Origin of the sequence: Phenylobacterium sp. 58.2.17 (genome assembly GCF_026411515.1) — a bacterium.
In the GTDB taxonomy this organism is placed as follows: Bacteria; Pseudomonadota; Alphaproteobacteria; order Caulobacterales; family Caulobacteraceae; genus Phenylobacterium.
Map to the genome: position 1 here is coordinate 1 of NZ_JAPMTQ010000016.1, position 55,047 is coordinate 55,047.

Genomic DNA, 55,047 nt, shown 5'->3' on the forward strand with positions numbered 1-55,047 from the left:
AGATCTACACACCTTCCGGTTCGTCGGCAGCGTCAGATGTGTATAAGAGACAGGCTCAGATCGCGCTGCGCGAGCGTTGTCCGCGCCGCCTCGGCGGCGGCTTCGGCGACGATCAGCCGGTCAAGCTCGTTCATTCGTGAAATGTATAATATATACACTTTCTCGGCAACCGATACCTGACGGGTCGAGGCGCGGCGACCGCGCTCAGCCTTCGCTAAGGATGATCCGGCGCGCCTGATAAGGCGGGATGATCGCGGTGATGTGGGCGGCCCAGCGCAACCGGGCGTCGCGCCGGGTGGGGCCGGCGACGCTCTCGAGGTCGTAGAGTCCTGGCCCCGAGCCGCGCAAGAGGCGTTTGACCAGCACCTCGTCGGTGTCGGTCTCGACCACCACCACCTGGCCCAGCATGTCCGGGCTGGGCGAACTGCGCTGATCCTCGAAATAGATCAGCGCGCCGTCGTCGGCCAAACCGCGCATCGAATGTCCAGAAACCCTTAGCGCCACGGCTTTCTCCGTGCCGCCGGGCGGGATCGGAGCCAGCTCGCCGCTGCCCTGGCCGGTCGCCAGCAGGACATCGCCTTCCGGGTTGGCGCCGACGCGGCCGATGATCGGCGCGAGGCCTGCGACCCCGCTCGATCGCATCGGGCCGGCGGCGTCGTAGAGCCATTCCGGACGCACTCCGAAGGCGGCGGCGTATTCCTTGGCGCGGCGATAGGAGAAGGCGGCGTTGCCGTTCTCGTTGGATGAGTAGGTGTTCCGGTTCCAGCCGAAAGCCTCGGCGGCGGCTGCCGCCGTCTCGAAGCCGTTCTCGGTGCGGGCCAGCCGCAGGCGCTGGAAACGATCGTCCATGCGCGCCTTCTAGCCGAGCCTGTGTGTAAAATAAATACAGAATCCACTTGCTCGTTCACTGTATGTTCCATACATTTTCGCCATGGGACACGAAACGCAGCCGAGAGGCGCCCCTACGGGCCAAGAATATACAACCCTACGACAAACCGGGACGTCGCCGTCGCGCGCCATGGTAGAGCTCGGCGTTGCGCCAAGCGACGCGCGCAGGCTGGAGGCGCATTTTCGCGCGCGGCCGCAGTGGGGCGGGGACATGCAGGTTCCGCGCTTCGCCCGTCACGACCGGCACGTCGCCGACGTGATGGCGCAAGGGGGCTTCTGCGCCTTTTCCGAGCATCGGATCGGCAGGGACGGGGCGGCGGTGTGCCTGCCGCTGACGTGGCCGAAATGAGTGCGGCGATCAGCGACGTAGTGGCCAGCGCGCTGCGCACCCTGCCGCCCGAAACGCGGGGGCGGTTCCTGCGCGACCTGATGGCGACCGCCGCGGCGGGCCTGACGGCGCTCGAGGGCGAGCGCGCGTGCGGGGAAGCGGTCTATCGGCTGGCCGACGCGGTGGTCGGGGCCGGGCGACCTGAAGCAAAGCGGAGGCTGGGATGAGCCGAGCGGCGTATCTGGCGCGCCTTGAGCGCGAGCGTCTGATCCGGGTCGAACAGCAGGGCAGGGCGCGACTGGAAGCGCGCCGGGTCGCCGAGGGGGTGGCCGAGACGGTCGCCCTGTCGGAGGCGCGCGGCGCGCAGTTCGAGGCGCCGCCGGCGGCGCGCGGCGAGCGCCAGCGGCCCTATCGCCGCCTGGCCGGCCTGGACTGGCTGCTGCGCAAGGGGCGGCTGACCACGGCCCAGAAGGCGGCCGGCGAACGCTACGGCCGCTGCTATCGCGTGGCGCAGGGCGAGGTAGCGATCGCCTCGACGCTGGACATCAAGCCCGGCGGGGCGGCCGAGACGCCGCTGACCGCGGTGATCGCCCGCGCGGAGGCCAACGCCAGGGCCCGGGACGCGCTGAGCGCCTATCGCGACACGCTGCGCGGCCAGCCGTCGTTGGTCGCGGCGTGCGACATGATCTGCGGCGAGGAGCTGACCCCGCGTGAGGCGGCGTGCGGCGGCGACCGGGAGATCTATCGGCTGGAGGCGGTGCTGGAGGTGGCGCTGGACATGCTGGCAGCCAAGGGGATGGTGTAAGTTCCTATTTTGTTCTTGATTCCTGCGGGGATTTTGGTAAGCTTTAGATATCGGTCGTCATTGCGTCTGCAGCGCGCGACGGTTCGGCAAGGTCCCCGCCTCGGCTCCTCTCCTAGCGAGGCGCGAGGGGCCTGATTTCCAAGGTTTCAGAGACGGCCCGGCGCTTCGATGCGCGCCGACCCGCGCGCTCGCGTCGCAGACGGCGCGTCCCTCGGGTCCTCCCCTCCGACGAGGGATGTCGCCTGGCCGCTGACCTTTGGAGCCGACCACGCGCGTCCAGGCCCCCCGCGCCCGAGCACCGAGCCGCGCCTTGCGAGGCGGGCGGTCCGGGCGCGGGGGTGTTTGGAGCGCTGACCCGTGTAGCCCGACTGCCGAGTCTTCGCACGACCGGTTCCGGCCCCCGCATCGGGGCGGGCCGGCCGCCCGACATCGATCGCGGCCACGAGCGCCTTCGGGTGCCGGTGGCCAGCGACCGCACCCTCATCAGCAAACCAAGGTGGTGGAATGACCTATACCGTTTACGAGTACGACGCCGTGACCTGCGCGGGCGAACCGATCCAGCCGCCGACCGAGCGGCGCGTCGGCCAGGCGACGGGCGCAGCCGTGCAGCTGGGCGGCGAGACCATCTATGTCGCGATCGTCGCCGACGCCGACATGTACCTGCGCATCAGCGCGGCCGGCGATGCAGCCAGCGCCGCCGACCATAAGCTCCTGGCCGGCGAGACCTACGGCTTCCCCGTGAAGCGGCTGGCCCGTCCGTACATCTACGGGGTGGCCGCCTAAGATGCGTCTCGTCGAAAAACTTGTCGGCGGCGCCCCACGCGGGACGAGGGGCGTCCCCGAACTCGTGTCGGCCCCGCTGGTTTCCGGGCCGGCGACCGCAGGTGAGAGCCTCGCCGCCGATCCGGCCTCGTGGCTGAACACCCCCATCCTGTCGCGCGCGCGCCAGTGGTACGTCTCGGCGACCGGAACCGACGAAGGCGCCGCCATCGCCGGAGCGGTCGGGGCGACCCTGCTGCTCGACGGCCAGTTGGAAGGCCAGTTCATCCGGGTCGGCGAGATCGCGTCGAACGCGGTCGGCGCGAGCCTCGAGGCCCACAGCGCGTGGGTCGGCCCGATCGCCGCCGCGCTCTCGATCACGGGAACACCCGATCCCTACGCCTATGTCGGCCAGCCCTATTCGTTCACCCCCGCCCTGTCCGGCGGCCATGCGCCCTACAGCGTCGCGGCGATCGGATCGCTGCAGGACGACTTCGCCGTGGTCAACGCGACCACGGGCGAGTTCGCGGGCACGCCGACCGGGGCCTGGGTGATGAGCGGCCTGGTGCTGCGCGTCACCGACGCCGACGGTCTGATCAAGGACCTGGGACCGTTCGGGATCGAGGCCGTCAGCCTCGTCGAAAAGTGGCACAACTATTCGTTCCGGCACACGCTGGAAGGCCACGCAGATTGGGCGCCGGCCATCGTCGATCCAAGCGATGCGGACAACGTGACCACGCCGATCCTGTCGGCCGGCGTCGCCTATCCGACCACGGCCGCCGACGGCGTTCTGCAGTACGGTCGGTCCAAGGGCTCTGCGCCGAACGGTTCCAACATCGCCAAGGCCACGGCCGCCAACAATCCGCTGCTGGCGGGCTTCATGACGTGCTCGTCGGCCCAGGTGTACACGTTCGACGTGCCGTCGGCCGGTCCCTATCAGTTCCGGTTCGCGGCGGGTGCGGCCACGATCAACAGCTACGAACCGCACGTCATTCTCGACGGCAAGGCCGATCAGATCGACGACATCATCACGGGGTCGCTCCGTCTGTGGCAGGCGAGCACCGTGGTCAGCGCCGGCGCGTTCTGCGTGTCGCCGACGGACCGGGGCATCTGGGCCCTGTCGGCCGGCGGCGGCGGAACCAGCGGTACGGTCGCCCCCTCGGGAAGCGGTCCGACGTTTGCGGACGGCGGTCTCACCTGGACGCGCACGGCGATCACGGCCCTGGCGCTGATCAACAACAGCAACGGCTCAGGCTCCCAGGTCGTCGACCAGAACAACGCCGCCACGGCCGCGGCCTCCTGGCCCGCCCAGACCCCTCTGGAAGTGACGGTGACGGGTTCCAAGGGGAATGCGCTGTCGTTGTGGACCTTGGGGCTTGGGCGTCCGCGTCAGTTCGGATTCAGGCGCCTGACGGCCGCCCTGCAGGACATCGACCTCGTCGACGCCGGCGGCGTGAATCTCGGCCAGTCGCCGCAGGTCTACGCCGGCGAGCCCGGCGGCAATCCGATCCTGCGGCTGGCGGCGGCCACGGGTCGCTATCTGGTGAGCGCGTTTACGCTGGGCGGCGATCTGGCGCCCTACTTCAGCGTGCAGCAGTACGATGGGGCGCTCTGGCTGGTCTCCAACACCACCCGAATGCCCGACACCCTGGCCGGCGCGCGCAGCCTGACAATCACCCAGACCGATCCGGCCAGTTCGGGCAGCCCGCATACGACGACCTACGCCTGCAGCGTCATCTCCTCGCAAGGGCGTGACACGGGCGTCGGCGTCCTGGGCCGTGTTTCGACCCGCACCTGGCTGGAACGCAAGAAGGTCAAGGACAAGACCGACGGCATCTGGCTCGGCTATACGAGCGGAGCCTTCGCCAGCGACGTTCTGGTGACGGACGGGCCGGCGCTGGCGGCCGCGATGCAGGCCATCACGCCTGACGGCGTCAGCTGGTATCGCATTCGCCTGGGCGCCGGGACCTACACCGGCAACAGCGGCGGCGGCATCGACAAGGACTTCGGGACCGGGGGCCTGCTGATCGAGCCGAACGCGGGCGACGATCCGGAGTTCGACTTCGGCTTCCAGTCGCTGCGCATTCACGGGCTGCATGTGCGCGGCCTGAAGATGCCGTGCAACAAGCTCAAGACTGGCGTCTTCTTCCAGTGGCGCTTCGGCGACCCGGGCCCGACCGGGATCAATGGCGGCGGGCGTTTCAACAAGCTCGTGATCGAGGGCTGCCGCATCGGAATCAACTTCGGGACCGGCAACGCCGAGACCGAATGGGCCAGCAAGCACTCGTCGCTGTTCTACTGCTCGCACGGCCAGAGCGTGGCGATCATCAACAACGTGTTCGACGGGATGAGCACGGTCCACCTCGCCGAGGGCGTCCGCGCCATGAAGTTCTCCGGCAATTTCTACCGCCGCGTGAGCGGTGACATCTACGGCATCGGGCAATCGGCGAATTGGAACTCGACGATCGGTGTGTTCGCCGACAACGACGTCTGGGTCGAGGTTTCCGATGAGGCGGGCGACCGCGAGTTGGACTACCCGGGGATGACCAACGACGCCCACCAGGACCTGTGGCAGACCCGCACTTGGGCTCAGAACATGTCCAACTGGTGGCCGAACGCGCGTCCAGACGACCTGACCAGCGCCACTGCGCCGTACTGGGATGTCGGGAACCGCTGCCTCAACATGGAAGCGACCCCCCCGGCCGTCTACGAGGTCGTCGCGGTTGCGAGCAGCACGGCGATCACCGGCTCGTCGCCGGGGCCTAGCGGCTCCGGTTCAGCGATCATCGACGGCGACGTGACCTGGAAGCATGTGGCGGACTACGTCCACAATAACGACCTGCATCTGCTGATGGAGAACAACACCTTCAGCATCGACAACTCCATCTCCGGGATCGGCGGCCGGCAGTTCCTGATCGACAGCAACGGCTATCACGACAGCAAGACGAACGTGGTGGCGATCAACAACGTCTATGGCAGCCGCAGCTCGTACGGGATCGGCCTCGCCGAAGGGGCGATCTTCGCTGAGTTCAACACCTTCGCCGGTGCGAACAGGCTGAACGCTTCTACGGTGGTCAATTATCCGATCCTCCGTACGGAGAGTGGAGACGTCCACGCCTTGCACAACGTGGTTCAGCAGGCCTCGACTGCGGGGGCGGGCGCGCGGAAGGTCGTGCAGGACGAACTGGTGCTGAACTGGCGGTCCACCGCGGCGGCGCCGACCCGTCCGGGCGACAGGCTGACTGGGCCGTTCTCTCAGGACGGCGCCGGCCGATGGATCTATCCGACCCTGCTGTCGGACGGGTCGTACACCAAGCCGGCCTTCGTGGCGGCCATGCGTGGCTTGCTGGTCGCGACGAGCGGCGCCGCCGGGATCGTGACCTAGCGGCGGGCTGCGCGCGGGGGCCTCGACCGCCTCCGCGCGCAGGCTCTTCAAGGGCTTGAGGAAAGCGGCGTTCGCCGAAGCTTTCTTCGGCGTGTGGAGTTTCCGACATGACCATGTCCACCCAGCCCGCGCGGCGCGCGCGGGTCGTCGGGCGCTACAGCCCCGACCTGGCGCGCGGCATCTGCGCGCGCATCGCCAAGGGCGAGAGCCTGGCGGCCGTCTGCCGGGAGCGGGGCATGCCGCCGAGATCGACGGTGGACGCCTGGAAGACGTTCTATCCGGACTTCGGCGAGGCGTTCGCCGCGGCGCAGGCGGCGGCCGGCGGACCGGCGCGGGGCGGCCGCCCCAGCGGCTACAGCGTGAAGGCGGCGGCGGAACTGTGCCGCCGGCTGGGCGAGGGCGAAGCCCTGCACCTGATCTGCCGCGACCCGGAGATGCCCTCGCAGAGCGGCTTTTATCTCTGGCTGCATCGCTATCCGGAGTTCGCCGAAATGTATGCGGTGGCGCGCGAGATCCAGGCCTACCGGCTGTTCGACGAGGTCCGGGAGGTCGCCGAGGCGGCGACGCCGGAGACCCTGCAGGTCGCCAAGCTGCGGATCGCCGCCATCCAGTGGCAGGCGGCGCGGTTGGGGCCGAAGGCGGGCGAGAAGGTCCGCGAGGCCGCAGACGGGCCGCAGCCCTTCGCCATCGAGGTGGTGAACTTCCTGCCCGAGCCGGGCGCAGAAGATGCAGGAGAGCAAGATTGAAGCTGTTCAACAACGCAGCCGCGTGGCTCCAGACGCAGGGCGAGGCGGCGAGCAGCGCCATCGACGACGCCGCGCGGCAGGCCAGAGCCCGACGCGATGCGGCGGTTGCGCGACTGCGGGCTGAACTGGCGCTGCCGAACGTCCCGCGCAAGGCGGCCGCGCCGCCCCAGTTACGCGGGGTGATCCGCGAAGACCCGGCGGTCCGTCCACGGGCGGCGACGCCCGCGCCAAGGCCAGCGGCGAGCGCGCGGACGCCCTACAGCTATCTGGTTGATCCGACCAAGCCGGAGAACCAGGGGCTGCTGACCACCTACGCGAACGGGGACCGCTCGCGGTCGTACATCAATCCCTATCCGTCCTCGAACCTCGGCGTGCAGCCGTGGAGCGACGCCGAGTTGATCGATCGGATGAACGGCTTCGCTGCAGGAGAGAAGCCGGACGTGGGGCGGCGGATCACGTTCGTGAACGACGATCCAAACAGGCCTTCGCCCTACCAGCCACTGACGACGCCGACGGCCCGGATGGCGGCGAGCGCGATCTGGGACTCCGGTGTCGACAGCGTGAATATCAACAGCACCACGGGCGGCCATGGCGCTCCGGGACAGCGTGGCAGCCGGCACAATCAAGCGCGGGCTGTAGACATCAACAGGGTCAATGGCGCGCCGGTGTTGAATGCAGACCCCGGCCCGATCGGCGCCCTGCAGGACGCCTTCGGGCGCCAAGCCAACATCCGTGAGAACTTCGGCCCCGGCTATCAGCAGAAGACGCCCAGGCCCGGCGCGCCGGCGGTCTCATGGCCGGGCGTCGCCGCCGGGCACCGCAACCACCTTCACGCCTCCGGCCAAAAGTAGAGCTAGCCGCCGGTGAGCCGTTCGGCTTATGTTCCCATTCGACCAAGGTGCGGAGGGGGCATGCTGAAGGTTCTGGCCGCGGTGCTTGTGTTGGCGCCGGGCGCGGCGCTGGCGACGGACGGCGCGGCCGCGTGCGCCGGTCTAGTGACGTTCGACCGCGAGGCGCGGCTGTCGGCCGACGACATCGGGCGGGTGAGCGCGTCGGGGCATCGGGGCGTCGCCGACCGCTTTCTGGCGTTCGACAGTTTCAGGGCCGATGGCCGGCCGGCGCGGGCCGGCAGGACGGCCCTGGCCGTGGCCGGCACCGGCGGCGAGATGGGCGAGCAGACCTATATCGGCGTGCTTTGGACCACCCAACCGGAGCAGTTCTCGGCGGACGCGCTGGCCATCGTTCCGACGGCGTCCGGCGGCGCGCAGATCGAAGTGCGCGCCACGGGCGCCTGCGGCCGGGTCTGGCGCATGGAGCTGTCGCCAGGCGGCGCGGTGAGCGTCAATGGGCGCAAGGCCGCGGAGCTGGCGCGATGACGGTGCGGATGATCCTGGTCGTTGCGCTTGGCTTGCTGGCGGCGTGCGGTCCTCCGGGGCCCGAAAAGAAGCCGGCGGCGACGCTGCCGGAGCCCTGGAGCGATGCCCCGCCGCGCCAGATCGCGGACTGCGGGGACCTGTTTCGGTTCGATCCGGATGGGACTCTGTCGCCCGAGGAGTACTTCCGTCTGACGACCCCCGACCAGCAGACCGCCGGCGGCGGGGAGGGGCGGCTTTCGTATCGCGCCTTCGACTATGAGGACACCATCAGCCGCGACGGGTGGATGGCGCTGGGCGTGGTGAACGCGCGGGCCAAACCGGGCGACGCGAAGAGCATCGGCGGACTGCTCTGGGTGAAGGATAGCGCTGCCTTGCTCTCGGGCGGCGGCGATAGTCTGACCCGCGAGGGCGACAAGCTGAAGCTCAGCGTCGAGGTGGGCGAGGTGAGCTCGCCCGAGGGCGCGGGCAAGTGCGCCCAGCCCTATCTGGTGACCCTGGATGACCGGGGCGTACTGACCGCCGGCGGCCGGGAGGTCGGGCGGGTGCAGTAGCCCCGCCCTGGCCCGTCCAGCGGGCTGAGGCCTTCAAGATCGGTGAGACGTGGACAAACCGCAGATTCCCAATCGCTGGGGGCCGCGGGCCTATCAGCGTGGCCTCTGGACCTATCTGGCGAGCGGCGGCAAGCGCGCCGACGTGGCCGCGCACCGGCGCTGGGGCAAGGACGAGGTGGCCCTGCACTGGGCCGCGTTCTGCGCCGTGCAGAAGCCGGGGCTCTATTGGCACATGCTGCCCGAGGCCGGCCAGGCGCGGCGCGCGATCTGGACGGCGGTCAACCCGCACAGCGGCCGAAAGCGCATCGACGAGGCCTTTCCCCGGGCGATCCGGGAGCGCACGCTGGACAGCGAGATGCGGATCGAGCTGAAGAACGGCTCGGTCTGGCAGGTGCTGGGTTCGGACAACTATGACAGCTTGGTCGGCGCGCCGCCCGTGGGCGTGGTGCTGTCGGAATGGGCGCTGGCCAAGCCCGAGGCCTGGACCTATCTGCGCCCGATCCTGGCTGAGAACGACGGCTGGGCGCTGTTCCTGTGGACCCCGCGCGGCCGCAACCACGCCACCCGCAGCTTCGAGGCCAGAGCCGCCGACCCGGCCTGGTTCACCCTGAAATCGCCGGCGACCGCCACCGACGTCTTCACGCCCGAGCAGCTGGCCCGCGAAAAGGCCGAACTGGTCGCCGAGGCGGGATCGGCCGAGGAGGGCGAGGCCCGGTTCGCCACCGAGTACCTGGTCGATTTCGACGCCGCCGCGCCGGGCGCCTATTACGGGGCGCTGCTGCGCGAGGCGGGCGAGCAGGGGCGGATCGGGCGCGTGCCGTATGATCCGGCGTTGAAGGTCGACACGGCCTGGGACCTCGGGATCGACGACTATACGGCGATCTGGTTCTTCCAGCAGGCGGGCCGGGAGGTCCGCGCGATCGACTACTTCGAGACCTCGGGCGAGGGGCTGCAGGCGATCGTGCGCGAGGCGATCGCGGCCAAGCCCTACGTGTACGGGACCCACTATCTGCCGCACGACGTGATGGTGCGCGAGCTGGGGGCGGCGGGCCGCTCGCGGTTCGAGACCCTCGGCGGGCTCGGCGTGAGGCCGATCAGTGCGGGCGTGGCCGGCGATCCCGAGGACCGCATCAACGCCGCGCGGCAGATGATCGCGATGACCTGGTTCGACGCCGGCCGCTGCGCGGTGGGGCTCGACCGGCTGCGCGCCTATCGCAAGCGCTGGAACAAGGCGACGGCCAGCTATGGCGGCCCGCTGCACGACGCCGCCAGCCACGGCGCCGACGCCTTCGGCGAGTTCGCGGTCAACCGGCAGGGGGCGGCGACGCCCCGGCCGACGCCGCGAGGCCGTGGCGAGGGCCTGGGCTGGATGGCGTGAAGATCAATCGGAAGAGGTGAGAGATGACGTGGTTGGACAAGGCCGCCGGCTGGGCCAAGGGGCAGGTCGATGAATTCGGGCGGGCCTATGGCGAGATGAGCGACAGACGTTTGGCGGCCGAGAGCCAGACGCGCTCGGCCGTTTTCAATGCGCTGCCCGATCGACTCAAGATGCTGGTTCGGCTGCAGGAAGCGCCGAAACTGCGAGGGCCGGTGCAGCCGGAACCGGTTCCACCGCCGGCGGCCGTCCGGCTGGGCCCAGTTGGGAGCGGCTCCGACATTGAGATCAAGGACAGCAGCGTGAGATTGGACGGACTGTCTCCAGAGATGACCAGACTTTACGCTGGCGTAGTTGACGCTTGGCAGGGCGCAGGTGGGCCTCGGCCCGTCATCACCTCAGGTAATGACGGCAAGCACCGACAAGGCTCACGGCACTACTCCAACCATGCAATCGATTTACGCGGCAACAACATAGATGCCGCTAAGGCGGAGGAAATCCGCAGGCGACTGCAAGAGCGCGCCGGTACGGATTACGATGTCATCTACGAGACCTTCCCCAACGATCCGCGCCGGAACCACATCCACGTCGAGTACGACCCTAAACCCAAGCGGCGCTAAGGCGGGACTTACAACTCACGCTCTCAATGTTTGCCGTTTGTTCCTGATTGGTCCTATCTTAAGAGGTGGTTGGGCGGTTTGTTCAGCCTTGAAGTTGCGGCATGGGGCGAGGCAGGGAATGCGGATACTGGCATGCGTAGCCGTAGCCGTTCTGATGGCGGCCTGTTCCGCCCGAGACGGTGGCTGGCGTTCGCTTACAACGGATGAGACAGCGGCGCTGGACCGCCAGTCCTTGGCGCAGAACCCCTGGCTAAAGTCGCCGCCGCGCCGGGAGGCGGTCGCGGACTTCGACGGCGATGGCCGGCGCGATCGCGCCGTGTTCCGTGTGAATGGGGAGAGCTACGCGGTCCTTGTGCTCGGTGGCGACGGACAGGTGCGCCGGCTCGGCGAGGCGCGACCGCGCGTCGAGCTTGCGAACATGGAACTTGGCGTGCTGGCGCCGGGCATCCATCGCACCTTCTGCAGCCGGCGTGAGTCTGACGAGGCCGGGTGCAGGCCGACCGTGACCCTGAAGGCGCCTGGCGTCGTCGTGACCACCTTCGAGGCGGCGCAGATCGTCTACTTTTGGAACGGGACGGCGTTCGACGTTGCGGCCTTGAGCGACTAGGCGCCCGCGCGCCTTCCTTTGAATATCTGGAGATACGGACATGAGCCCGGACGCCTGCGCGCCCGGTGAGGATCCCACGCCGCCTGAGCGCGGCTGGCTGTTTCGCCGGCTCTATACCTACTTTGGAACCCTCCTAAATCTCTGCGGCGTCGGCGCGGCGTTGGCCAAGCTCGATGATCCGCAGGCCCTGAAATGGATCGCGCTGGCGCTGATCGGCTCCAACGTCGTCCTGGCGACCCTGTACCTGGCCGGGGCGACGGTGACCGACTGGGCCAAGCTGGCGGCCGCGGCGCGAGGCCTGCGGGCCGAGGGCGAGTTGCCGGCCGACCAGCAGGTGCGGCGATGAGCCAGGACCCCGCCCTCGCCGAACTGGCGAAGATCAGGGCCTCCGCCGATGCGCTGGAGGCCTTTTTCATGCGCGAGGCGCCGCCAGCCAAAGCCCCGGCGCCGGCGAGGGGGCTGACCCTCGACGAGCTGCGCGAGGTGGCCGACCCGCGGCTCTGGAAGATCCTGCATCGCGCGCAGCTGGGCGACGAGGCCGCCAAGCAGCGGGAGACCACGCGTCAGACCGAACAGCTGCAGGCGGTCCGCCCGGCGGTCCAGGTCAGCGGCGCCGGCGCCTCTCGCGGCGGCGTGCGCGACGAGCTGGGCACCCGCGAGTGGATGCAGCGGCGCAACGATCAGGCGCTGCGGGCGCGCTGATGGCCGGGGCTGGGATTCTGATCCTTAAGGACCAGGCCGCCTTGGCCCAAGCGCCGCGTAAGGGCGATTATCTGACGCCTGAGCAGCGGGCCTTTGACAACGAACGGCGGCGCGTGTCGCGCCAGAACGCCTGGATGGCCATTCCAGCGCTGGCGCCGGCGGCGGCGGTCGCTGTGCCGGGGGCGTGCCGCTCGCGACCGCCGCAGCGGTAAACGCGGCCCGGTTTATCGCCAGGGGCGAGGAGTGGGACTTCGGTCCCAACTTCCGGATTGCGCTGTTCGGCAACCGAACGGGTGATCCGATCGGGCGCTATCCCCACTATCATCGACGAGACCCGCTAGTGACTGGCGTCGGCAAGGAAGGCCAGGGGCTCGGCCGCCATCGACCTTGGGAGGAGAAGTCCAACGACAAGAGCTTCTGGGATCGGTTCTGAGTTCCCCATTTGTTCTTGGGTGGGGGCGATCTAAGGTGGTATTCACCGTTGGTTGAGCAGGGGCGAGAGCAGAATGCGTGCAGTGGAAGAAAGCGACGCGGTTCCCAACGGCCCGTGGAAGTTGCTGTCTATCGAGAGCGGAGGCGATCGGACCGGCGCGTGGCTGTACTTGTTCGATGCATCGACGAGGTCGGCTAATGACTTCTGGTTCGAAAACGTTCAATCGGCCAAGGAAGCCTGCAGTAGGGAATGGGGGACGCCCCTCGATTCCTGGCGGGCGACCGCTCCTCGGCCAGTTTCGGCGACGTTGATGAAAGCGCCGATTATCTGCAACGACTGTCCGGATCCGACGATCCCAGGCGACCTCGCCGTCTACCATTCTGTCGAGTGGGCGGAACGAGGACATGAGCCCTATGACGCCAAGGATCCGGCGTTCCAGCTCTACGACAGCGAAGGGCGGCTCCTGAAGATGGAGGCGTTGTGGGACACCTACTCCGTTCGCATTGAGCCGGCAGAGGCCGAGCCGACGCACCTGGCCCGGCTGACCTCGATCGTGAAGCAATATCTGTCGCACAGCGATGCGCCGGCGGGACTGGCGGATCGGCCGTTGGCCGAGATGCTGCAGTACATCTACGAACGCGATCCCAATCCTTACTCAGGCTATCGCCGGCCGGGCGCGCCGCGGCTCGGCTTCTGGGCCGGGCTGATCAATTGGTTCAGGCCCAGCAAGCGTCGGGACGTCTAGACCGCGGCGGCGCCTAAGGGCGCCGTGACCAACGCCGGGCGCCATCGCACGGCGCCTTTCTGAAAACCTGCCGATGTTCACGGGGCCGCCGCTGGGTCGTCCCGCCATTCGGCTTGCCTATCGAAAAAGGACAGTATGGCCACTAACAACACGCTGCTTTCCCCCACCTCGGTGACTCGTGAAGCGCTGCGGGTGCTGCACCAGAAGCTGAACTTCGTCGGCTCGATCACCCGCGAGTACGACGACAGCTTTTCGCGCCAGGGCGCCAAGATCGGCGACACCCTGAAGGTGCGCCTGCCGAACCAGTACACGGTCCGCAGCGGCGCGGACCTGGCTGCTCAGGACACCGCCGAGACCAGCGTCGACCTGAAGGTCGACAACCAGAAGGGTGTCGACCTGAACTTCACCTCGGTCGACCTGACCCTGTCGCTGGACGACTTCTCCGAGCGGATTCTGGAGCCGGCGATGTCGGTGCTGGCGGCGACCATCGAGGCCGACGCGATGAGCATGTACCGCAAGGTCTGGAACCAGGTGGACAACCAGGGCTCGCCGGCGACCTTCGCCAAGGTCCTGCAGGGTCGCAAGATCCTGGTCGACAACCTGGCGCCGCTGGCCGGCCGCACCTGCAACCTCAACACCCAGGACAATGTCGATCTGGTCGACGCCCTGAAGGGCCTGTTCAACGATCGGGCGACCATTTCGCGTCAGCACCGTGAAGGCTTCATGGGCCGCACCGCCGGGTTCGATTTCATGGAGAACACGCTTTGGCCGTCGCATGTTCGCGGCGCTGCGGCCGCGGCGGGCTTTCTGATCAACGGCGCGAACCAGACCGGCGCGACGCTGACCGTCGACGGCAGCGCTACGGCGCCCATCGAGGGCGACGTCTTCACCGTCCAGGGCGTCTACCGAGTGCATCCGGAGACCAAGGCCACGACGGGCATCCTTCAGCAGTTTGTCGTTGGACCGGCGGCGAGCGCCACTTCGTGGAGCATCTCTCCGGCGATCGTGACGAGCGGCGCGCGGCAGAATGTCAGCAACGCCCCGGCCGACAACGCGCCGGTGGCGATTGCGGGCGCCGCCTCGACCCCGCACGGCATTTCGATGGCCTATCACAAGAGCGCTTTCGCCTTCGCGTCGGCCGACATGGTGATGCCGCGCGGCGTGGATTTCGCAGCGCGCGAGGTGTTCGACGGCGTCTCGATGCGGATCGTGCGCCAGTACGACATCAACAGCGACAAGTTCCCGTGCCGGCTGGACGTACTCTACGGCTATAAGGCGCTGCGCCCGCAATTGGCCTGCCGCATGGCCAACCGCCTGCCGACCTAACCCGCGCTTGCGCCTCGGCGGGCGTTCGCCCGCCCGTCGAGGCCTGGCCGAGCGGCGAGCGCGAGCACATCCGACATGACCCTATCGACCTATGACGAGCTGAAGTCGGCGATCGCCGACTGGCTCGAGCGAGCCGACCTAGCGCCCCGCATTCCGGACTTCATCCGGTTGGCGGAAAGCCAGATCGACCGAGCGCTGCGAGAGCGCGAGATGACCAGGCGGGCGAGCGCGATCGTCAGCGATCCGCTGTCGGCGGCACCAAACGATTTGCTGGAGGTGCGCAGCCTCATTCTCAGTAACGGCGGCGAGCGCTGGCCGCTGACGCCGGCGCCCTTGGAACTGCTGGACGCCGCCGCGGCGGCGGTCGGACGGCCCCGCTTCTGGAGTCTGGTCGGCGCTGAGCTTCGATACCACCCGGCGCCGGACCGTGAGTACACGGCGACGCTTACCTACTACGTGCGGGTACCGGCCCTGGGCGACACGAGGCCGACCAACTGGCTGTTGGTCGCCCATCCCGATCTCTACCTGTTCGGGAGCCTCAAGGAGGCCGCGCCGTTCCTGCGCGACGCGACTCTGACCGCCATGTTCGAGACGAAGTATCGCACGGCGCTGGAAGAGCTCCGGCAGGGGCGGCGCACGCTGGTCGGCCCGCTGCGCACCGACCGCGAACTACATGATCCGACCGCCCAGGCAACCCTGATCGACTAACGAGGACCCATGGCCGCCTTCAACAAATTCAACAAGTTCGTGGAGCATCTGGCCGAGAAGGTCCACAACCTCGAAAGCGACACCCTCAAGGTGCTGCTGACCAACACCACGCCGCTAGCGACTAATGCGGTGAAGGCCGACCTGACCGAGATCTCGGCCGGCAACGGCTATGCGGCCGGTGGGACCCAGGCGACGCAGGCCGGGTCGGCCGAGAGCGCCGGGACCTACAAGCTGACCCTCGCCGACGTGGTGTTCACGGCGGCCGGCGGCGCGGTCGGGCCGTTTCGCTACGCCGTGCTCTACAACGACACCCCGACCTCGCCGGCGGACCCGCTGATCGGCTGGTACGACTACGGCTCGTCGATCACCCTGGCCGACACCGAGACCCTGACCGTGGACTTCGACGCGACCAACGGCGTCCTGACACTGGCCTAGGCCCATGGCCGCGCGCGAGCACTACGCCGCCGAAGTTCTCAGCGAGACCACGTTCACGTCGAACGTCACGTGGGGCTCGGCGTGTACGCTGTCGCCGACGCTGGCGACTGGCGGCGACTACATCGTCTTCTGGAACCTCGAACTCACCAACCAGAGCAACACCAGCTCCGACGCGCAGGCTCAGGTGACGGTGGACGGAACCGCGGTCGCCGCGTTCAACGTCGAGAACCGCCTGACCTCGGAATGGGGGGCTTACGCCGGGTTCTTCAAGGTCACCGGGACCGGCGCGGCGCTGGCCATCGACCTTGAAGTCAAGGCCGAGACCAACGGCAACAACATTATCTGCCGCAACCGCCGCCTGACCGTGCTGCGGATGGGGGCGGGCGACGTCTACGTCGAGAGCACCGCGCGCCAAGCGGTCACCGCGGGCGGCACGACCAACTGGGCTGACGTGCTCTCGACGTCGTTCTCTCCAGCGGTCGGCGATTATCTCGTCCTCGCCCACTCGATGACCGACAACTACGCCACGACGACGTCGGCCTATGGGAAGTTTGTCTGGGACGGCACGGCCGAGGGTAACACCGAGATCGCCGCGGCGGGTCACGCCGACATCACCGCCGGTCAGAAGAACCTCTTTCCGCTGAACAAGCAGCGGGTCTATGCCGAAGCGACCGGCGGGGTCAGCCGCACGGTGACCTGGCAGGGGCGCAGCAACCAGAACTCCTTCGAGGTCGGCTTCGCGCAGAACCGGCTGCTGATCCTGAAGCTGGCGGATTTCGACGCTGCGTACCCGGCGCGGCAGGCGACCACGACCACGGTCACCGGCGGCGCGACGCCGACCGAGACCTTGAGCATCACGCCGACCGTCTCGGCGAACCCGCATCTGCTGCTCGGCAGCTGGTACGCGAACAACCTGACCTCGGCGACCCGGCTAGTCACCTCGGTCCTCGACGACGCGAACGACGACAGCGATGCGGCCTCGGCCGCCATGCGCAGCTACTCGACCAACAACGATCGCGCTCAAGCCTCGTCATTTGCGGGTGTCCGATCCTACGTCGCCGGCGCGCGTAAGATCTGCTTGAACCTCAACGCTAGCCAGGATGGTGATACGGTCGCGCTGATGGCCTCGTCGGCGTTCATCGCGCTCGACCTGGGCGGCTCCGGCCAGACCCTGACCCCGGGGAGCGGCGCCTTCACTCAGACGGGCAGGGTCGCGGCGACCCACGCCACCCGAAAGCTGCCTGTCGCTGCACGCAGTTTCACCCTTGCCGGCTTCAACAACGCCATCGGACGCGGGTTCAAGGTTCGCGCCGACACCCGCGGTTACGGCTTGGCCGGGCGTCCGGCGGGCCTCAGGCGGGGGGTGAGGCTGGCGGCGGGCGGGGCGGGGACGTTCACGCTGAGCGGCGTGGCGGCTTCCCTGACCCGGACCATCGCCGGGCGTACTATGACCGCGGCGGCGGCGGCTTTCGCCGTCACCGGCCGAACCGCGGGGCTGCGGGTCGGCCGCAAGCTGCGGGCCGCGCCGGAAGGCTTCGTCTGGTCGCGGCTGGCCGCCGGCTTGCGCTGGATTCGGCGGCCGTCCGCCGCGCCGGGAGTGTTCGCGCTCTCGGGCGGGCGGGCGGCCTGGGGCTGGGTCCACGTCCTACGCCCGGCGGCTGCGATCGTCACCGCGGCTGGGAGCGGGCCGGCGCTGCGCTACAGCGGCGCTCAGGCCTGGCGGCCGATCCCGATGAGCGGTGAGGCCTGGGTCCCGAAGCGGGGCAAAGGCGAAACCTGGTCGCCGCTGGACGACCTCGCCGAGATCTGGAGCTGACCCATGCTGATCGCACCCGTCGATCTGAAATCCGACCCGCGGCCGTTCTACCAGGCGCTCGCCAACGCCATCGCAGCCCTAATGACCCCGCAAGCGCCGGCGGCGGTGTTCGCCTGCGCCAAGGCGGACGTACCGCCGGCGGCCAACTGGCCGAACGGGGTCCTGCGGGTCACCGACCTCGACATTCTGGCCGTCTCGAACGGCTCTGCCTGGATCAGGCAGGATACTGGAGCGCCGATCTGATGCCTTCGACCTATTCGACCCGCCTGCGGCTAAACTACCAGGCGCCGGGCGATAGCCTGAACACCTGGGGGACCGTGCTCAACGGCGGTGTCTTCCAGCTGCTGGAGGACGCGGTCAGCAAGCGCGTCGCCTTCACGCTCTCGGGCCCCAAGATGCTGACCACGGCCAACGGCGCCGACGACGAGGCTCGCAGCGCGATCCTGGACGTCATCAGCGGCACTGGCGGCACGATTACCATTCCGGCGGTCGAGAAGCTTTATACCGCGCGTAACGCCGCATCGGGCGACGTGGTGGTGACGACCGGCGGCGGCGCGACGGCGACGATCAAGCCTGGCGAGGTGGTCACTGTCGTGTGCGATGCGGCCAACGTCCGCCGCGTGCAGGCGACGGACATGGGCGGCGTCAAGCTGACCGGCCTGGGGGCGCCGGTGAACGGGACGGACGCGGCGACCAAGGCCTATGCGGACGCCCTCGCATTCAACGAGGTGAGCTTGCCAGGGCAGGGGGCGAGCACGGTCGGGCAATACGTCCGCTCAGACGGAACGGTGGCGTCCTGGGCGCCCATCAACGTCTCCGACGTCGCCGGCGCAGCCCCGATCAGCAGTCCCACTTTTACAGGGCGGGTTGGCGCTCCTGGCGGTGCCGACGTCGCTAGCCTCCACACTTCGGGCGGAAGCTCCGCGGACGTGAGCACCGTCGCAGCCGCCAACCTCGACTTCAGCCTCAACGATTTTCAGACGAAATCGATCAGCACTAACACCGCTTTCACGATCTCGGGTCTTCAGGCGGGCAAGGCTCAGTTCCTCGTGTTGGTGCTCGCTATTTCATCCGGCGCCGTCCCGTCGTTCCCGTCATGGGTCGACTTCGAGAACGGCGTCGACTTCCTCTCTTTGCTTGGCAACGGGACCCACTGGCTGACGATTGCCACCGTCAACGGCGGAACGAACGGGGTGGTCAAGGCCTTCGCGAGGAACGTCTCGTGAGCGTCGCACGCGCGGGCGCCTTGATGGCATCGACGCCTTTTGCTGCGTTTGTCGGTTCGGCAGGCCACAACGAGTTCTCGTCGGGCGTACCGATCCCGGCGGCAGCGAGAGTGGGCGACCTCAGTGTCATTTGCTTTATCGCATCGCGCACGATGAGCGGCGGATCGGGTGGGGGCTGGAGCACTTTCACGACCAACAACGGACAGGTGAAGGTCTCGTGGAAGCAGCTTGAGTTGGCCGACCTTACGGTGCCGCTGGTCCTGAACGCGGATGCACCGGTCACCGTGTTGGTCTGGCGCGGTCCGACCAAGGTTTCGGCTCAGCGCACGTCGGGTTCAGGTGCGGCGCCATCCTCCCCCACAGTGGGGGGCTTCACGATGATGGGTTTCGACAAGTCGTTGCAGACAGTCGGCCTAGTCGGCTTCACGCTCGGGATAAACGGAAGCGCTGAGCTTCACAGCCCGCCATGGCAAGATGGCGCAGCGCAAGGGCCGACGTCCTTTCGTCAGGCGACGTACAGCATGACGACACTGTCGAACTATCCTGATGGTGCGGGGATAAACGTGACGACGGGCTTTGGCCCTGGGACCGGCTATGCGGCCGTTCACGAGTTGTTGGCCTGATGCGGGTCCCCCTCAAAATCCCGCCGGGCCTGAACGGCGACGACACGGCGTATGCGGCGGTCGGCCGCTGGGCCGACTGCAACAATGTGCGCTTCGACCGCGACTTCCCGCAGGTGATCGGCGGTTGGGAGAGCCTGACGGCGAGCCTGCTCGCCGGCGTCTGCCGCACGGTGTTCCAGTGGACCGACAGCCTGCCGACGTTGAACATTGCGTTCGGTACGCACTCGGCGTTGCAGGTCTGGCTTGGCGGCAGCCTCTATGACATCACCCCGGCCCTGGCGAAGCCGGCGTTTGCGCTGCTGGACGCCGGCGCGACCGTCACGAACGGCTCGCCGACGATCACTGTGGTGAAGACCGCGCATGGTCTGACGACGGGCGACAGCGTCGTGGTGTCGGGCGGGATCGGCGTTGGGCGGCTGGCGCCGGCCGGCGCCTACACGGTCACCGTCGCCGACGCGAACACCTTCACGATCACGGCCGGTTCGAACGCGCAGCTTTCCAAGACCCTCGGCTCGAACCCGCTCAGCGTGACCAGCGGATCGCCGACCGTCACGGTGACCGAGACCGGCCACAACATCAGCACCGGGACCAGCATCACGGTCTCAGGCGCCTCGGCGCTCGGCGGCATCACCCCGAACGGGACTTTCGTCGCCACCCGGATCGACGCCAACAGCTACAGGTTCAACTTCACCTCCGGCGCGACCAGCACGGCCACGGGCGGCGGCGCGTCGGTCGCGGTGGCGGTTCCGGCGACAGGCGGGATCGGGATGACCTTCGGGCCGCAGGACGCGTTTGCGGCCGGGTCGATCGACGGCACCGGCGGGGCCGGTTATGGCACCGGCGCCTACAGCGTCGGCGGCTATTCGGAGCCTTCGACGTCGGACTACTTCCCGCGGACCTGGGCGCTGGCCGCCTGGGGACAGCAACTCCTCGCCAACCCTCGCGGCGGGACGATCTACGCCTGGGCCAACGTGACCGCCGACAAGGCCGCGCCGCTGACCAACGCGCCGGCCAAGGTCACTCACATGCTGGTGGCGCCGCAGGACATGGTGTTCGCGCTTGGCTGCAATCAGGAGGCGTCGAACGCCTTCGACCCCCTGTGTATCCGCCACTCGTCGGTGCGCAACAACAGCGAGTGGCATACCGCAGCGGGCACGACGGCGCGAGAGTATGTGTTGCCCGGCGGCGGCCGGATCGTCGCCGGCCGGGTGGCCGGCTCCAGCCTTCTCGTCTGGACCAACCATAGTTTGTTCCAAGGCACGTTCATCGGCGCGCTGGCGACGCCCTGGCGCTTCGACCGGGTGGCGACCAACTGCGGCCTCATCGGGCCGAACGCCGCCGTGGTGGTGGGCCAGGCCGCCTACTGGCTGGGTGTCGACGGCCAGTTCTATCGCTATGGGCTCGGCGGCGGCGTCGAGCCGATACCCTGCGCGATCCGCGACGACCTGTTCGGCAACATCACGCCCGGCCAGGCCGACAAGATCACCGCCGCATCGAACTCGCGCTTTTCCGAGGTGCGTTGGGACTACCCAGACGAGCGCGACGGGACCGAGAACAGCCGCTACGTGGCGCTCTCGCTGGTCGGGCAGGGCTGGCACCGCGGGCGCATGCCGCGCACCGCGATGGCGGACGCTGGGCCGTCGCAGGACCCCATCGGCGTGACGGCGGCTGGCAACGTCTACTGGCATGAGCGCGGTCAGTCGGCGGACGGCTCGGCGCTGTCGTGGTCCATCGAGACGGCCGACCAGTACCTCAACGAGGAACAGACCGCTCTCGTGCTGGGCCTCTGGCCGGACCTCAAAAGCCAAGTCGGCCCGATCAACATCTCGATCACCAGCCGCTTCAAGCCGCAGGGCGACGAGACGACCAAGGGGCCGTACCCGGTGGCTGCCGGCGAGGACAAGGTCGATGTGCGGGCCAGCGGGCGGCTGTTCAAACTGAAGTTCGAAGGCGCGTCGGTCCCGGCCTTCGCGCGGTTCGGGCAGATCGCTGTCGATCTGGCAGCGGCCGGCGACCGTTGACCTACTTGGATTGGCTTCGGCCAGCGCTGGTCGATGCAACCGTCGACGAACTGATCGCCGAACTCGCCTCGGGCCGTGCACAGCTTTGGCTCGCAGAGCGCTCGGCGCTCGTCACTGAACTCGTTGGGCAAGGGAGCGATCGCTGCCTGCACATCTGGCTGGCGGGCGGAAGCCTGGTTGACATCCTAGGCCTGCGGCCGGGGCTTGAGGCCTGGGCGCGGGGCCAGGGCTGTTCACACATCACGATCGACGGGCGGCCCGGGTGGATCCGTGTGCTGCGCCGACACGGCTACCGCCTTGCGGGGCGCGAGCTCAAAAGGACGCTTTGAATGGGTAAGAGAAAATCGACCAGTCAGACGAGTACGAGCAGTACGTCGTCGAGCACACCGACCAATCCCGAGTGGGTCGCTCATACGGCGCAAAGCCTGAATACCGGCATCCAACGCCTGGGAGGGATGGACCCCTACTCGCTGGTGGCGCCGGTATCGGAGCTTGAACGGCAAGCGAGCGCGGGCGCTGCCCGGTTGGGGGCCGGCGTCGGTGGGGGAGCCCAGCCGGTGGCGGGGGATGAGTGGTTCGCCAACCTCTTGTCGCAGCCGACCCCGACCGTCGGGGCCGCCAGTCTGCTCGACAACCTTGGCGCATATCAGAATCCGTATCGTAGCCAGGTTGTCGATGCAGCTTTGGCGGACTACGACGCCGGCGCTGAGGCCACCCGTGCGACGCAGGACCTTGAACTGGCGGGGAGCAGCGCGTTCAACGGTTCAGGATCAGCGCTGACACGCAGCATGACTGAGCGCCAGCTCAATCAGGGGCGCAGCTCGGTCAGCGCCAATCTGCTCAAGGATATGTTCACGACCAGCGCGGGCCTGGCGAGCCAGGATGCGGAACGTCGCCAGCAGGCGTCGCTCGCAAACGCCCAGAACGCGATCCAGGATCGCCACATGCGTGGGCAGCTGGCGCTCGAACGAGACAATTCACTGCGGGCCAACGTGGCGGCTCAGTCGTTGCTGGGCGCGCAATTGAGGGGCGTGGATCAGGCGATGCGAAATGCGCCGATCACCCAACTCGGCACCCAGATCGACATGTTCTCCGGGCTGCCGCTGCAGCTCTTCCAGGGGCAAAATTCGACGTCGACAGGCACCTCGAACACCAAGACGACCGAGAGCCCGAGCCTTCTCGACATGCTCGGGCAGGTCGCCAGTATCGCGAGTTCAGTTGCGTCTCTTGGCCCGAAGCTCTCGGCAGGAGGCAGCTGACATGGTCTTTAAGCTGGGATCCACCCTCAAGGCGGCGATCTCGAACACTGACAAATACCTCAACACCCCGCTGGCGGACGGCCTCACCCGCGCCGATCACCTGCAGAACATCGGTAGGACGCTGGCGACGCCTGAGTGGAGGGGCGCGGCGCACGAGGCGGGTGACTTCCTGCCGCCTGCGTCTCTTCCGCCCTCGCGCGGCGGCGGAGTGGGAGGGATTGGCGGCGGCAAGCGGCGGCGGTGGCAATCGTGACCGAAGCGAGCAATGGCGGCGGTTTCGTGGAAACGCTGCATCAGGCGCAAATTTTGACCTTGCAGCAGATCGGCGACAACGTTGCGGCGCAGACCAAGCGGTTGGAGGGGCTCACCACCAAGGTCGACGACGTTCGAGAGCGGCTGGCGCGACTTGAGGCTCAGGAAGCCGGCAAACTAGTGGATGCGCTGCGCGTGGAGCTCCGCGGCGCCCTTGGACGGATTGACGTGCTCGAGGCGCAGCGCGACCGAGTTGAGGGGGTGGCGGCGTTCTGGACCTGGCTAGCGCGGAGCGGACCTTGGTTCGCGGCTGGCTTGGCGGCGTTTGCGGCCGGTCTTGGTCTGCGAGCTGGCGGACTGAAGTGAACGCTCGGCCGATCCACCGACGTTAGCGGGTGGAAAAGGCGCGCTCGGCCAGGACCCGCACGTAGTCGCGAGGATCGACGGGCCAGTTCTCGCTGAGGGCGAGAAACTGATCCCGGTCTCCGGCGTAGAAGGCCCGCGTGGCCTCCTCAAAGTCGGAGAAGTCGCCAGCCAGGGCGAACATGATGCGGTGCGCCGCCTCCTGGGCTTGGCGCTGGTCATCGCCGCCGGACCTGCGCGCCTGGTCGACCAGTCGGCGTAGGGCCGCTGACGCTCCTCCTGGTTGAGTTGCTAGCCACTCCCAATGCGATGGCAACAGGGTGACTTCGCGGGCCGTTACGCCGAGCTTCGGCCTTCCCCTTCCCGGAGACCGCGGCGGCTCGCCCGTCGGCGAGGTCAGGCGGGCGAGCACGTCTTCCATGGTTCCCCGAAGATCGAGGTCGACCTGCCGACCGGACTTGTCGTCGAAGACGAGTACATGGGATTCGCCGGCGTCGATCGCGGCCTTCACTGCCGGCGCGACGACAGCTAACGGGCCGCTGGCGATTTTTCTGTCGCCAGCAAAGGCAGTGTGCATGTCGGCCATAGATGGCGTCTCTCCGCGAAATATCATCCGGGCATAAAATTGATCCGATGCAGCGGCAAGCTCGGCTGATGCGCGAAGGTCCATCACAAAGGCAAGATTTGCCCTCTCCAGCCACTAGGATGGTGATGACTCGGCCCATCGACGGGCTGGAAGCTGTCCTGGGGGCGTTTCAGCATGCGCATTTTCCTGCGAGCCATTCTGTTGGCGTCGGCGTTGTCGGCGGTCGGCGTTGGGACGAGCGCTTTCGCAGCGCCCTCAGTGGCGCCTGTGCTGTCGACGCCTGACGCCAAAGACGTTCGCTCCTATGCTCGGCCGCTCATTGCGCGGGTGACGCACGTCGACCTGGACCTGGCGGCCGACTTCGCGACGAAGACCGTGAGCGGTCAGGCGGCCATGGATGTGCTGGCCGCTCCCGGAGCGCAGGACATCGTGCTCGATACGCTGGGATTGACGGTCACCAAGGTGACGGACGGCGGCGGGCGAGACTTGCCGTGGAAGCTCGGCTCCGCCGACGCAGACCTTGGGGCGCCGCTGACAGTGCGGCTGAACGGGACCAAGCGCATCGTCGTTCACTACGCCTCGAGCCCCGGCGCGCGGGCCTTGCAGTGGCTTCCGCCGTCGCTGACCGCAGGGAAGGCCAAGCCGTACCTGTTCAGCCAAGGGCAGGACATCAACAACCGCAGCTGGATCCCAACGCAGGACAGCCCGGGAATCCGCCAGACCTGGACGGCCCGCATCGTTGTGCCGAGCGATTTGGTCGCTGTGATGAGCGGAGAGCGGCTGACGCCGAACGGAGAGCCGGCGGGCGAGGGCAAGCATGCCTTCCGCTTCCGAATGGACAATTCGGTGCCGCCGTACCTTATCGCGCTGGCCGTGGGCGATTTGACCTTCCGTGAGCTTGGTCCCCGCACCGGGGTCTACACAGAACCGTCGATGATGGATCGCGCGGCGGCCGAGTTGGTGGACACCGAGCAAATGGTGACGACAGCCGAGGGGCTCTACGGTCCCTATCGCTGGGGCCGCTATGACGTTCTCGTACTGCCGCCGTCATTTCCGTTCGGCGGGATGGAGAACCCGACGCTGACTTTCCTGACGCCCACCTTCATCACTGGTGACCGGGCCAATGTCGGCCTTGTCGCGCATGAACTTGCGCATAGCTGGTCCGGCAACTTGGTAACGAACGCGACTTGGCCCGACGGTTGGCTGAACGAGGGCTTCACGACCTATTTCGAGAACCGCATCATGGAGGCGCAGTACGGCGCGCCGCGGGCGGAGATGGAGGCCGATCTCGATTGGGACGGCATGCAGGCGGACATCGCCGAGGCCGGCGGGTCGGCCGCCGAGGCCACTAAGCTCTACGGCGACGTCGGGGGACAATTGGCCTACTTCAAGGGCGCGACCTTCCTGCGGACGATCGAGAAGACCGTGGGGCGCGAACGGTGGGACGCCTATCTCACGTCTTATTTTGACCGGCACGCGTTTCAGCCCCAGACGACGGCCGGCTTCCTGAGCGATCTTCGCGCCAACCTGATCAAGGGCGACAAGGCGCTTGAGGCGAAGCTGCAGCTCGACCGCTGGGCCTATGCCGCCGGCCTTCCTGACAATGCGGTGCATGTGAAGTCCGAGGCTCTTGCGCGCGTCGACGAGCAGGTCGCCGCGTTCAACCGTGGCATGCCCGCTTCGCAACTGACCACCTCCGCCTGGACCACCCAGGAGTGGCTGAGGTTCCTGAACAGCCTGCCGCGAAAGCTTTCGACGGCCCAACTCGATGATCTGGATGGGACGTTCAAGCTCTCGAACTCGTCGAACAGCTATCTTCGATCGGCTTGGCTGGAACTAGCGATCGCCAACCAATACGAGCCGGCCTTGCCGGCGCTCGAGGAATTCCTGACTACGGTCGGGCGCGGCCTGTTTCTTCGGCCGCTGTACGCGGGGCTGATGAAGCAAGGCGACTGGGGGCGTCCGATCGCTGCGCGCATCTTCGAGAAGGCGAAACCGACGTATCATCCGACGGTGGTCTTGAGTCTCGAACGTCTCGTGACCGGCGGCTGATGGAGCGGCGGATGAAAAAGTTGGCGGGCGTTGCCCTCGCCCTGGCATTGGCAGGCCCCGCGGCGGCTCAGGATGCAAACACGGAGTTCTTTGCGCGCAACGCCCAGGCGCCGGGCGTCAAGACCATTCCGGGCATCCAGTACAAGGTCCTGAAGTCCGGCCCCGAGACCGGGGCCCATCCCAAGCGCTCTTCGACCATCAAGGTGCGCTACGAGGGCAAGTTCCTGGACGGCCGTGTCTTCGATTCATCGAAGAACGATCCAGATGGTGCGGTGACGTTCCCGCTCGGTAAGTTGATCCCGGGCTGGGTGACCGTATTGCCGTTGATGCGGCCGGGCGACGAGTGGGTGATCTACATTCCGCCCGAGTACGCTTACGGACCGGCCGGCAAGGAAATCATTCCTCCGAACACGCCGCTGGAGTTTCGGATCGAGCTCGTCGAGGTCGTCGACTAGGCGCGGGTCAGTTCCGCCACCAGAACCGAGCCCTCGGCGAGGGTCGATTCGCCGGTCCCCTCGACCAGAACGACGTCCTCCGGCTGAAGATCGACAGCGTCGATCCTGGCCGGCGAGCAGGCGAGGATGAGCGTGAGGTCGGCGCGCGTATGCAGCGTCGTCGCACCTTGGCGTCTTTGAACCTGGACGGACCACTGCCCCCGGCGCGCCATCATGTTGAAGTCTCGTACGGCGCCGCCGATCAGGACGGCGTCGCAGCGTGTGTCGCCCGCGAAAGCGAAGGGTGGTGATGAGGCGTCTAGCCTGATCGGCCCTCGTCCCTCGAAGTTCAGTTCAAGGCCCGGTCCAGCGAGCACGGTGAGCACTCGGTCGATATGCGAAAAGGCCGAGAACGGACCGCTGGATGAGACTTCGGCAATGCTGGCGCGCCACTCGAAATCGTCGAGAGATGCACCAGGCGGCCAGGCGGCAACCTCCCAGGTGAGGCCGCCGCCGTTCTTCCACGGCGTCGACGTGCGATCCGTGGCGCGCAGGATGTGCATCAGCCCAGGATACCCGGCAGATCGAGCCCCTTGCTGCGAGCGACATCGAGCGCGATGTCGTAGCCGGCGTCCGCGTGCCGCATCACGCCGCTGGCCGGATCGTTCCAAAGCACGCGCTCGATCCGCTTGGCGGCCGCCTCGGTGCCGTCGCAGACGATGACCATGCCAGAGTGCTGGGAGAAGCCCATCCCGACGCCGCCGCCGTGATGTAGCGAAACCCAAGTGGCGCCGGACGCGGTGTTCAGCAGGGCGTTGAGCAGCGGCCAGTCGGACACGGCGTCAGAGCCGTCGCGCATCGCCTCGGTCTCCCGATTGGGGGAGGCGACCGAGCCGGAATCCAGATGATCGCGTCCAATTACGACCGGAGCTTTCAGTTCGCCTTTTGCGACCATTTCGTTGAAGGCGAGGCCCAGGCGGTGGCGATCGCCGAGCCCGACCCAGCAGATGCGGGCGGGCAGACCCTGGAACTTGATCTTCTCACCGGCCATGTCGAGCCAGTTGTGCAGGTGCGGGTTGTCTGGGATCAGCTCCTTCACCTTGGCGTCGGTCTTGTAGATGTCCGCCGGGTCCCCCGACAGCGCCGCCCAGCGGAACGGGCCGATGCCTCGGCAGAACAGCGGGCGAATGTAGGCGGGCACGAAGCCCGGAAAGTCGAACGCATTGGCGACGCCTTCCTCCTTGGCCATCTGCCGAATGTTGTTGCCGTAGTCGACGGTGGGAACGCCGGCGGCCTGAAAGTCGAGCATCGCCTGGACGTGCTCGGCCATGGAGGCCCGAGCGGCTTCTTCCACCTGCTTGGGATCCTGGTCGCGCATGGCGTACCAGCGCTCAAGGCTCCAACCCCTGGGCAGGTAGCCGTTGACCGGATCGTGAGCCGAGGTCTGGTCGGTCAGAAGGTCGGGACGCACGCCGCGCTTGAAGAGCTCAGGCAGCAACTCGGCGGCGTTGCCGAGCAGGCCGACTGAGATCGGCGTCTTGTCGCGGCAGGACTGCTCGATCCAGGCCAGGGCCTCGTCGACATTCTCGGTCGAGCGGTCGAGATAGCCGGTCCGAAGCCGCATATCGATGCTGGACGGTTGGCATTCGATGGCCAGGCATGATGCTCCCGCCATCACCGCGGCGAGCGGTTGGGCCCCACCCATTCCCCCCAGCCCTGCCGTCAGCAGCCAGCGGCCCGACAGGTCGCCGTCATAATGCTGGCGACCCATCTCCACGAAGGTCTCGTAGGTTCCTTGCACGATGCCCTGGGCGCCGATGTAGATCCAGGAACCGGCGGTCATCTGGCCGTACATGGCCAAGCCCTTGCGATCGAGCTCGTTGAAATGGTCCCAGGTGGCCCAGCGCGGGACCAGATTCGAGTTGGCGATCAGCACGCGCGGCGCGTCAGCGTGGGTCCGGAACACGCCGACCGGCTTGCCGCTCTGGACTAGCAGCGTCTGGTCGTCCTCGAGGCGGCGGAGGGTCTCGACGATCTTGTCGTAGCTTTCCCAGTCACGCGCGGCACGTCCGATCCCGCCATAGACCACCAGCTCCTCCGGACGTTCGGCGACGTCGGGGTGAAGATTGTTCATAAGCATCCGCAACGGCGCTTCGGTGAGCCAGCTTTTGGCCGAGAGTTCGGTCCCCGTGGCCGGGCGGATCACGCGGGTCTTGTCGATACGGGTCATGTAATTCTCAGGCTTGGGCGAAAGCGACAGACGCCTTCAGCACGTTCGTGAGCACCGCGCGCAAGGGCGCGGCCTGGGTGTCGTAGTAGGGCGTGGGCCAGGCGCCAGGCGTTGGCGGATCGGCCGGATCGTCCATGTAGCCGCGGCAGGCGAGCTCCATCTGGATGGCGTGGACGCCCTCGTCTGGTCGACCATAGTGGCGGGTGGTCCAGCCGCCCTTGAACCGGCCGTTGGTGACGCGGCTGAAGGTGCTGGCATCGCACGCCGCCTCGACGCTCGCGGTGAGCTCGGGCGAGCAACTCGCGCCGGAATTGGTGCCGAGGTTGAAGTGCGGCAGCTCACCATCGAACAGTCGCGGAATCCGCGAGCGGATGGAGTGGGCTTCGTAGAGGACTACTTTGGCATGCTGCTTTCGCAGCCTGGCGATCTCGGCCGCCAGAGCCGCGTGGTACGGCTCGAAATAGACCGATCGCCGACGTGCGATTTCAGCCTCGTCAGGCGTCGCGCCCGCGTAGAGCGGTTCGCCGTCGAATGTCGTCGTCGGACACAGCTCCGTAGTCGCCTGGCCGGGGTAGAGCGAGGCGCCTGACGGGTCGCGATTGACGTCGATGACGCTCCTGCTGATCGTCGTGCGGACGGTGGTGGCGCCGAGGTCCGCCGCGAAGCTGTAGAGGCGATGGATCCACCAGTCGGCGTCCTTGCGCGCCAGCCAGGGAGAGGCCAGCTGGGCCTCGACGTCACGCGGCAGGTCAGTCCCCGTATGCGGGAAGCTGACGATCAGCGGCGCATCTCCGCGCCGTACCTCCAGCCAGTCCATCAACCGACTCCGGGCAGGCTGACTGCACCCGCGGCGGCGATGGCGCCGCCCGAGCGCACGAGTTCGTTGGCCGCTTGCATATCCGGATGGAAGTGGCGGTCGTCGTCGAGATGCGGCACCTGGGCCCGCAAGCCCGCACGGACCGCTTCCAGTGCGATGCTCGACGCCAGAGGGGCGTGGAAATCGCAGCCCTGCGCTCCCGCAAGCAATTCGATTCCCAACACGCCGACGACGTTCTCCACCATGTCCAACAACCGCCTGGCTCCGTGCGCAGCCATCGAGACGTGATCTTCCTGGTTGGCGGAGGTCGGGATGGAGTCGACGCTGGCCGGATAGGCCTTCTGCTTGTTTTCTGACACCAACGCCGCCGCGGTGACCTGCGGGATCATGAAGCCTGAGTTCAAACCGGGTTTCGGCGTGAGGAACGCGGGAAGGCCGGATAGCGCAGGATCGACGAGCATGGCGATGCGCCGCTCGGCGAGCGAGCCGATCTCGCAGATCGCCAGAGCGATCATGTCGGCGGCGAAGGCCACTGGCTCGGCGTGGAAGTTGCCGCCCGACAGGGCCTCGTCTGTATCGGCGAAGATCAGCGGATTGTCCGAGACGCCGTTGGCTTCGGTCGCGAGGGTCGCAGCCGCTTGACGCAGGACGTCGAGCGCGGCTCCCATGACCTGGGGTTGGCAGCGCAGGCAATAGGGGTCCTGCACCCGCTCGTCATCCTTCAGATGGGAGGCGCGGATCGCCGAGCCGGCCATGAGCGATCGCAGCGCGTGGGCCGTCTGGATTTGTCCGTCGTGGCGACGCAAGGCGTGGATGCGGTGGTCGAATGGCGTGTCCGACCCCTTCGCGGCCTCGGTCGAAAGGGCACCGGTGATAAGCCCGGTCTGGAACAGCCGTTCGGTCTCGAAGAGCCCAGCGAGCGCGTTGGCCGTCGAGAACTGGGTTCCGTTCAGCAACGCCAAGCCTTCCTTCGGGCCGAGGACGAGCGGTGCGAGGCCCGCTTCGGCAAGCGCCTCGTGCGCGGGGCGGCGTACGCCAGCCACGAAAATCTCCCCGACCCCGATCATGGTGGCGGCCATGTGGGCCAGCGGCGCCAGGTCGCCGGACGCGCCGACAGATCCTTGCGCCGGCACGACCGGCGTCAGATCCTTCGCCAACATCGCTTCCAGCAACGCCGTGGTGGCTGGACGAACGCCCGAGGCGCCTTGGGCGAGGCTCGCGAGCTTCAAGGCGAGCATCAACCGGATGACCGCGATGGGGGAGGGGGAGCCGACGCCAGCGGCGTGCGACAGCACGATATTGCGCTGCAAGGTCTCGAGATCGGCAGCTTCAATGCGGACGCTGGCGAGTTTTCCGAACCCGGTATTGATGCCGTAGACGGGCTCGCCCTTTGCAAGGATGCGCTCGACTGCGGCGGCGCTTTGCTCGATCGCCGCGCCTGAGGTCGGATCTAGCCGGACGTCCGCGCCCCGATAGATCGCGCGCCATTCGGCCAGGCTCACTTCGCCCGGGCGCAACACAACACAGTTCATTTTCCGCTCCACACGCGCGCATGGAGCGGGTTGAACCCCATGCGATAGACAAGTTCGGCTGGGCGCTCGATGTCCCAGATGGCGAGATCGCAGGTCTTGCCGGCTTCCAGCGTTCCGGTTGCGCGGCCCAACCCGAGGGCGCGCGCGGCGTCGCGGGTCACGCCCGCCAGGCACTCGTCGACGGTGAGGCGAAACAGCGTCGCGGCCATGTTCATGGTCAACAGCAGTGAGGTCAGCGGCGAGGTGCCCGGGTTGCAGTCGGTCGCCAGGGCGATCGGCACGCCCGCGCCGCGGAGGGCGTCGATCGGCGGCAAGCGCGTCTCACGGACGAAATAGAAGGCGCCAGGGAGCAGGGTCGCGACGACGCCGGCGCGAGCCATGGCGGCGACCCCATCCATGTCGAGATGTTCCAGATGATCGGCGGACAGGGCGCTGAAGTTCGCCGCCAGGGCGGCCCCGTGTTGGTTGGAAAGCTGCTCGGCGTGCAGCTTCACGGGCAGGCCATGCGCCTGCGCTGCTTCAAAGACGCGGCGGGTCTGGGCCGGCGTAAATCCAATGCCTTCGCAGAACGCGTCCACTGCGTCGGCCAGGCCTTCCGCTGCGATGACGGGAAGCATGCGCCCGCAGACCTCGGTGATGTAACCGTCGGGATCTCCGGTCCATTCGGGTGGCAGGGCGTGCGCGCCGAGGAAGGTGGTGACGATGCGCACCGGGCGTTCCGAGGCCAGGCGGCGGGCCGCGCGCAGGCACTTGATTTCATGTTCCAGCGACAAACCATAGCCGGACTTGATCTCGACTGTGGTCGCGCCTTCGGCGATCAGCGCGTCGAGCCGCGGCAGCGCTGCCGCCACCAGGTCGTCTTCGTCGGCCGCGCGGGTCGCCCGCATGGTCGAGACGATGCCGCCGCCGGCCCGCGCAATCTCCTCGTACGAGGCGCCGGCGAGCCGCATTTCGAATTCCCGCGCGCGGTCGCCGCCGAAGACGAGGTGCGTGTGCGGATCGATCAGTCCTGGCGTGATCCAGCGGCCTTCGCAGTCGATGGTTTCGGCCGGAGCGAAGGTGGGGGCCTGTGCTGCCGGGCCGGCGTACAGAATGCGGCCGTCCCGCGAGGCGATGGCGCCGCGTTCGATTTCGCCGATTTTCGGATGCTCGGGCGCCAGAGTCGCCAGCCGGGCGTTGGTCCAGAGCCGGTCGCATCGCATGTTCGCCTCCTTCCCCGTCGTCGCTAATATGTATAGACATATGTCCAGGCGAGGAGGCTTGTCCAGTGGCTGATCACTCTCAAACGATCTGGTTCGAAAGCGCGTTGCTTGAAGCCGGTTGGGCGCGGAATGTCCGTTTGACCTTGAGCGACGGCGTCATCGCTCGCGTTGAGACGGACGTCGCGCGCGCCGCGGGCGAGGATGCGTATGGTCCGGCGCTGCCAGGTCTGCCGAACCTGCATAGTCACGCGTTTCAGCGCGGCATGGCGGGCCTGGCGGAAGCGCGCGGCCCCTCGGCGGACAGTTTCTGGACCTGGCGCGAGGTGATGTATCGGTTCACGGGGAGACTGCGGCCCGAGGACCTGCACGCGATCGCCGCGCAGGCCTATGTCGAGATGCTGGAGACCGGCTTTACGCGGGTCGGAGAGTTTCACTACCTCCACCACGACCAGGGCGGGGTGCGGTTCGCCAACCCGGCCGAGATGGCGGTCGCGATCGCCGCGGCTGCGGCCGATGCGGGAATCGGACTGACCCTGTTGCCGGTGTTTTACGCGCACTCAGGTTTCGGCGGAGCGTCGCCCACCGCCGGACAAGCCCGATTCATCAACGATCTGGACGGCTTCGCTCGCTTGCTGGACGAGAGTCGCGCCGCGGTCGCGCCGCTGCCCGGTGCGGTGGTCGGCCTAGCGCCGCATAGCCTGCGCGCCGTGACGCGAGAGGAACTTACGGCGCTGGTCGGATTGGCCGGCGATCTGCCAATGCACATCCACATCGCCGAGCAGACCAAGGAGGTCGACGACTGCCAGGCCTGGTCAGGCGCGCGGCCGGTCGAGTGGTTGCTTGCAAACGCCCCCGTAGGCCCCAATTGGTGCCTGGTTCACGCTACGCACATGACGCCGGCGGAGACTGGGGCGCTGGCGCGGAGCGGGGCCGTCGCGGGGCTCTGTCCCATCACCGAAGCCAACCTCGGCGATGGTCTTTTTCCGGCGGTCGAGTACGCGGAGGCCGGCGGCCGCTTCGGGATCGGATCCGACTCCAATGTCATGATAGATGCGCCCGAAGAACTGCGTCTCCTGGAGTACGGCCAGCGGCTAGCGCGCCGGACACGCAACGTGCTCGCCCGCGACGCAGGACGTTCCACGGGAGCCGACCTCTATCGGGACGCCGTCGCCGGTGGTGCGCAGGCGCTGGGACGTCCCGCCGCCGTGCTCGCCATGGGGGCGGCTGCGGATTTCGTCAGTCTCGACCCGACTCACCCGACGCTCGTCGCTCGCGCGGACGATGCGATCCTCGACAGCCTCGTATTCGCCGGCCGCCGGGATATGGTCGACGGTGTCTGGCGGGGCGGGGCGAAGCTCGTCACTAATGGGCGACACCATCGGCGTGTGGAGATCGCCGCGCGTTATCGTCAGGCCCTGGAGTATGTGCTCGCGTGAACAAGCCCGCTCCCGTCGCCGAGGCCGAAGCCCCGGCCGCCCTGCATCAGCGGATCCGCACCGACATCGAGGCCAAGATTCTCTCGGGTGAATTGGGCCCCGGCGACCGGATACCCTTCGAGCACGAGCTCACGGAACAGTACGGCTGTTCGCGCATGACGGTGAGCAAGGCGATATCGGCCTTGGCGGAGGCCGGATTGATCGAGCGTCGCCGGCGAGCCGGATCCTTCGTCGCCCGGCCACGCGTGCACTCCGCCGTGCTCGATATCCCGGACCTGCGCGCCGAAATCGAAGGGCGCGGTCAGGTCTATCGCTTCGAGCTGATCACCTGCGTCCAGCGCGCCGCCGACGGTCCGGACGAAGCCGAATTGGCCGGCGGACGCACGCTGCTCGTCTTGCGAGGGGTTCACTTTGCTGACGCCCGGCCGTTTTCGCTTGAGGATCGCCTGATCAGCCTGCGCGCGGCGCCCGAAGCGGCCCGGGTCGACTTCGCGGAGATCTCGCCCGGGGCCTGGCTTCTGGAGCACATTCCGTGGACCGAGGCCGAGAACCGCATCTCGGCGCTGGCCGCCGATGCCGAAGCCGCACGGCTGCTGGCCGTGCCGCCGCGAACGGCCTGCCTGGCGGTCGAGCGCCGCACGTGGCGGGCAGGGGTCGGGGTGACGCGGGTGCGGCAGCTGTTTCCGGGCGAGAGCTATGACTTAGTCGCCCGTTTCGGCCCCTCACGCAGCTAGGCTTGCAAAGGGGGCCCGCGCGCGCGAAATCGGAGTCGTGACGACCCTCCTTTGGTTTCGCAGCGACCTGCGCCTGAGCGACAATCCCGCCCTTGCCGCGGCGCTTGCACACGGCGGTCCGATCGTGCCGCTGTTCATTCTTGATGACGAGGACGCCGGTCGTTGGCGGGCCGGCGGGGCTTCGCGGTGGTGGTTGCACCACTCGCTGCGGACGCTGGCCGCCGACCTGGCGAAGCGCGGCTCTCACCTGATTCTGCGACGTGGCCCGGCCGAACGCGAGCTTGATCGCGTCGCGGGCGAAGTCGGCGCCCGGAAGGTAGTTTGGAACCGGCGCTATGAGCCCTGGGCCGTCTCGCGCGACGAGGGCCTAAAGGCCGCCCTCAAGGGGCGCGGGATTACTGCGCGCAGCTTCAACGCCGGCCTGTTGCGCGAGCCGTGGGAGGTGGTGAACGGCAAGGGCGAGCCCTATCGCGTGTTCACGCCGTTCTGGCGGGCGCTGCGCGCCGGCCTCGACCTTCCGGCGCCGAGCGAGGCTCCTCGGCATATCCCGGCGCCGCAGGTCTGGCCTGCCGGCGAGGCGCTCGGCGACTGGGGCCTTACGCCGTCGCGCCCCGATTGGGCGGGCGGCCTGCGCGAGACTTGGACTCCGGGCGAATCCGGCGGGCAGGAACGGCTCGACGCCTTCGCCGGTCGCGCCAGCCTCGCCTATGGCGAGGCTCGCAACCTGCCGGGGCGGGAAGGGACCTCGCGGTTGTCGCCGCACCTGCACTTCGGCGAGATCGGCCCGCGCCAGGTTTGGCGCGCCCTGACCGCCGCCGCGTTCGCCGAGACCGGCGACCTGACGCCCTCCGGCGTCGAGGTCTTTCTTTCCGAGATCGCCTGGCGCGAGTTTTCTCACCACCTGCTCTTTCACGCTCCGGCCCTGCCGGAGCAACCGTTGCGGCCGGAGTTCGCGGCCTTTCCCTGGATCCAGGATTCCAAGGGCCTGGAGGCTTGGCGTCGCGGCTTGACCGGCTATCCGATTGTCGACGCCGGCATGCGCCAGCTTTGGGCTACCGGCTGGATGCACAACCGCGTGCGGATGATCGTCGCTTCGTTCCTGATCAAGGATCTGCTGATCGACTGGCGTGAGGGGCAAGACTGGTTCTGGGACACCTTGGTCGACGCCGATCTCGCCAACAACTCCGCCAGTTGGCAGTGGGTGGCTGGGTCGGGGGCCGACGCCGCGCCGTATTTTCGAGTCTTCAATCCGGTGACCCAGGGACAGAAGTTCGATCCCGACGGCGCCTATGTTCGCCGCTGGGTTCCGGAACTCGCGGCCCTGCCGGACAAGCTGCTGCACGCGCCCTGGACGGCTCGGCCGCTCGAGCTCGCAGACGCCGGGGTTCGGCTCGGCGTCACCTATCCGGCGCCGATCGTCGATCATGCGATCGCGCGCGAGCGAGCTCTTGCGGCCTATGCCTTGGCGCGGGCCTAGCGGACCGCCGCGACGTCCCGGTGCACTTGCTCCCAATCGGTCATGTAGACCGCCGCGATCAGGCGGGCGAGCGGATCGGTGGCCGAGGCCTTCGCATCCCATACCGCCAGGTTCTCGTGACGCGCGCCTGAGACGCGGACCAGAAGCGGCCGTTGGCCGGGCCCCCCGAGCCAGGACGAGTCGTGGGCCAGTTCGCGGGCCAGGGCTCTGGGGTCAAACTCGGCTGGCGGTGTCCGATCGGTGACGAGCAGCGCCATGGTCGTGCCCGCGCTCAGCGGCTGCACGCGGCCGTGCGGAGGCCCCGCAACCACTACGTTGCGTCGGGCCATGAAGTCGTAGGGATTGAGCGCGACCTCCAGCACGGCCCCCTCCAGCCAGGGCGTCACGTATCGGCCGTTCTTCTCGATGGTCTTGGGATCATCCTTGAGGATGCGCTTGGCGTTGAAGGTCAGGTTGGCGGTGACCGGCAGCACGCCTTCCTCCTCGGTGGGCGCGCGGCTGATGTTGATCGCGACGCTGAGGCTGGCCCCATGGATATCGGCCAGCGACGGTTGGCTCATCAACGCCTTGAAGACGACCTCCAGCCGTCGGCGCAGCAGATCGGCCTGGGGCGCCGGCAGCTTGCCGCCATAGACGCCGTGCACGAACATCGCCGGTGTGGCCGGATAGACGCCGGGCGCGGATTCCGAGCTGCTGGTCCCCAAGGTCGATCCTGGACCATGGCTGCGCCAGTACTTGAGCAGATGCGGCGGCGCGTACTTGTCGCTGGCCGGGGTCTGGGCGTGGGCGGCCGCGCCGGTCAGCCACAATCCAGTCATGCATAGTGCGGCGAGAGCGGTCAGCAGGCGGTGCATGTCGGGCTCCTTCGAACGCCCGACACCTGCCCCATGCGCCTGCCGCCGGCCTGTCGGCTTCGCCCAAAGCCGCTGTTGGCTCGTCTAATCGACGGATCAGAGATCCAGGCCGCTCTCCCGCCGTATCAGCGGATTTTCCATTGGCTCGGCGACCCTGGTCAGCGTGTTGCGGTCGCGATGCTGGAACAGACCCTCCTGGCCGCGCACCGCCAGCATGGTGTCGGAGACGTAGCTCCAGCTCCCATCGTCGTTGAAGGTGATCTCCAGCTGATAGCTGTCCGTCCGGAACGCATGCTCGAGGAACGCCGTCGAGCTGATGCCGTGCTGGGTGTCGCCGCGGGTCGCCTTGACGACGATGCCAGTCTTGGTGGCTGCGCCGCCGGCGAGCGCCGTCTGGCCGCGCGGGATCGCCAGCGACTGCAGGATCAGGCCGGTCGCGGGCTCGTAGAGCCAGTAGCCGACCTGGTCGTGGAACGTCGTCTCTTCGCCCACGGCGATGATGCGGACGTGATAGCGCAGTCCGTAGAACAGCTGCGGTCCGTTGGCTTGCGGATCGATCGGCCGCATGACGATCCGCTCGATGTATTCGCGCCGCTCGGGGCCATCGGCCTTGGGGTTCACGTCGAGACCCTTACGGCCCTCCCAGGTTCCAGCCAGTCGCCGCAGAGGGCCCAGGTTCGCCAGGCCGTCCGGGTCCACGTCCGCCGGCTCGGTGAAGATGTCGTCGGGGAACGGGTTCACGGGCGCCTCCTCGCGTCTGTGTTGCTGCCCTGCCAATGCCAAGCCCCGCACGCGACGGTCAAGCTCAGCTGCATTGGAGCGGTCCCTAAGAGCTGGCATAAGACGGGATCGATCGGCTGGGGCGGAGGGCGATGATGGGCGAATTCATGCGCGAGGGCGGTTGCCGCTGCTGCCAGGTGCGGTTCAAGGTCTCCGCCCCGCCGCTGATCACAATGGCCTGCCACTGCACCGGCTGTCAGAAGATGACCGCCAGCGCCTTCTCGCTGAGCGTCCTGACACGCAGCGCCGGGTTCGAGGTGACACGGGGTGAGCCGGTCCTTGGCGGCCTGCACGGCGCGACACGGCATTTCTTCTGCCCACACTGCAAGAGCTGGATGTTCACGCGGCCCGACGACGCGCCGCATTTGGTCAACGTCCGCACGACCTTGCTGGATGACCCCAGCGGCCTTGAGCCGTTCATGGAGACCATGACCGCCGAGAAACTGCCCTGGGCGGTCACCCCGGCGGTCGAGAGTTTCGAGGGCTTCCCGCCGCCCGAGGCATACGCGCCGATGATGGCGGCGTTCGCCGCCGGCCGCGCGGACTGACGGCTATTTCGTTCCGATCACCATCGAGTCCGGGCCGACCAGCGGCTGCACCTTGGCGTCGCGGAACCCGGCCTCTTTCATCCAGCCGATGCAGTCGGCGCCGGTGTAGTCGAAGCCGCCATTGGTCTCGATCAGCATGTTCAGGCTCATCAGCAGTCCGAACGCGTTCTGCCGTCGCGCGTCGTCGATGATCGCGTCGTAGACGATCAGCCGCCCCCCAGCCGGCAAGGCGGCGTAGGCCTTGGCCAGCAAGCCGCGCTTCTGGGCCAGGTCCCAGTCGTGCAGGATGTGGCCCATGATGATCACGTCGGCCGTCGGCATGGGATCTGCGAAGAAGTCCCCGGCGGCGAAGCGCACGCGGTCCTGCAGGCTGTTTTCCTTCACATAGGCGTCGAACACGGGCTGCACGACCGGAAGGTCGAAACCGGCGCCCGTCAGGTGCGGATGCGCCCGGGCGATCGCCACCGTCGCCCCGCCTTGGGCGCAGCCGACATCGACGAACGACTTGACCTCGGTCCACGGAAACAGCGCCGCCATGGCGTGCGCCGCCGGCAGGCTGACCCCGGTCATCCCGCGCAGGAAGCTCTCCAGGATCTCCGGGTCGGAATAGATGACTGCGAACAGGTCCTCGCCGCCGTCCTTGGCCTCGTTCTGCGGCAGGCCGGTCTGCAGCGCCTCGGTCAGCCCGTCCCAGAACCGGTAGAGCCGCTTGTTGGCCATTTCCAGGATGCCGCCGACATAGCTGGGCTTGGCCCGATCCAGGTACAGCGCGGTCTCCGCCGTATTGGCGTAGGCGCCGGCCGCATCCCGGTTCAGCACGCCGAGCGCCACCAGCGCGTCGAAGAAGTCACGCGCCGCGCGCGGGTGCAGCTTCAGGCTCCTGGTCAGTTCCTCCAACGATTTGGGACCGCCGCCCAGCTGCGTGAACACGCCCAGCTCGACGGCGCTCAGCAGCGCCTTGGAGCCCCAGAATCCCCAGCCGAGTTGCATGATCCCTTCGGGGGTCACCGCTCGCGCATCGTCCATGCCAGCCTCCTGACGGCTCCGCCCCGCGGGAACGGTCCGCCTGGCCGCAGTCGTTGTCAAACGACGTTCGTCGAGCGTGTTCGCTGAAGCGCGATTTCGGGGTGACCCCGCTCAAGCGCGGGCGTTAAGCTGGCGCTGCAGTTGGGAGTACGTCATGCGTGCATATCTGATCGGAGCCTTCGCCACGCTGGTCCTGGGCGGATCGGCCGCCGCCGGTTCATCGGAATGCTCGCGGACCCTCGATGGGGGCTGGCGCTGTAAGGAGCCGGACGGGCACGTCACCGAGCGGCGTCCGGACGGCGAAGGCGGCGCGCGGACGACCTCCACCGACCCGCGCAAATGGGGCACGACCGACGGCCACGGCCGCGGGATCACGCCGCCCGACAGTATGATCCGCAACTCGCCGATCCTGCGGCGCGAGGCCTGGGGCCGGGTCACCGATCCATGGGAGCCGCGCAAGACGCCGGCCCCGTCGCCGGGCGGATGGCGCGCGCCGAGCCTGCCCGGTTCCTGATCTAAGGCGTCCAGCCGGGCAGGGCCGCCGCCTGCCGGATCCAGTCCGCCATCTGCGCCTCGTCCAGTTCGTCGCCTTCATAGATGTCTATCCAGCGCCCCTGGCCGCTTTTCGGCGTGCCGCCCGGCGGGATCGGAACCAGCGAGAGGCCGTCGAAGAAGGTGACCTTCACGTACTTGGTCAGCACATGGAACGAGACGAACCAGCCGCCGGCCTCCGATCCATAGAACGGCGAGTTCCACCGCACGCCCTTCCGCGCGGTCGGCACGGTCGCCATCACCAAAGCGTCCAGCCGCCGGCCGAGCTCGCTCTTCCAGCCGGGCATGGCGGCGATATAGGCCTGGACCGGCCCGTCGCCGTCGCCCTTGCCGATCTGCGGGTTTCCGCCGGCCAACAGCTTAGGCGAGGTCATGGCGACCGCTCAGACTCGTCCTGCGCCGCTTGGCGACATAGGGCAGCAGGAAGAGGTAGAGCCCAGTCGGCAGCAGCAGCGCCAGCGGAGCCAGCGCCAGGAAGCCGACCCAGGTTGCAGACGACCCCTGAACCATGGCGACGATGTTGAGGATGACCGCCGCCGTGAAGGCGACCGACACCCAGCGGTGAACCGTGCGGATCCACTTGTTCCAGTCCATTCGCACCTCCATTGGTCAGTCGAGCCGGGCCAGAACGTCTTCCAGCGCTCCGAAGAACCGCGGCCAACCAGCGCTCGCGCCGCGGAACGCCATTTCGTTTTCCGGTCCGAAGCCGGCCTGCTCCATGCGCAGTCGCGTGCCGGTCGAGGTCGGCGTCAGCGTCCAGGTGACGACGCTCTCGAGCCCCATGCCCGCCCAGGTGTAGGCCAGCGACGTCGGCGGCTCGACCGCCAGGACCTCGCAATTCACCGCGCCCCATTCGGCGCTTAGGCTGAATCCGTGGCCCACCACCGGCTGGAAATCGTTCTTCATCAGCCACTCGGCGATCAGGTGCGGCTGGGTCAGGGCCCGCCAGATCTTCTCGGGGGCGAACGGGAGCTCCCGTTCGACGACGACGGTGCGGGCTTGGGTCGCGGTGGCGCTCACTGGTCCATCCTCCTGAGCAAATCTTCGAGTTCATCAAACCGGCTTTCCCAGAAGCGGTTCATCTCCCGGGTCCAATCAACCAGGGGGGCCAGAGCCCCGATCTGGGCGCGGTAGTGGGTCTGGCGGCCCTCGGGCCGATCACGCACCAGCCCGGCCAGCTTCAGCGCCGCCAGGTGCTTGGAGACCGCCGGCTGCGAAACGCCGGCCCGAGCGGTGAGGGCGCCGACCGTCTGTTCGCCGTCACGACACAGCCGTTCAAAGATCGCCCGGCGGGTCGGATCGGCGAGGGTGCGGAAGATAAGATCCTGGGCTTTTGGCATTCCGATCAATAACTCATTGGCTATGAATTAATCCATATCTCTGCGGTTATGGATTAGTCAAGGGGCGGCGATCCGCCTTATCGAAAGGTCGCTTGCAGCCAGCCGACCACCGCCACCTGCAAGGCGATGCGCTGGTCGTTGTAGCTGTGGTCCGTCGGAAAGCGGACGCGCGCAGGCTTGGGGCCGCCAGCCGCCTCGATGGCGTCGGCGACGGCCTGGTCGGCGGGCTCGTTTCCATCGTCCGAGCTGATGATCAGCGCTGGCCGTCCAGCCATCTCGGCGGCGTTGGTGCGCCAGTCCCAGGCCTGGGCGTTGGCCAGCACTTCGTCAGCCAGGGCTGTCGGGGCGGCGTTCGTGAAACGTGCATCGTCGGTCAGCGCCATGATCGCCTCGGCCATGCCGGTCGGCGTGTCCAGGGTCGCAGCCATGCCGCCGAGATCGGCGGCCGAGATGACGATAAAGCCCGCCACCGGCTCGTCGCCCAGCATCACGGTGTCGAAACCGCCCATGCTGTGGCCCAGGACCACGAGGCGGCTTGCATCGACCTTGTCGGCGTTGGACGGGTGGCGCAGCCAGGTCAGCGCGGCGCGGGCGTCCTCGATCGTGTTGCCGAAGCTGAACTGGCCGGGCGCGCCCCAGACCCCGCGATAATGGATCGCCATGACGTTCCAGCCTGCGCGCTGGATCGACCGCGCCAGGTCTAGGTTCAGCTCCGTCCCTGGGAATCCGTGCAGCAGCAGGACGCTCGGATGCGGCCCCTTGCCGGCTGCGGTGAACCAGCGGGCGGGCACGTCGACCCCGGCGGTGTGATACCGGGTCTGCTGCAGATACGCCGGGAAATCCTTGTCGGGCGCGGGATCGGCGACCACGGCCTGTGGCGGCGCTGTCTGCGCCGTGCTGGTCGAGGCCGGCGCCAGCAGCGCGATCGTCAGCAGCAGGCTCTTCATCCGCAGCTCCCCCTGGACGGGTGAGACTAGGCGGATCGACGCGCAGTTGTCACCGCCTCAGACGGGCATGGCGGTGGTGTACTTGACCTGGCTCAGCGCGAAGTGGGAGGCGGCAGTCGCCACGTTCGGGTGGTTCAGCACCACGCCCATCAGAAACCGCTCGTAGCCGGCGACGTCGGCTACCACCACGCGCATCAGATAATCCCACTCTCCGGACATCGAATGGCACTCCATGATCTCCGGCCGGGCGCGCAGGAAGGCCTCGAACTCCTGGCGCTGAGCGGTGGCGTGCGACTTCATCCGCAACTGGCACATGACATTGACCCCGCGCCCGACCCGCTCGGCGTCGACCAGCCGCACCGCCTCGCGCAGCACGCCGGCCGCCTCCAGCGCCTTGATTCGACGCCAGCACGAGGCCGGCGAGGCGCCCACCTGTTCGGCCAGCACAGCATGACTCTGCGAGGCGTCGGCCTGCAGGGCGCGAAGCAACTTCCGGTCGATCTCGTCCAGTTGATGCGCATCTTTCATGAATTGGCTCGCCGGTGAAACGCTACGTCAGATGATCTCCAAAATGGCGCGAGATTGAAAGCCGTTCATCGCGGACTGCGCGTAACTTTCTTCTTCGACGAAGGAGGATGCCGCAATGACCGACGTGATCGCCCCCGCGCGCTCGCTGTTCGCCGGGCTGAAGGCCCAGGCGCCCGATCCGCTGCTGTCTCTGATCGCCCTCTATAAGAACGATCCGCGGGCCCAGAAGCTCGACCTTGGCGTCGGGGTCTATCGCGACGCGACCGGTGACACCCCGGTGTTCGGCGCCATGAAGGCCGCCGAGCGGGTGCTGCTCGAAACGCAAGCCACCAAGGCCTATCTCGGCCCCGAAGGCGACTTCGGCTTCCTGGACGCGATCACGCCGGTGGTGTTCGGAAAGGGGCGGGCCGGGGAGGGACTGTTCGCGGTCCAGACGCCCGGCGGCACCGGCGCCCTGCGCTTGGCGGCCGAGCTCGCCAACGCCGGCACGCCCGGCGCCAAGATCTGGATGGGCACGCCGTCCTGGCCGATCCACGCCCCGATCTTCCGCCAGGCCGGCATGGTCGTGGAGACCTTCCGCTACTTCGATCCCGCCACCCAGCGTATCTGCTTCGACGAGATGATGGCCGCCCTGGCCAGGGTCGAGGCCGGCGATGTCGTGCTGCTGCACGGCGCCTGCCACAACCCGACCGGCGCGGACCTGTCGCTGGCGCAATGGGGCGAAGTCGCCGCCCTACTGAACGCGCGCGGCGCGGTCCCGTTGATCGACCTGGCCTATCAGGGACTGGGCGCCGGCCTCGACGAGGACGCCGCCGGAATGCGGCTGGTCATGGAGGCCAGCGAGAGCGCGATCGTCGCCTATTCCTGCGACAAGAATTTCGGCCTCTACCGCGAGCGCACCGGCGCGCTGTTCGTCCGCGCCCGCGGCCATGAGGACGTGGTCCGCTCGAACATCCTGCAACTGGCCCGTTGCGCCTGGTCGATGCCGCCGGACCACGGCGCCGCGGCCGTCCGCGTGATCCTGGAAGACGCCGCCCTGACGGCCCAATGGCGGGCCGAACTGGACGCCATGCGCACGCGTTTGAACCAGGTGCGCGCGGCGCTGGCCGAGGCCGATCCGCGCCTGGAGCCCCTGCGCGACCAGCACGGCTTGTTCGCCCTGCTGCCGCTGAGCCAGGCCCAGGTCGAGGCCATGCGTCGCGACCACGCCGTCTACATGGCCGGTTCCGGCCGCATCAACATCGCCGGCCTGAAGGCCGACACCGTTCAGCCATTCGTGCAGGCGCTGGACGCCTGCCTCAAGGGAGCCGCCTGACATGACCGTGACCCCGGAAAACCCCATCGGCCTCGACGGCTTCGAGTTCGTCGAGTTCACTAGTCCCGATCCGGCCAAGATGGCCGCCCTGATCGAGCAGCTCGGCTTCACGGCCTATTCCAAGCACCCGACCAAGGCGATCGTCCGCTACAAGCAGGGCCGCACCAACCTGCTGGTCAACCAGGAGCCGGCCGGCCAGGCCGCCGACTTCCGCGGCGCCCACGGTCCGTCGGCCAACGGCATGGCGTTCCGCGTCGCCGACGCCAAGGCCGCCTATGAGCTGGCGCTCTCGCGCGGCGCCAAGCCGGCCGACGCCTCGAGTTCGGCGCTGTCGGACGCCTACGTGCTCGAAGGGATCGGCGGCTCGCTGCTCTATCTGGTCGACCGCTTCGGCGACAAGGGCACGATCTACGACGCCTGGGAGCAGATCCCGGGAGCGGCGGAAGCCGAGGCCAAGAACGCCGTCGGCCTCGACCTGCTCGACCACCTGACCCACAACGTCAAGCGCGGCCAGATGCGCACCTGGTCGACCTTCTATAACCAGATCTTCGGCTTCGAGGAGCAGAAGTACTTCGACATCAAAGGCCAGGCCACGGGCCTGTTCAGCCAGGCGATGATCGCGCCAGACAAGGCCATCCGCATCCCGCTGAACGAGAGCCAGGACGACAAGTCTCAGATCGAAGAGTTCATCCGCGAGTACAACGGCGAGGGCATCCAGCACCTGGCCTTCACGACCGACAACATCTTCGAGACGGTCGAGGCCCTGCGCGCCCGCGGCGTGAAGCTGCAGGACACCATCGAGACCTACTACGAGCTGGTCGACAAGCGCGTCCCCGGCCACGGCGAGGACCTCGAGCGGCTGCGCAAGAACCGCATCCTCATCGACGGCAATGTCGGCGACGAAGGCATCCTTCTGCAGATCTTCACCGAGAACCTGTTCGGCCCGATCTTCTTCGAGATCATTCAGCGCAAGGGCAACGAAGGCTTCGGCAACGGCAACTTCCAGGCGCTGTTCGAGTCCATCGAACTCGACCAGATCCGCCGCGGCGTCATCAAGGTCGATGCGGCCTAAGTAGACGTGGGGGCGCAAGCCCCCTCAGTCAGCCGGTGGCTGACAGCTCCCCCAGAGGGGGAGCATCTTGGTCTTCAGATCCTCCCCCTCTGGGGGAGGTGGCGCGCGTAGCGCGACGGAGGGGGAAACCGGCCGTGGAGAAAACCATGCCGCTGAACTACATGTCCGGCTTCGGGGGAAGCTTCGAGACGCAGGCCGTCGCCGGCGCCCTGCCGGTGGGCCAGAACTCGCCGCAGCAGACGCCGTTCGGGCTGTTCGCTGAGCAACTGTCGGGCAGCGCCTTCACCGCGCCGCGGCACGAGAACAAGCGCTCCTGGCTCTACCGCCTGCGCCCCACCGCCAGCCATGCCCCGTTCAAGCCCTATGACGGCGGCAAGCTGCTGCGCTCAGGGCCGTTCGATGAGGTCCCGCCCAACCCCAATCGCCTGCGCTGGGATCCGCTGCCGATCCCGGCCGAGCCGACCGACTTCGTTGACGGGCTCGTCACCTACGCCGGCAACGGCGATGTCGGGACCTTCGCCGGCATCGCCGTCCATCTCTACGCCGCCAACCGCTCGATGCAGGGGCGGGTGTTCTACGACGCCGACGGCGAACTGCTGATCGTGCCGCAGGACGGCGAACTGATGATCGCCACGGAACTCGGCCGCCTGGAGCTGAAACCGGGCGAGATCGCGCTGATCCCGCGCGGCGTGCGCTTCCGCGTCGAGCTGGCCGGCCCCTCCGCCCGCGGCTATGTTTGCGAAAACTACGGCGCGCCGTTCCGCCTGCCCGAACTCGGCCCCATCGGCGCCAACGGCCTGGCCAATTCCCGCGACTTCCAGACGCCCGTCGCCTGGTTTGAGGATCGCGACGAACCCACGGAAGTCGTGCAGAAATTCCAGGGCGCGCTGTGGACCACGACGCTCGACCACAGCCCGCTCGACGTCGTCGCCTGGCACGGCACGCTCGCGCCCTGCAAGTACGACCTGGACCGCTTCAACACGATCAACACGGTCAGCTACGACCATCCCGATCCATCGATCTTCACGGTCCTGACGTCGCCGTCCGAGATCCCCGGCACCGCCAACTGCGACTTCGTGATCTTCCCGCCGCGCTGGATGGTGGCCGAGCATACGTTCCGCCCGCCGTGGTTCCACCGCAACGTGATGAGCGAGTTCATGGGCCTGATCCATGGGGCCTATGACGCCAAGGCCGGCGGCTTCGCGCCGGGCGGCGCCTCGTTGCACAACTGCATGAGCGGCCACGGCCCCGACCGCGAGAGCTACGAGAAGGCGGTCGCCTCCAACCTCGCCCCGCACAAGATCGAGAACACCATGGCCTTCATGTTCGAAAGCCGCTGGGTAATCCGTCCGACCCGGTTCGCAACCGAAACCCCGCTGCACCAGCTCGACTACGACGACTGCTGGACCGGCTTCTCCAAGGCGCAAGTTCCCAGCAAATGATCGACGAGACCCACGACCCGGCGCGTACCAGCTGGGTGTCGAGCGCCGAAGGCCACGCCGACTTCCCGATCCAGAATCTGCCGCTCGGCGTCTTCTCGCCGAACGGCGGCGCGCCGCGCGGCGGCGTCGCCATCGGCGACATGATCCTCGACCTGTCGCTGGCCGCCCGTTCGTCGCTGCTGTCTGGCGAGGCCAAGGCCGCGGCCGAGGCGGGCGCCGGCGCGACGCTGAATCCGCTGCTGGGCTTGGCGCCTTCGGCCCGCCGCGCCCTGCGCCGACGGCTGTCGGAATTGCTGGCCAAGGGCGCGCCCGACCGGGCGGAGGTCGAGACCTGGCTCTATCCGGCGCAGACCTGCACCCTGCACCTGCCGGCCGCCATCGGTGACTACACCGACTTCTACGCCGGCATCCATCACGCCCTGAACGTCGGCCGCCAGTTCCGGCCCGACAATCCGCTGCTGCCGAACTACAAGCATGTGCCGATCGGCTATCACGGCCGCGCCTCCTCGATCCGCGTCTCGGGCGCCTCCGTCCGGCGGCCCAATGGTCAGAAAAAGGCCCCCGACGCCGAGGCGCCGACCTTCGGCCCGTCCGCCCGCCTCGACCTGGAACTGGAGCTCGGCGTCTGGATCGGCCAGGGCAATGACCTCGGCCAGCCGATCCCGATCGGCGAGGCCTCGGCCCATATCGCCGGCCTCTGCCTGCTCAACGACTGGTCGGCCCGCGACCTCCAGGCCTGGGAGTACCAGCCGCTGGGTCCGTTCTTGGCCAAGAACTTCATGACCACCATCTCGCCGTGGATCGTGACCAGCGAGGCCTTGGCCCCGTTCCGCATCGCCCAGCCGGCGCGGCCTGACGGCGACCCCGCGCCGATGGCCTATCTGGCCGATGAGGCCGATCAGGCCTCCGGCGCCTACGCCCTCGACCTGGAAGTCTTCCTGGCCACCGCCCAGATGCGGGCGCAGGGGATCGCCCCGGTCCGGCTCTCGGCCAGCGCCGCGCGCCACCTCTACTGGACCGCCGCCCAGATGGTGACCCACCACACGGTCGGCGGCTGCGACCTCAATCCGGGCGACCTGCTCGGCACCGGCACCATCTCGACGCCCGACGACAGTGGGCTCGGCAGCCTGCTGGAGCTGACGCGCGGCGGCGCCCAGCCGATCACGCTGCCGACCGGCGAGACCCGCACCTTCCTGCAGGACGGCGACGAGCTCTCGATCGCCGGCCACGCTCGCGCCGACGGCTATGTCGCCATCGGCTTTGGCCCCTGCAGCGGAACCGTGGTCGGGTGAGCGAGGAGGCGCCCCAGCTTCCGGCGCGGCTGTTCTCCACGCCCGCCGGAGTGAAGCTCGGCCCGCTGGAGCTGATCGCCGACGGCGCGGCGCGCAACTTCGTGCTGCAGATCGGCGAGGGCTTCTTCCACGGCTTCGTGGTCCGCCGCGGCGGAGAGGTGAGGGGCTATGTCGACCGCTGCCCGCACGCAGGCCTGCCGCTGGCCCAGAAGCTCGACGACTACCTTGCGCCCGGGGGCGACCTGATCGCCTGCTCCTGGCACGGCGCGCTGTTCGACATCGACAGCGGCGCCTGCGTCGGCGGGCCTTGCGCGGGGGCCTCGCTGCGGCCCTGGCCCGTGGCGGTGGTCGACGGCTGGGTCCGCACGGCCTAGGTCTCGTCGCAGCAAATCTAGAGCCGCTCCGTAGTCTCCGAACTGGACCGAGCGTCGCTTGGCGGGCTAGGTCCTCTGCAACGAGACGTAGAGGACGCCCATGACCCAGAATTTCGAGACCCGCGCCATCCACGCCGGCGCCGCGCCCGATCCCACGACCAAGGCCCGGATCACCCCGATCTACCAGACCACGGCCTTCGTCTTCGACGATGCCGACCATGCGGCCAACCTCTTCAACCTCGAAGCGCCGGGCAACATCTACACCCGCCTGGGCAACCCCACGACCGGCGTGCTGGAAGCGCGCCTGGCCGACCTCGAAGGCGGCGTCGCGGCCCTGGCGGTCGGCAGCGGTCACGCCGCCCAGTTCCTGGCCTTTCACTCGCTGATGGAGCCCGGCTGCAACATCGTCGCCTCGCGCAAGCTGTACGGCGGCTCGATCAACCAGCTCGGCCAATCCTTCAAGCGCATGGGCTGGGAAACCACCTTCATCGACAGTGACAACCCGGCCGACTACGCCGCCGCCATCAACGACAAGACCCGCGCGGTCTTCGTCGAGTCGATCGCCAATCCGGGCGGCGTGATCACCGACATCGCCGCCATCGCCAAGGTCGCCCATGACGCCGGCGTGCCGCTGGTCGTCGACAACACCCTGGCCACGCCCTACCTCTGCCGGCCGTTCGAGCACGGCGCCGACATCATCGTCCACTCGCTGACCAAGTTCCTCGGCGGGCACGGCAACTCGATGGGCGGGGCGATCATCGACTCCGGCCGCTTCGACTGGGCCGCCAGCGACAAGTTCGGGTACCTGTCACAGCCAAATCCCAGCTATCACGGCAAGGTTTTTACCGAAGCTTTCGGCCCGGCCGCCTTCATCGTCGCCTGCCGCGCGCTGGGCCTGCGCGACCTCGGCCCGTCGATCTCGCCGTTCAACGCCTTCATGATCCTGACCGGCATCGAGACCCTGCCGCTGCGCATGCAGCGCCACGCCGACAACGCCCTGGCCGTCGCCAAGTGGCTGGAGGCCAACGACAAGGTCGCCTGGGTCTCCTATGCCGGCCTCGACGGCAATCCGTACAATGGGCTGGCCAAGCGCTACACGCCGAACGGCGCCGGCTCGGTGTTCTCGTTCGGGCTCAAGGGCGGCTACCAGGCCGGGGTCAAGCTGGTCGGGGCGGTGAATCTCTTCTCGCACCTGGCCAATCTCGGCGACACCCGCAGCCTGATCATCCACCCGGCCTCGACCACCCACCGCCAGTTGGACGAGAAGAACCAGATCGCCGCCGGCGCCGGTCCCGACGTCATCCGCCTGTCGGTCGGCATCGAGAACGTCGCCGACCTGATCGCCGATCTCGACCAGGCCTTCGCAGGCCTTTGACCGAAACTGGGCGCGCGCGACGCAAGGTCGTGCGCGCCCCTTCGATCAGTCCAAGATGGGGCGGGGGCGCCTTGAGAGAGTACCAGTACATGACCCGCATGCTTGTCGCCGCCGCCGTCCTCAGCCTGGCGGCCGCTCCGCTCGCCGCCTGCAGCAGCACGGCCAGGACCGAGGTCGAGACGACCACCACGGGTCAGCAGCTGATCGACCTCAAGGCCGCCTATGACCAGGGCGTGATCAGCAAGTCCGAGTACGAGCGCAAGCGGAAGGACATCCTGCGCAAGTAGGTGAGGCCTGGACGTCATGCGCTGACGCATAGGTGGCGCTACGCAGCTTTGGCGTGCTTTTGACCGCAGCTCGTGATTGGATTGGCAATGGGCGTGCGGGGGGCGGCTGATGCGGGCGTGGCTGAAGCTGTTGGACCCTCGGACGAGGATCGATGACGCCGCGCAGGCGGGTGTCGCGGCCCGCATTGGCGCCGTCGCCATCTTTGCCTCCGCGCCCAGCAGCCTATTAAGTTTGGTGTTCAGGAACTTGTCGCCTGAAGCCATGGTCGCCACGGTGGAATTGACCGCGTCGACGCCCGAGGAGCGTCAGATTCTTGAGGCGATGACTGCGATGACGCCTCAGTTGATCGGCCTTATGGTTGTCGTGACGATACTGTCCAGCGGTGTGCTCGGCGCATTGCAGTGGCGCTATCGTACGTGGATCATCCCGGCGATCTGCCTCCTTTGGACGGGGTACGACGCTTTGATGGTTCCATTGGAGTGGACCGACGAGGTCGTCTCCCTGGTTCGGAACGACAGCCCTTTGTGGCTGACGGTGTTCGAAATCGCCGTGCTGCCCGTGGGCATCGCCATGTTCTGGGCGGCCTTCCGCGGCGGGCGGTGGCTCGAGCGGCATCGGCGCGAGCAGGAGGCGCCCCAGACGGTCTGAGTCCCTTGCCCTCCAGTGCGATCCCCGCTACCCAACAGGCAATAGCATCAAGAGTTTGAGCCGACGCTCAAACGCCAACCTGCTCCCCGAGCAAGGTGGCGCTTCCTTCGGGAGGGATGTGGCCGGTCCGGCAACCAAACGGGACGAAGCCTCAGCGTCATTCAGACTCCAGATGCGCAAACCGCATTGCCGAGGGACGCATGTCCAACATCCAGCAGTTCGCCAGCGACAACTACGCCGGCATTTGTCCGCAGGCTTGGGCGGCCATGGACGCCGCCAACCGCGGCCACGCGCCGGCCTATGGCGAGGACCCGTGGACGCAAGCCGCAGCCGACGCCTTCCGCGCGCTGTTCGCTACCGATTGCGAAGTGTTCTTCGCCTTCAACGGCACGGCCGCCAACTCCATGGCCCTGGCCGCGCTCTGCCAGTCCTATCACAGCGTCATCTGTGCGGAGTCGGCGCACGTCGAGACCGACGAGTGCGGCGCGCCGGAGTTCTTCTCCAACGGCTCCAAGCTGCTGGTCGCGCCAAGCCCGGACGGCAAGCTGACCCCGGCCGCGATCCGCGAGATCGCCGGCAAGCGCAGCGACATCCACTATCCCAAGCCCCGCGTGGTCACGATCACCCAGCCGACCGAGACCGGGCAGGTCTATTCGGAAGATGAGGTGCGCGCGATCTCGGCCGTCTGCCGCGAGCTTGGCCTGCGCCTGCACATGGACGGCGCCCGCTTCGCCAATGCCTGCGCGCACCTGGGCTGCGACCCGGCCGACATCACCTGGAAGGCGGGGGTCGACGTGCTCTGCTTCGGCGGCACCAAGAACGGCATGGCGGTGGGCGAGGCGATCCTGTTCTTCGACCGCGCCCTGGCCGAGGATTTCGACTATCGCTGCAAGCAGGCCGGGCAACTGGCCTCGAAGATGCGGTTCCTGGCGGCCCCCTGGACCGGCATGCTGGAGAACGGCGCCTGGCTCGCCAACGCCGCCCACGCCAACGCCTGCGCGCGACGGCTGGCCGAGCGCATCGAGGGCCTGCCCGGCGCGTCGCTGATGTTCCCGGTCCAGGCCAACGCCGTCTTCGTCGCCGCGCCGGAGGATCGCCTCGACGCCCTGCGGGCCAAGGGCTGGCGCTTCTACACCTTCATCGGCGGCGGGGCCCGGTTCATGTTCTCGTGGGACGCCGACCCCGCCCGCGTCGAGGCCCTGGCGGCTGACATGGAGGCGGTGTTCGGGGCCGGTTGAGTGCGGTCGCCTTCCGTCTCGGCGCTGCGCGCCGATCCACCTCCCACAGAGGGGGGGATTTAGCGCGCCTTGATGCTCCCCCTCTGGGGGAGCTGTCGGCTTGCCGACTGAGGGGGACTTTGCCTCCGCTTCACGGTTAGTCTCGCTGCGAACCTCATCCGGAAGTGCCCCTTGCTCCGCGTCCGCGAATTCTCCGCCGCCGGCTATCGCTCCCTGCGCAAGATCGTCTGCCCGATCAGCGACCTGGAGGTGTTCGTCGGCGGCAACGGCGTGGGCAAGACCAACCTCTATCGCGCCCTCGAACTGATCGCCGCGGCGGCCGCCAACACCCTCGGGCCGGAGCTGGCGAGGGAGGGCATGGCCTCGGCCTTCTGGGCCGGCCAGCGGCGCGCCGGCCCGGCGCGGATAGCCCTGGAGGTCAGCCTCTCCGATCCCCAGGCCCGCGGCGCCGCGCGCGGCGCCTATCGCTACCGCGTCGAGATCGGTTTCCCGGCTCGGCCGACCGCCGCCTTCGACCTGGAGCCGCAGATCAAGGAGGAACAGCTCTCCTATGACGGCGGCGGGCGCCAAGTGCGGCTGGTCGATCGCCGCGGCCCATCAGTGATGGCCAGGGACGAGGACGGCCGTCCGGTCGAGATCGACATCGACCTGTTGGCCTCCGAAACCGTGCTCGGCCGGCTGCAGGATCCCAGCCGCTATCCGATGCTCGACCTGGTCCGCCGCACCCTGCTGGAGTGGCGCTTCTATCATAACCTGCGCACCGACGCCGGATCGCCCATGCGCGCGCCGTGCCCGGCGGTGGCGGCCCCGACCCTGGCCTCGGACGGGGCCAACCTCGCGGCGGTGTTCGCCACCCTGGCTCATATCCGCCAGGATACCCACGACCTCGACGCCGCCGTGGCGGAGGCCTTCCCAGGAGCGCGGCTGGTGATTCCGCAGCCCGAGCGCACGGCCTCGTTCGGCATGGTCTTCGCCGAGTTCCCGGACCGGGTGTTCGCGCCCGAGGAGCTGTCCGACGGCACCCTGCGTTTCCTGGGCCTGGCCGGGGCGCTGCTCGCCTATCGGCTGCCGCCGTTCGTGGCGCTCAACGAACCGGAGGCGAGCCTGCATCCGCGCCTGACTGGGCCGCTGGCGCGGTTGGTGACCCGCGCGGCCGAGCGCTCGCAGGTCTGGCTTGTCACCCACTCCGAAGCCCTGGCCGAAGCCATCGATCAGACGGGAACCGGCCAAGTCCGCACGGTGGTCAAGAAGGACGGCGCCACCTGGATCGAAGGCCTCAACCTGCTGGGTGAGTTCGTCGACTAGCCGTCAGTCCAGCACGCGCCCTTCGCGCCAGTAGCCCATGAGGTTCAGCGAGGCCTTGTCGACCTTGCGCTCGGCGATCAGCAGGCGGCGGATGGCGAGCACGGCGGCGGCTTCACCGGCGACCCAGCCATAGAAGCCGGCGTCGCTGGGGGCGGCGACGTCCCACAGGATCGCCTCGTCGACATCCACCTCGGCCAGCGCCGGCGTCGGCGCCGGCCTGGGCGTGGCGACCGGGACGGCGGCGCGCTGGGCGGCTGCGACCATCAGGGCTCCAGGCGCGCCGAGGCCCCGCGGCATCCATTCGACCCACAGGTCGGGCCATCCAGCGAGCGGGATCTCGTCATCCTGGCCGGGGATCTCGATGAACAGCTGGGTTTGCGGCGGAGCGGGCAGGGCGGCCAGCTCTTCCAGTATCCCGGCCACCGCCGGCAGCGCGGTCTCGTCGGCGATCAGCAACAGGCGCCTCAGGCCCTGGGGCGGCTTCCACTCATAGCCGCCGCCATCGCCCTCGAAGGCAGCGTTGGGGGCCATGATCTGCAAGGCCTGACCGGGCTGGGCGTGGGTCGCCCAGGTCGAGGCCGGCCCGGTCTCGCCGTGCAGGACGAAGTCGACATCGACCTCGCCGGCCGGCGCGCGCAGGGCGCGGATCGTATAGGTGCGCATGGGCGGACGCGTGGCGACGTCCTGCTTCTTGTAGCGGGCGTACCAGTCCGGCGTGATCGCCATGGCCGGCGGGCGGCCCTGCGGATCGGGAAAGAAGATCTTGATGCGCTGGTCGGGCGCAAAGGCGGCCATCCGGTTCACCTCGGGCCCGGCGAAGGTGAGCCGCCAGAGGTGCGGCGACAGCGGCTCCTTGGCCTTCAGCGTGACGTCGAACAGCCGATAGGGCGAGGCGGGTGGGGAGGCGTCCTGGGACATGCCTCCACCACATCATATATGCGAACGACTCGCAATATCACTCGATGCCGGCGATCCAGGTCCGTCTGGCCTTCAGGTCCTGGTCCAGCAGCACCAGGTCGGCCCGCGCGCCGGGCGCGATGACCCCGTACTCGCCCTTCAGGCCGAGGAACTCGGCCGGGCTGGCCGAGGCCATCCGCGCGGCGTCCGCCAGCGACAGTCCGATCATCCGTACGGCGTTGGCGACCGCTCCGGCCATGTCGAGGTCCGATCCGGCCAGGGTGCCGTTCGCATCGACGCAGACCCCGTCAACCACCCGGATCGGCCGGCCCTGGATGGTGAAGCTCTTGTCGATCATGCCGACGCTGGGCATGGCGTCGGTCACCAGCATGAAGCGATCGAGGCGCTTGGCGGCGAAGGCGATCCGCAGCACCGCCGGGTGGATGTGGCGGCCGTCGGCGATGATCCCGCACCAGCTCTCCTGGTGCTCCAGCGCCGCTCCGACCGCGCCCGGCGCGCGGCTGGTCAGCGGCGACATGGCGTTGAACAGGTGGGTGACGCCGGTCACGCCGCTCTCCAGCGCCTCGACGATCCGCTCGTAGGTGGCGTTGGTGTGGCCGGCGGCGACGGTGACGCCGGCCTTGGCCAGGCGGGCGATCATGTGCGGCGTCGTGGTTTCGGGCGCCAGGGTCACGAGGGTTCGGCCGCGCTTGGCCGAGGTCAGCAGTTCCAGGGCCGCCTCGTCCAGCGTGCGGAATTTAGAGGCGTCGTGCACGCCCTTGCGCTGCTCGCTGAGGAACGGGCCCTCGATGTGGATGCCCAGCACGCCGGGCACGCCGGCGTCGATCGCCGCGTCCACTGCGGCGATGGCCTTGGCGACGGTCGAGAGGTCGTCGCTGATCAGGGTCGGCAGGAAGCCGGTGGTTCCGTACGCCCGATGCGCCGCGCCGATGGTGGCGATCGCCTCGACGGTGGGCGAGTCGTTGAACAGCACCCCGCCGCCGCCGTTGACCTGGGTGTCGATGAAGCCCGGCAGCAGATAGCCGCCCTTGAGGTCGACGGTGCGATCTGCGGAGGTTTCTCCCAGCGCGACGATGCGGCCGCCGTCGACGACGACGCCGGTGGTCTCCAGGCCCTGTGCGGTCAGCACCTGGCCGTTCACGAACGCGGTGCTCATCAGACGGTCTCGGTCACCTTGTTGAGGTGCGGGGGCCGGTCAGGATCGTGGCCGCGCAGGATCGAGAGCTGGTTGGCCATCCGATAGAAGCCCTGCACCCGCACGATCGGCTCCAGGATCGGATGGGCGCTCAGGGTCGGCAGGTCGCCGCCGCCGCCGGCCAGCATGACCTCGGCGCCGCGCGCGGCCAGGTCCTTGGC

The 55,047-nt window shown here is 68.0% G+C and carries 64 protein-coding genes and 1 riboswitch (1 of these 65 only partly in view); of the genes, 45 read left to right on the forward strand and 19 right to left on the reverse strand.

Features of this window, described 5'->3' with window-relative positions; all coding sequences use genetic code 11:
• Positions 1-204: 204 nt before the first annotated feature.
• Positions 205-849 carry a S24 family peptidase gene (locus OUA97_RS12270; RefSeq protein ID WP_267232182.1) on the reverse strand — a complete coding sequence of 215 codons (645 nt, stop codon included), beginning with the start codon at positions 847-849 and terminating at the stop codon, positions 205-207.
• Between the two features lie 169 nt (positions 850-1,018).
• Between OUA97_RS12270 and OUA97_RS12275 the strand changes: the two genes are divergently transcribed.
• The 28 genes from OUA97_RS12275 to OUA97_RS12410 all read left to right on the forward strand — a co-directional run bounded on the left by OUA97_RS12275 (position 1,019) and on the right by OUA97_RS12410 (position 23,352).
• The gene (locus tag OUA97_RS12275) at positions 1,019-1,237 is read left to right on the forward strand and encodes a hypothetical protein (RefSeq protein ID WP_267232183.1); all 219 of its coding nucleotides are present in this window, start codon (positions 1,019-1,021) and stop codon (positions 1,235-1,237) included.
• Complete coding sequence (locus OUA97_RS12280) at positions 1,210-1,443, forward strand: hypothetical protein (protein ID WP_267232184.1); 234 nt, start codon at positions 1,210-1,212, stop codon at positions 1,441-1,443. The genes OUA97_RS12275 and OUA97_RS12280 overlap by 28 nt, the downstream gene beginning before the upstream one ends.
• Positions 1,440-2,021: a hypothetical protein gene (locus OUA97_RS12285; RefSeq protein WP_267232185.1), complete on the forward strand. Its 582-nt coding sequence runs from the start codon at positions 1,440-1,442 to the stop codon at positions 2,019-2,021. The genes OUA97_RS12280 and OUA97_RS12285 overlap by 4 nt, the downstream gene beginning before the upstream one ends.
• Before the next feature lie 504 nt (positions 2,022-2,525).
• Positions 2,526-2,804 (forward strand): hypothetical protein, encoded by a 279-nt coding sequence (locus tag OUA97_RS12290; protein WP_267232186.1) that lies wholly within the window; start codon positions 2,526-2,528, stop codon positions 2,802-2,804.
• A gap of 1 nt (position 2,805) precedes the next feature.
• On the forward strand, positions 2,806-6,165 hold the full coding sequence (locus OUA97_RS12295; protein ID WP_267232187.1) for a hypothetical protein: 3,360 nt from the start codon (positions 2,806-2,808) through the stop codon (positions 6,163-6,165).
• 107 nt (positions 6,166-6,272) lie between these two features.
• Entirely contained in the window at positions 6,273-6,911 is a 639-nt protein-coding gene (locus OUA97_RS12300) for a hypothetical protein (protein WP_267232188.1), read from the forward strand.
• Complete coding sequence (locus OUA97_RS12305) at positions 6,908-7,762, forward strand: hypothetical protein (RefSeq protein ID WP_267232189.1); 855 nt, start codon at positions 6,908-6,910, stop codon at positions 7,760-7,762. Before OUA97_RS12300 ends, OUA97_RS12305 begins: the two co-directional genes overlap by 4 nt.
• Before the next feature lie 60 nt (positions 7,763-7,822).
• Positions 7,823-8,287 (forward strand): hypothetical protein, encoded by a 465-nt coding sequence (locus tag OUA97_RS12310; protein WP_267232190.1) that lies wholly within the window; start codon positions 7,823-7,825, stop codon positions 8,285-8,287.
• Complete coding sequence (locus OUA97_RS12315) at positions 8,284-8,838, forward strand: hypothetical protein (RefSeq protein ID WP_267232191.1); 555 nt, start codon at positions 8,284-8,286, stop codon at positions 8,836-8,838. The genes OUA97_RS12310 and OUA97_RS12315 overlap by 4 nt, the downstream gene beginning before the upstream one ends.
• 49 nt (positions 8,839-8,887) lie before the next feature.
• Positions 8,888-10,216, forward strand: coding sequence for a hypothetical protein (locus tag OUA97_RS12320; RefSeq protein ID WP_267232192.1), 1,329 nt, complete (start codon positions 8,888-8,890; stop codon positions 10,214-10,216).
• Between the two features lie 23 nt (positions 10,217-10,239).
• On the forward strand, positions 10,240-10,833 hold the full coding sequence (locus OUA97_RS12325; RefSeq protein ID WP_267232193.1) for a hypothetical protein: 594 nt from the start codon (positions 10,240-10,242) through the stop codon (positions 10,831-10,833).
• 232 nt (positions 10,834-11,065) lie between these two features.
• Positions 11,066-11,440 (forward strand): hypothetical protein, encoded by a 375-nt coding sequence (locus OUA97_RS12330; protein WP_267232194.1) that lies wholly within the window; start codon positions 11,066-11,068, stop codon positions 11,438-11,440.
• A gap of 40 nt (positions 11,441-11,480) precedes the next feature.
• Positions 11,481-11,786, forward strand: a complete 306-nt coding sequence (locus OUA97_RS12335) for a hypothetical protein (RefSeq protein WP_267232195.1) — start codon at positions 11,481-11,483, stop codon at positions 11,784-11,786.
• Positions 11,783-12,142 carry a hypothetical protein gene (locus OUA97_RS12340; protein WP_267232196.1) on the forward strand — a complete coding sequence of 120 codons (360 nt, stop codon included), beginning with the start codon at positions 11,783-11,785 and terminating at the stop codon, positions 12,140-12,142. Before OUA97_RS12335 ends, OUA97_RS12340 begins: the two co-directional genes overlap by 4 nt.
• A gap of 184 nt (positions 12,143-12,326) precedes the next feature.
• A complete protein-coding gene (locus OUA97_RS12345) occupies positions 12,327-12,575 on the forward strand; it encodes a hypothetical protein (protein WP_267232197.1) in 249 nt (82 codons plus the stop codon).
• 73 nt (positions 12,576-12,648) lie between these two features.
• A complete protein-coding gene (locus OUA97_RS12350) occupies positions 12,649-13,320 on the forward strand; it encodes a hypothetical protein (protein WP_267232198.1) in 672 nt (223 codons plus the stop codon).
• A gap of 135 nt (positions 13,321-13,455) precedes the next feature.
• On the forward strand, positions 13,456-14,646 hold the full coding sequence (locus OUA97_RS12355) for a P22 phage major capsid protein family protein (RefSeq protein ID WP_267232199.1): 1,191 nt from the start codon (positions 13,456-13,458) through the stop codon (positions 14,644-14,646).
• A gap of 75 nt (positions 14,647-14,721) precedes the next feature.
• Positions 14,722-15,354, forward strand: coding sequence for a hypothetical protein (locus OUA97_RS12360; RefSeq protein ID WP_267232200.1), 633 nt, complete (start codon positions 14,722-14,724; stop codon positions 15,352-15,354).
• 9 nt (positions 15,355-15,363) lie between these two features.
• The gene (locus OUA97_RS12365; protein ID WP_267232201.1) at positions 15,364-15,789 is read left to right on the forward strand and encodes a hypothetical protein; all 426 of its coding nucleotides are present in this window, start codon (positions 15,364-15,366) and stop codon (positions 15,787-15,789) included.
• Between the two features lie 4 nt (positions 15,790-15,793).
• Positions 15,794-17,605: a hypothetical protein gene (locus OUA97_RS12370; RefSeq protein ID WP_267232202.1), complete on the forward strand. Its 1,812-nt coding sequence runs from the start codon at positions 15,794-15,796 to the stop codon at positions 17,603-17,605.
• 3 nt (positions 17,606-17,608) lie between these two features.
• Positions 17,609-17,848 carry a hypothetical protein gene (locus tag OUA97_RS12375; RefSeq protein ID WP_267232203.1) on the forward strand — a complete coding sequence of 80 codons (240 nt, stop codon included), beginning with the start codon at positions 17,609-17,611 and terminating at the stop codon, positions 17,846-17,848.
• On the forward strand, positions 17,848-18,831 hold the full coding sequence (locus OUA97_RS12380; RefSeq protein WP_267232204.1) for a hypothetical protein: 984 nt from the start codon (positions 17,848-17,850) through the stop codon (positions 18,829-18,831). Before OUA97_RS12375 ends, OUA97_RS12380 begins: the two co-directional genes overlap by 1 nt.
• Complete coding sequence (locus tag OUA97_RS12385) at positions 18,828-19,454, forward strand: hypothetical protein (RefSeq protein ID WP_267232205.1); 627 nt, start codon at positions 18,828-18,830, stop codon at positions 19,452-19,454. The genes OUA97_RS12380 and OUA97_RS12385 overlap by 4 nt, the downstream gene beginning before the upstream one ends.
• Positions 19,454-21,475, forward strand: coding sequence for a hypothetical protein (locus OUA97_RS12390; protein ID WP_267232206.1), 2,022 nt, complete (start codon positions 19,454-19,456; stop codon positions 21,473-21,475). Before OUA97_RS12385 ends, OUA97_RS12390 begins: the two co-directional genes overlap by 1 nt.
• Entirely contained in the window at positions 21,472-21,804 is a 333-nt protein-coding gene (locus OUA97_RS12395) for a hypothetical protein (protein ID WP_267232207.1), read from the forward strand. Before OUA97_RS12390 ends, OUA97_RS12395 begins: the two co-directional genes overlap by 4 nt.
• Positions 21,805-22,734, forward strand: coding sequence for a hypothetical protein (locus OUA97_RS12400; RefSeq protein WP_267232208.1), 930 nt, complete (start codon positions 21,805-21,807; stop codon positions 22,732-22,734).
• 1 nt (position 22,735) lies between these two features.
• Entirely contained in the window at positions 22,736-22,987 is a 252-nt protein-coding gene (locus tag OUA97_RS12405) for a hypothetical protein (protein WP_267232209.1), read from the forward strand.
• Positions 22,984-23,352: a hypothetical protein gene (locus tag OUA97_RS12410; protein ID WP_267232210.1), complete on the forward strand. Its 369-nt coding sequence runs from the start codon at positions 22,984-22,986 to the stop codon at positions 23,350-23,352. The genes OUA97_RS12405 and OUA97_RS12410 overlap by 4 nt, the downstream gene beginning before the upstream one ends.
• 22 nt (positions 23,353-23,374) lie before the next feature.
• On the opposite strand, the gene OUA97_RS12415 is transcribed toward OUA97_RS12410, so the two are convergent.
• Positions 23,375-23,935, reverse strand: a complete 561-nt coding sequence (locus tag OUA97_RS12415) for a DUF2239 family protein (RefSeq protein WP_267232211.1) — start codon at positions 23,933-23,935, stop codon at positions 23,375-23,377.
• Positions 23,936-24,109: 174 nt separating this feature from the next.
• Between OUA97_RS12415 and OUA97_RS12420 the strand changes: the two genes are divergently transcribed.
• Positions 24,110-25,987, forward strand: coding sequence for a M1 family metallopeptidase (locus tag OUA97_RS12420; RefSeq protein ID WP_267232212.1), 1,878 nt, complete (start codon positions 24,110-24,112; stop codon positions 25,985-25,987).
• An 11-nt stretch (positions 25,988-25,998) separates the two neighbouring features.
• Complete coding sequence (locus OUA97_RS12425) at positions 25,999-26,442, forward strand: FKBP-type peptidyl-prolyl cis-trans isomerase (protein WP_267232213.1); 444 nt, start codon at positions 25,999-26,001, stop codon at positions 26,440-26,442.
• On the opposite strand, the gene OUA97_RS12430 is transcribed toward OUA97_RS12425, so the two are convergent.
• From OUA97_RS12430 to hutI, 5 genes are read right to left on the reverse strand one after another with little or no spacing between them, the layout of a single operon-like run.
• On the reverse strand, positions 26,439-26,984 hold the full coding sequence (locus tag OUA97_RS12430) for a HutD family protein (RefSeq protein WP_267232214.1): 546 nt from the start codon (positions 26,982-26,984) through the stop codon (positions 26,439-26,441). The two genes, OUA97_RS12425 and OUA97_RS12430, sit on opposite strands and share 4 nt — an antisense overlap.
• Positions 26,984-28,651, reverse strand: coding sequence for a urocanate hydratase (gene hutU / locus OUA97_RS12435; RefSeq protein ID WP_267232215.1), 1,668 nt, complete (start codon positions 28,649-28,651; stop codon positions 26,984-26,986). The genes OUA97_RS12430 and hutU overlap by 1 nt, the downstream gene beginning before the upstream one ends.
• 7 nt (positions 28,652-28,658) lie before the next feature.
• Positions 28,659-29,471 carry an N-formylglutamate deformylase gene (gene hutG, locus OUA97_RS12440; protein WP_267232216.1) on the reverse strand — a complete coding sequence of 271 codons (813 nt, stop codon included), beginning with the start codon at positions 29,469-29,471 and terminating at the stop codon, positions 28,659-28,661.
• A complete protein-coding gene (gene hutH, locus OUA97_RS12445) occupies positions 29,468-31,000 on the reverse strand; it encodes a histidine ammonia-lyase (RefSeq protein WP_416362428.1) in 1,533 nt (510 codons plus the stop codon). The genes hutG and hutH overlap by 4 nt, the downstream gene beginning before the upstream one ends.
• Positions 30,997-32,202 (reverse strand): imidazolonepropionase, encoded by a 1,206-nt coding sequence (gene hutI / locus OUA97_RS12450; RefSeq protein ID WP_267232218.1) that lies wholly within the window; start codon positions 32,200-32,202, stop codon positions 30,997-30,999. The genes hutH and hutI overlap by 4 nt, the downstream gene beginning before the upstream one ends.
• A gap of 65 nt (positions 32,203-32,267) precedes the next feature.
• Here hutI and OUA97_RS12455 point away from each other — a divergent pair, with 65 nt between their 5' ends.
• The 3 genes from OUA97_RS12455 to OUA97_RS12465 are packed head-to-tail and all read left to right on the forward strand — an operon-like array spanning position 32,268 to position 35,849.
• Complete coding sequence (locus OUA97_RS12455) at positions 32,268-33,638, forward strand: formimidoylglutamate deiminase (RefSeq protein WP_267232219.1); 1,371 nt, start codon at positions 32,268-32,270, stop codon at positions 33,636-33,638.
• On the forward strand, positions 33,635-34,372 hold the full coding sequence (gene hutC, locus OUA97_RS12460) for a histidine utilization repressor (RefSeq protein WP_267232220.1): 738 nt from the start codon (positions 33,635-33,637) through the stop codon (positions 34,370-34,372). Before OUA97_RS12455 ends, hutC begins: the two co-directional genes overlap by 4 nt.
• A gap of 37 nt (positions 34,373-34,409) precedes the next feature.
• The gene (locus OUA97_RS12465) at positions 34,410-35,849 is read left to right on the forward strand and encodes a cryptochrome/photolyase family protein (protein WP_267232221.1); all 1,440 of its coding nucleotides are present in this window, start codon (positions 34,410-34,412) and stop codon (positions 35,847-35,849) included.
• Here the strand turns inward: OUA97_RS12465 and OUA97_RS12470 are convergent.
• Positions 35,846-36,703, reverse strand: coding sequence for a hypothetical protein (locus OUA97_RS12470; RefSeq protein WP_267232222.1), 858 nt, complete (start codon positions 36,701-36,703; stop codon positions 35,846-35,848). The genes OUA97_RS12465 and OUA97_RS12470 overlap by 4 nt on opposite strands.
• A 96-nt stretch (positions 36,704-36,799) precedes the next feature.
• Complete coding sequence (locus OUA97_RS12475; protein ID WP_267232223.1) at positions 36,800-37,444, reverse strand: FABP family protein; 645 nt, start codon at positions 37,442-37,444, stop codon at positions 36,800-36,802.
• A 134-nt stretch (positions 37,445-37,578) separates the two neighbouring features.
• Between OUA97_RS12475 and OUA97_RS12480 the strand changes: the two genes are divergently transcribed.
• Positions 37,579-38,031: a GFA family protein gene (locus OUA97_RS12480; RefSeq protein WP_267232224.1), complete on the forward strand. Its 453-nt coding sequence runs from the start codon at positions 37,579-37,581 to the stop codon at positions 38,029-38,031.
• A 3-nt stretch (positions 38,032-38,034) separates the two neighbouring features.
• On the opposite strand, the gene OUA97_RS12485 is transcribed toward OUA97_RS12480, so the two are convergent.
• A complete protein-coding gene (locus tag OUA97_RS12485; RefSeq protein ID WP_267232225.1) occupies positions 38,035-39,057 on the reverse strand; it encodes a methyltransferase in 1,023 nt (340 codons plus the stop codon).
• Between the two features lie 154 nt (positions 39,058-39,211).
• On the opposite strand from OUA97_RS12485, the gene OUA97_RS12490 reads away from it, so the two are divergent.
• A complete protein-coding gene (locus tag OUA97_RS12490) occupies positions 39,212-39,571 on the forward strand; it encodes a hypothetical protein (RefSeq protein ID WP_267232226.1) in 360 nt (119 codons plus the stop codon).
• A gap of 1 nt (position 39,572) precedes the next feature.
• Here OUA97_RS12490 and OUA97_RS12495 read toward each other — a convergent pair whose 3' ends face one another.
• The 6 genes from OUA97_RS12495 to OUA97_RS12520 form a co-directional block, all read right to left on the reverse strand.
• Entirely contained in the window at positions 39,573-39,983 is a 411-nt protein-coding gene (locus tag OUA97_RS12495) for a DUF1801 domain-containing protein (protein WP_267232227.1), read from the reverse strand.
• Positions 39,970-40,203 (reverse strand): hypothetical protein, encoded by a 234-nt coding sequence (locus OUA97_RS12500; protein ID WP_267232228.1) that lies wholly within the window; start codon positions 40,201-40,203, stop codon positions 39,970-39,972. The genes OUA97_RS12495 and OUA97_RS12500 overlap by 14 nt, the downstream gene beginning before the upstream one ends.
• A gap of 15 nt (positions 40,204-40,218) precedes the next feature.
• A complete protein-coding gene (locus OUA97_RS12505) occupies positions 40,219-40,629 on the reverse strand; it encodes an SRPBCC family protein (RefSeq protein WP_267232229.1) in 411 nt (136 codons plus the stop codon).
• Positions 40,626-40,949 (reverse strand): ArsR/SmtB family transcription factor, encoded by a 324-nt coding sequence (locus tag OUA97_RS12510; protein WP_267232230.1) that lies wholly within the window; start codon positions 40,947-40,949, stop codon positions 40,626-40,628. The genes OUA97_RS12505 and OUA97_RS12510 overlap by 4 nt, the downstream gene beginning before the upstream one ends.
• Before the next feature lie 77 nt (positions 40,950-41,026).
• A complete protein-coding gene (locus OUA97_RS12515) occupies positions 41,027-41,896 on the reverse strand; it encodes an alpha/beta hydrolase family protein (protein WP_267232231.1) in 870 nt (289 codons plus the stop codon).
• 57 nt (positions 41,897-41,953) lie between these two features.
• Entirely contained in the window at positions 41,954-42,424 is a 471-nt protein-coding gene (locus tag OUA97_RS12520; RefSeq protein ID WP_267232232.1) for an Lrp/AsnC family transcriptional regulator, read from the reverse strand.
• Between the two features lie 115 nt (positions 42,425-42,539).
• Between OUA97_RS12520 and OUA97_RS12525 the strand changes: the two genes are divergently transcribed.
• The 10 genes from OUA97_RS12525 (at position 42,540) to OUA97_RS12570 (ending at position 52,773) form a co-directional block, all read left to right on the forward strand.
• Positions 42,540-43,739 carry an amino acid aminotransferase gene (locus tag OUA97_RS12525; RefSeq protein ID WP_267232233.1) on the forward strand — a complete coding sequence of 400 codons (1,200 nt, stop codon included), beginning with the start codon at positions 42,540-42,542 and terminating at the stop codon, positions 43,737-43,739.
• Between the two features lies 1 nt (position 43,740).
• Complete coding sequence (hppD, locus tag OUA97_RS12530; RefSeq protein ID WP_267232234.1) at positions 43,741-44,811, forward strand: 4-hydroxyphenylpyruvate dioxygenase; 1,071 nt, start codon at positions 43,741-43,743, stop codon at positions 44,809-44,811.
• 146 nt (positions 44,812-44,957) lie between these two features.
• Positions 44,958-46,253: a homogentisate 1,2-dioxygenase gene (gene hmgA / locus OUA97_RS12535; protein WP_267232235.1), complete on the forward strand. Its 1,296-nt coding sequence runs from the start codon at positions 44,958-44,960 to the stop codon at positions 46,251-46,253.
• Positions 46,250-47,545 (forward strand): fumarylacetoacetase, encoded by a 1,296-nt coding sequence (fahA, locus tag OUA97_RS12540; protein ID WP_267232236.1) that lies wholly within the window; start codon positions 46,250-46,252, stop codon positions 47,543-47,545. The genes hmgA and fahA overlap by 4 nt, the downstream gene beginning before the upstream one ends.
• Positions 47,542-47,919, forward strand: coding sequence for a Rieske (2Fe-2S) protein (locus OUA97_RS12545; protein ID WP_267232237.1), 378 nt, complete (start codon positions 47,542-47,544; stop codon positions 47,917-47,919). The genes fahA and OUA97_RS12545 overlap by 4 nt, the downstream gene beginning before the upstream one ends.
• A gap of 100 nt (positions 47,920-48,019) precedes the next feature.
• A complete protein-coding gene (locus OUA97_RS12550; protein ID WP_267232238.1) occupies positions 48,020-49,294 on the forward strand; it encodes an O-acetylhomoserine aminocarboxypropyltransferase in 1,275 nt (424 codons plus the stop codon).
• A gap of 89 nt (positions 49,295-49,383) precedes the next feature.
• Positions 49,384-49,581, forward strand: a complete 198-nt coding sequence (locus tag OUA97_RS12555; protein ID WP_267232239.1) for an SHOCT domain-containing protein — start codon at positions 49,384-49,386, stop codon at positions 49,579-49,581.
• A gap of 109 nt (positions 49,582-49,690) precedes the next feature.
• Positions 49,691-50,230 (forward strand): hypothetical protein, encoded by a 540-nt coding sequence (locus tag OUA97_RS12560; protein ID WP_267232240.1) that lies wholly within the window; start codon positions 49,691-49,693, stop codon positions 50,228-50,230.
• 39 nt (positions 50,231-50,269) lie between these two features.
• Positions 50,270-50,378: riboswitch (SAM-I-IV-variant riboswitch) on the forward strand.
• Positions 50,379-50,430: 52 nt separating this feature from the next.
• On the forward strand, positions 50,431-51,468 hold the full coding sequence (locus OUA97_RS12565; protein ID WP_267232241.1) for a threonine aldolase family protein: 1,038 nt from the start codon (positions 50,431-50,433) through the stop codon (positions 51,466-51,468).
• Between the two features lie 171 nt (positions 51,469-51,639).
• Positions 51,640-52,773 (forward strand): AAA family ATPase, encoded by a 1,134-nt coding sequence (locus OUA97_RS12570; protein WP_267232242.1) that lies wholly within the window; start codon positions 51,640-51,642, stop codon positions 52,771-52,773.
• 3 nt (positions 52,774-52,776) lie between these two features.
• On the opposite strand, the gene OUA97_RS12575 is transcribed toward OUA97_RS12570, so the two are convergent.
• The 3 genes in view from OUA97_RS12575 to OUA97_RS12585 are tightly spaced (at most 37 nt apart) and all read right to left on the reverse strand, a layout consistent with a single transcriptional unit that may run on beyond the window.
• Entirely contained in the window at positions 52,777-53,691 is a 915-nt protein-coding gene (locus OUA97_RS12575) for a siderophore-interacting protein (RefSeq protein ID WP_267232243.1), read from the reverse strand.
• Between the two features lie 37 nt (positions 53,692-53,728).
• Complete coding sequence (gene nagA / locus OUA97_RS12580) at positions 53,729-54,847, reverse strand: N-acetylglucosamine-6-phosphate deacetylase (RefSeq protein WP_267232244.1); 1,119 nt, start codon at positions 54,845-54,847, stop codon at positions 53,729-53,731.
• Positions 54,847-55,047, reverse strand: the end of a protein-coding gene (locus tag OUA97_RS12585) for an SIS domain-containing protein (RefSeq protein WP_267232268.1). 795 nt of this gene lie beyond the right edge of the window; the window shows 201 of its 996 coding nt (coding positions 796-996); the start codon falls outside the window, past its right edge; the stop codon is at positions 54,847-54,849. The genes nagA and OUA97_RS12585 overlap by 1 nt, the downstream gene beginning before the upstream one ends.

Coding starts and splice junctions, on each gene's coding strand:
- OUA97_RS12270 (WP_267232182.1), bottom strand. CDS start 849: ATGGACGATCGTTTCCAGCGCCTGCGGCTGGCCCGCACCGAGAACGGC.
- OUA97_RS12275 (WP_267232183.1), top strand. CDS start 1,019: ATGGTAGAGCTCGGCGTTGCGCCAAGCGACGCGCGCAGGCTGGAGGCG.
- OUA97_RS12285 (WP_267232185.1), top strand. CDS start 1,440: ATGAGCCGAGCGGCGTATCTGGCGCGCCTTGAGCGCGAGCGTCTGATC.
- OUA97_RS12290 (WP_267232186.1), top strand. CDS start 2,526: ATGACCTATACCGTTTACGAGTACGACGCCGTGACCTGCGCGGGCGAA.
- OUA97_RS12295 (WP_267232187.1), top strand. CDS start 2,806: ATGCGTCTCGTCGAAAAACTTGTCGGCGGCGCCCCACGCGGGACGAGG.
- OUA97_RS12300 (WP_267232188.1), top strand. CDS start 6,273: ATGACCATGTCCACCCAGCCCGCGCGGCGCGCGCGGGTCGTCGGGCGC.
- OUA97_RS12310 (WP_267232190.1), top strand. CDS start 7,823: ATGCTGAAGGTTCTGGCCGCGGTGCTTGTGTTGGCGCCGGGCGCGGCG.
- OUA97_RS12315 (WP_267232191.1), top strand. CDS start 8,284: ATGACGGTGCGGATGATCCTGGTCGTTGCGCTTGGCTTGCTGGCGGCG.
- OUA97_RS12325 (WP_267232193.1), top strand. CDS start 10,240: ATGACGTGGTTGGACAAGGCCGCCGGCTGGGCCAAGGGGCAGGTCGAT.
- OUA97_RS12335 (WP_267232195.1), top strand. CDS start 11,481: ATGAGCCCGGACGCCTGCGCGCCCGGTGAGGATCCCACGCCGCCTGAG.
- OUA97_RS12340 (WP_267232196.1), top strand. CDS start 11,783: ATGAGCCAGGACCCCGCCCTCGCCGAACTGGCGAAGATCAGGGCCTCC.
- OUA97_RS12350 (WP_267232198.1), top strand. CDS start 12,649: ATGCGTGCAGTGGAAGAAAGCGACGCGGTTCCCAACGGCCCGTGGAAG.
- OUA97_RS12355 (WP_267232199.1), top strand. CDS start 13,456: ATGGCCACTAACAACACGCTGCTTTCCCCCACCTCGGTGACTCGTGAA.
- OUA97_RS12360 (WP_267232200.1), top strand. CDS start 14,722: ATGACCCTATCGACCTATGACGAGCTGAAGTCGGCGATCGCCGACTGG.
- OUA97_RS12365 (WP_267232201.1), top strand. CDS start 15,364: ATGGCCGCCTTCAACAAATTCAACAAGTTCGTGGAGCATCTGGCCGAG.
- OUA97_RS12370 (WP_267232202.1), top strand. CDS start 15,794: ATGGCCGCGCGCGAGCACTACGCCGCCGAAGTTCTCAGCGAGACCACG.
- OUA97_RS12375 (WP_267232203.1), top strand. CDS start 17,609: ATGCTGATCGCACCCGTCGATCTGAAATCCGACCCGCGGCCGTTCTAC.
- OUA97_RS12380 (WP_267232204.1), top strand. CDS start 17,848: ATGCCTTCGACCTATTCGACCCGCCTGCGGCTAAACTACCAGGCGCCG.
- OUA97_RS12390 (WP_267232206.1), top strand. CDS start 19,454: ATGCGGGTCCCCCTCAAAATCCCGCCGGGCCTGAACGGCGACGACACG.
- OUA97_RS12400 (WP_267232208.1), top strand. CDS start 21,805: ATGGGTAAGAGAAAATCGACCAGTCAGACGAGTACGAGCAGTACGTCG.
- OUA97_RS12405 (WP_267232209.1), top strand. CDS start 22,736: ATGGTCTTTAAGCTGGGATCCACCCTCAAGGCGGCGATCTCGAACACT.
- OUA97_RS12415 (WP_267232211.1), bottom strand. CDS start 23,935: ATGGCCGACATGCACACTGCCTTTGCTGGCGACAGAAAAATCGCCAGC.
- OUA97_RS12420 (WP_267232212.1), top strand. CDS start 24,110: ATGCGCATTTTCCTGCGAGCCATTCTGTTGGCGTCGGCGTTGTCGGCG.
- OUA97_RS12425 (WP_267232213.1), top strand. CDS start 25,999: ATGAAAAAGTTGGCGGGCGTTGCCCTCGCCCTGGCATTGGCAGGCCCC.
- OUA97_RS12430 (WP_267232214.1), bottom strand. CDS start 26,984: ATGCACATCCTGCGCGCCACGGATCGCACGTCGACGCCGTGGAAGAAC.
- hutU (WP_267232215.1), bottom strand. CDS start 28,651: ATGACCCGTATCGACAAGACCCGCGTGATCCGCCCGGCCACGGGGACC.
- hutH (WP_416362428.1), bottom strand. CDS start 31,000: ATGAACTGTGTTGTGTTGCGCCCGGGCGAAGTGAGCCTGGCCGAATGG.
- hutI (WP_267232218.1), bottom strand. CDS start 32,202: ATGCGATGCGACCGGCTCTGGACCAACGCCCGGCTGGCGACTCTGGCG.
- OUA97_RS12470 (WP_267232222.1), bottom strand. CDS start 36,703: ATGCACCGCCTGCTGACCGCTCTCGCCGCACTATGCATGACTGGATTG.
- OUA97_RS12480 (WP_267232224.1), top strand. CDS start 37,579: ATGGGCGAATTCATGCGCGAGGGCGGTTGCCGCTGCTGCCAGGTGCGG.
- OUA97_RS12485 (WP_267232225.1), bottom strand. CDS start 39,057: ATGGACGATGCGCGAGCGGTGACCCCCGAAGGGATCATGCAACTCGGC.
- OUA97_RS12490 (WP_267232226.1), top strand. CDS start 39,212: ATGCGTGCATATCTGATCGGAGCCTTCGCCACGCTGGTCCTGGGCGGA.
- OUA97_RS12495 (WP_267232227.1), bottom strand. CDS start 39,983: ATGACCTCGCCTAAGCTGTTGGCCGGCGGAAACCCGCAGATCGGCAAG.
- OUA97_RS12500 (WP_267232228.1), bottom strand. CDS start 40,203: ATGGACTGGAACAAGTGGATCCGCACGGTTCACCGCTGGGTGTCGGTC.
- OUA97_RS12510 (WP_267232230.1), bottom strand. CDS start 40,949: ATGCCAAAAGCCCAGGATCTTATCTTCCGCACCCTCGCCGATCCGACC.
- OUA97_RS12515 (WP_267232231.1), bottom strand. CDS start 41,896: ATGAAGAGCCTGCTGCTGACGATCGCGCTGCTGGCGCCGGCCTCGACC.
- OUA97_RS12520 (WP_267232232.1), bottom strand. CDS start 42,424: ATGAAAGATGCGCATCAACTGGACGAGATCGACCGGAAGTTGCTTCGC.
- OUA97_RS12525 (WP_267232233.1), top strand. CDS start 42,540: ATGACCGACGTGATCGCCCCCGCGCGCTCGCTGTTCGCCGGGCTGAAG.
- hppD (WP_267232234.1), top strand. CDS start 43,741: ATGACCGTGACCCCGGAAAACCCCATCGGCCTCGACGGCTTCGAGTTC.
- hmgA (WP_267232235.1), top strand. CDS start 44,958: ATGCCGCTGAACTACATGTCCGGCTTCGGGGGAAGCTTCGAGACGCAG.
- fahA (WP_267232236.1), top strand. CDS start 46,250: ATGATCGACGAGACCCACGACCCGGCGCGTACCAGCTGGGTGTCGAGC.
- OUA97_RS12550 (WP_267232238.1), top strand. CDS start 48,020: ATGACCCAGAATTTCGAGACCCGCGCCATCCACGCCGGCGCCGCGCCC.
- OUA97_RS12555 (WP_267232239.1), top strand. CDS start 49,384: ATGACCCGCATGCTTGTCGCCGCCGCCGTCCTCAGCCTGGCGGCCGCT.
- OUA97_RS12560 (WP_267232240.1), top strand. CDS start 49,691: ATGCGGGCGTGGCTGAAGCTGTTGGACCCTCGGACGAGGATCGATGAC.
- OUA97_RS12565 (WP_267232241.1), top strand. CDS start 50,431: ATGTCCAACATCCAGCAGTTCGCCAGCGACAACTACGCCGGCATTTGT.
- OUA97_RS12575 (WP_267232243.1), bottom strand. CDS start 53,691: ATGTCCCAGGACGCCTCCCCACCCGCCTCGCCCTATCGGCTGTTCGAC.
- nagA (WP_267232244.1), bottom strand. CDS start 54,847: ATGAGCACCGCGTTCGTGAACGGCCAGGTGCTGACCGCACAGGGCCTG.